Origin of the sequence: Chlorobium ferrooxidans DSM 13031, assembly GCF_000168715.1 — a bacterium.
GTDB lineage: Bacteria > Bacteroidota > Chlorobiia > Chlorobiales > Chlorobiaceae > Chlorobium > Chlorobium ferrooxidans.
In genome coordinates this window covers 1-57,671 of the sequence record NZ_AASE01000010.1, presented here as the reverse complement: position 1 = coordinate 57,671, position 57,671 = coordinate 1, and the positions used below count along the sequence as shown (strand labels likewise).

At 49.8% G+C, this 57,671-nt stretch carries 51 protein-coding genes, 4 tRNA genes and 1 riboswitch (1 of these 56 running past the window's edge); of the genes, 22 read left to right on the top strand and 33 right to left on the bottom strand.

Annotated features, from left to right (window positions below; translation table 11 throughout):
- Positions 1–212, top strand: partial view of an MFS transporter gene (locus CFERDRAFT_RS06660; protein ID WP_006366453.1) — the end only. The gene continues 1,117 nt to the left of window position 1, outside the view; only the last 212 of its 1,329 coding nucleotides appear in the window; the start codon falls outside the window, past its left edge; its stop codon occupies positions 210–212.
- A 143-nt stretch (positions 213–355) separates the two neighbouring features.
- Here CFERDRAFT_RS06660 and CFERDRAFT_RS06655 read toward each other — a convergent pair whose 3' ends face one another.
- The 11 genes from CFERDRAFT_RS06655 to CFERDRAFT_RS06605 all read right to left on the bottom strand — a co-directional run bounded on the left by CFERDRAFT_RS06655 (position 356) and on the right by CFERDRAFT_RS06605 (position 12,915).
- Positions 356–1,045 (bottom strand): haloacid dehalogenase type II, encoded by a 690-nt coding sequence (locus CFERDRAFT_RS06655; protein ID WP_006366452.1) that lies wholly within the window; start codon positions 1,043–1,045, stop codon positions 356–358.
- A gap of 55 nt (positions 1,046–1,100) precedes the next feature.
- Entirely contained in the window at positions 1,101–2,312 is a 1,212-nt protein-coding gene (locus tag CFERDRAFT_RS06650; RefSeq protein ID WP_006366451.1) for a multidrug effflux MFS transporter, read from the bottom strand.
- Positions 2,313–2,361: 49 nt separating this feature from the next.
- Positions 2,362–3,741 (bottom strand): cation diffusion facilitator family transporter, encoded by a 1,380-nt coding sequence (locus tag CFERDRAFT_RS06645; protein WP_006366450.1) that lies wholly within the window; start codon positions 3,739–3,741, stop codon positions 2,362–2,364.
- 120 nt (positions 3,742–3,861) lie between these two features.
- Positions 3,862–5,076 (bottom strand): methionine adenosyltransferase, encoded by a 1,215-nt coding sequence (locus CFERDRAFT_RS06640; protein ID WP_006366449.1) that lies wholly within the window; start codon positions 5,074–5,076, stop codon positions 3,862–3,864.
- A 126-nt stretch (positions 5,077–5,202) separates the two neighbouring features.
- Positions 5,203–5,961, bottom strand: coding sequence for a ParA family protein (locus CFERDRAFT_RS06635; RefSeq protein WP_006366448.1), 759 nt, complete (start codon positions 5,959–5,961; stop codon positions 5,203–5,205).
- Positions 5,939–7,207 (bottom strand): CHAD domain-containing protein, encoded by a 1,269-nt coding sequence (locus CFERDRAFT_RS06630; protein ID WP_198002404.1) that lies wholly within the window; start codon positions 7,205–7,207, stop codon positions 5,939–5,941. Before CFERDRAFT_RS06630 ends, CFERDRAFT_RS06635 begins: the two co-directional genes overlap by 23 nt.
- Before the next feature lie 445 nt (positions 7,208–7,652).
- The gene (locus CFERDRAFT_RS12570) at positions 7,653–8,348 is read right to left on the bottom strand and encodes a hypothetical protein (protein WP_232209772.1); all 696 of its coding nucleotides are present in this window, start codon (positions 8,346–8,348) and stop codon (positions 7,653–7,655) included.
- 436 nt (positions 8,349–8,784) lie between these two features.
- A complete protein-coding gene (gene phoU / locus CFERDRAFT_RS06620) occupies positions 8,785–9,471 on the bottom strand; it encodes a phosphate signaling complex protein PhoU (protein ID WP_006366445.1) in 687 nt (228 codons plus the stop codon).
- 18 nt (positions 9,472–9,489) lie between these two features.
- Positions 9,490–10,350, bottom strand: a complete 861-nt coding sequence (pstB, locus tag CFERDRAFT_RS06615; RefSeq protein ID WP_006366444.1) for a phosphate ABC transporter ATP-binding protein PstB — start codon at positions 10,348–10,350, stop codon at positions 9,490–9,492.
- Positions 10,351–10,356: 6 nt separating this feature from the next.
- Complete coding sequence (gene pstA, locus CFERDRAFT_RS06610) at positions 10,357–11,703, bottom strand: phosphate ABC transporter permease PstA (RefSeq protein ID WP_006366443.1); 1,347 nt, start codon at positions 11,701–11,703, stop codon at positions 10,357–10,359.
- Positions 11,704–11,751: 48 nt separating this feature from the next.
- On the bottom strand, positions 11,752–12,915 hold the full coding sequence (locus CFERDRAFT_RS06605; protein WP_040433375.1) for a PstC family ABC transporter permease: 1,164 nt from the start codon (positions 12,913–12,915) through the stop codon (positions 11,752–11,754).
- Between the two features lie 363 nt (positions 12,916–13,278).
- Here CFERDRAFT_RS06605 and CFERDRAFT_RS06600 point away from each other — a divergent pair, with 363 nt between their 5' ends.
- Complete coding sequence (locus CFERDRAFT_RS06600) at positions 13,279–14,349, top strand: metallophosphoesterase (RefSeq protein WP_006366441.1); 1,071 nt, start codon at positions 13,279–13,281, stop codon at positions 14,347–14,349.
- A gap of 87 nt (positions 14,350–14,436) precedes the next feature.
- Here the strand turns inward: CFERDRAFT_RS06600 and CFERDRAFT_RS06595 are convergent, their stop codons facing one another.
- Entirely contained in the window at positions 14,437–15,930 is a 1,494-nt protein-coding gene (locus tag CFERDRAFT_RS06595; RefSeq protein WP_006366440.1) for an SLC13 family permease, read from the bottom strand.
- 210 nt (positions 15,931–16,140) lie between these two features.
- Between CFERDRAFT_RS06595 and CFERDRAFT_RS06590 the strand changes: the two genes are divergently transcribed.
- From CFERDRAFT_RS06590 to CFERDRAFT_RS06565, 6 genes are all read left to right on the top strand, one after another.
- Complete coding sequence (locus CFERDRAFT_RS06590; RefSeq protein WP_156778018.1) at positions 16,141–16,893, top strand: lysophospholipid acyltransferase family protein; 753 nt, start codon at positions 16,141–16,143, stop codon at positions 16,891–16,893.
- Positions 16,881–17,543 (top strand): GNAT family N-acetyltransferase, encoded by a 663-nt coding sequence (locus tag CFERDRAFT_RS06585; protein WP_006366438.1) that lies wholly within the window; start codon positions 16,881–16,883, stop codon positions 17,541–17,543. Before CFERDRAFT_RS06590 ends, CFERDRAFT_RS06585 begins: the two co-directional genes overlap by 13 nt.
- A gap of 73 nt (positions 17,544–17,616) precedes the next feature.
- A complete protein-coding gene (locus CFERDRAFT_RS06580; RefSeq protein ID WP_040433374.1) occupies positions 17,617–17,877 on the top strand; it encodes a hypothetical protein in 261 nt (86 codons plus the stop codon).
- Between the two features lie 135 nt (positions 17,878–18,012).
- A complete protein-coding gene (locus CFERDRAFT_RS06575; RefSeq protein ID WP_006366436.1) occupies positions 18,013–19,134 on the top strand; it encodes a putative porin in 1,122 nt (373 codons plus the stop codon).
- A gap of 186 nt (positions 19,135–19,320) precedes the next feature.
- Complete coding sequence (locus CFERDRAFT_RS06570; protein ID WP_232209774.1) at positions 19,321–20,094, top strand: PstS family phosphate ABC transporter substrate-binding protein; 774 nt, start codon at positions 19,321–19,323, stop codon at positions 20,092–20,094.
- A gap of 165 nt (positions 20,095–20,259) precedes the next feature.
- On the top strand, positions 20,260–20,766 hold the full coding sequence (locus CFERDRAFT_RS06565; RefSeq protein ID WP_040433383.1) for an NUDIX domain-containing protein: 507 nt from the start codon (positions 20,260–20,262) through the stop codon (positions 20,764–20,766).
- A gap of 8 nt (positions 20,767–20,774) precedes the next feature.
- Here CFERDRAFT_RS06565 and CFERDRAFT_RS06560 read toward each other — a convergent pair whose 3' ends face one another.
- On the bottom strand, positions 20,775–21,470 hold the full coding sequence (locus CFERDRAFT_RS06560; RefSeq protein ID WP_006366432.1) for a response regulator transcription factor: 696 nt from the start codon (positions 21,468–21,470) through the stop codon (positions 20,775–20,777).
- Positions 21,471–22,037: 567 nt separating this feature from the next.
- Between CFERDRAFT_RS06560 and CFERDRAFT_RS06555 the strand changes: the two genes are divergently transcribed.
- Positions 22,038–22,250: a cold-shock protein gene (locus CFERDRAFT_RS06555; RefSeq protein WP_006366431.1), complete on the top strand. Its 213-nt coding sequence runs from the start codon at positions 22,038–22,040 to the stop codon at positions 22,248–22,250.
- 195 nt (positions 22,251–22,445) lie between these two features.
- Here the strand turns inward: CFERDRAFT_RS06555 and ppk1 are convergent, their stop codons facing one another.
- The 4 genes from ppk1 to CFERDRAFT_RS06535 form a co-directional block, all read right to left on the bottom strand.
- Complete coding sequence (ppk1, locus tag CFERDRAFT_RS06550) at positions 22,446–24,566, bottom strand: polyphosphate kinase 1 (RefSeq protein WP_006366430.1); 2,121 nt, start codon at positions 24,564–24,566, stop codon at positions 22,446–22,448.
- Between the two features lie 2 nt (positions 24,567–24,568).
- On the bottom strand, positions 24,569–26,071 hold the full coding sequence (locus CFERDRAFT_RS06545; RefSeq protein WP_006366429.1) for an alkaline phosphatase: 1,503 nt from the start codon (positions 26,069–26,071) through the stop codon (positions 24,569–24,571).
- Between the two features lie 67 nt (positions 26,072–26,138).
- Complete coding sequence (locus tag CFERDRAFT_RS06540; protein WP_006366428.1) at positions 26,139–26,684, bottom strand: pyruvoyl-dependent arginine decarboxylase; 546 nt, start codon at positions 26,682–26,684, stop codon at positions 26,139–26,141.
- 225 nt (positions 26,685–26,909) lie between these two features.
- A complete protein-coding gene (locus tag CFERDRAFT_RS06535; RefSeq protein ID WP_040433381.1) occupies positions 26,910–27,260 on the bottom strand; it encodes a hypothetical protein in 351 nt (116 codons plus the stop codon).
- 318 nt (positions 27,261–27,578) lie between these two features.
- Between CFERDRAFT_RS06535 and bshA the strand changes: the two genes are divergently transcribed.
- Complete coding sequence (gene bshA, locus CFERDRAFT_RS06530) at positions 27,579–28,715, top strand: N-acetyl-alpha-D-glucosaminyl L-malate synthase BshA (RefSeq protein ID WP_006366427.1); 1,137 nt, start codon at positions 27,579–27,581, stop codon at positions 28,713–28,715.
- Positions 28,716–28,799: 84 nt separating this feature from the next.
- Here bshA and mreB read toward each other — a convergent pair whose 3' ends face one another.
- The gene (gene mreB, locus CFERDRAFT_RS06525; RefSeq protein WP_040433371.1) at positions 28,800–29,828 is read right to left on the bottom strand and encodes a rod shape-determining protein; all 1,029 of its coding nucleotides are present in this window, start codon (positions 29,826–29,828) and stop codon (positions 28,800–28,802) included.
- A 256-nt stretch (positions 29,829–30,084) separates the two neighbouring features.
- On the opposite strand from mreB, the gene hisD reads away from it, so the two are divergent.
- From hisD to CFERDRAFT_RS12565, 4 genes are all read left to right on the top strand, one after another.
- A complete protein-coding gene (gene hisD, locus CFERDRAFT_RS06520; protein WP_040433369.1) occupies positions 30,085–31,371 on the top strand; it encodes a histidinol dehydrogenase in 1,287 nt (428 codons plus the stop codon).
- Positions 31,368–32,411 (top strand): tRNA preQ1(34) S-adenosylmethionine ribosyltransferase-isomerase QueA, encoded by a 1,044-nt coding sequence (gene queA, locus CFERDRAFT_RS06515; RefSeq protein ID WP_006366424.1) that lies wholly within the window; start codon positions 31,368–31,370, stop codon positions 32,409–32,411. Before hisD ends, queA begins: the two co-directional genes overlap by 4 nt.
- Before the next feature lie 244 nt (positions 32,412–32,655).
- Positions 32,656–35,226 (top strand): bifunctional aconitate hydratase 2/2-methylisocitrate dehydratase, encoded by a 2,571-nt coding sequence (gene acnB / locus CFERDRAFT_RS06510; RefSeq protein WP_006366423.1) that lies wholly within the window; start codon positions 32,656–32,658, stop codon positions 35,224–35,226.
- Positions 35,227–35,250: 24 nt separating this feature from the next.
- Positions 35,251–35,577, top strand: coding sequence for a hypothetical protein (locus CFERDRAFT_RS12565; RefSeq protein WP_232209771.1), 327 nt, complete (start codon positions 35,251–35,253; stop codon positions 35,575–35,577).
- Between the two features lie 172 nt (positions 35,578–35,749).
- Here CFERDRAFT_RS12565 and CFERDRAFT_RS06505 read toward each other — a convergent pair.
- The 6 genes from CFERDRAFT_RS06505 to murA form a co-directional block, all read right to left on the bottom strand.
- A tRNA-Gln gene (locus CFERDRAFT_RS06505) sits at positions 35,750–35,822 on the bottom strand.
- Between the two features lie 147 nt (positions 35,823–35,969).
- Positions 35,970–36,869 carry an AEC family transporter gene (locus CFERDRAFT_RS06500; RefSeq protein WP_006366421.1) on the bottom strand — a complete coding sequence of 300 codons (900 nt, stop codon included), beginning with the start codon at positions 36,867–36,869 and terminating at the stop codon, positions 35,970–35,972.
- Positions 36,870–36,902: 33 nt separating this feature from the next.
- Positions 36,903–36,979, bottom strand: a tRNA-Arg gene (locus tag CFERDRAFT_RS06495).
- A gap of 20 nt (positions 36,980–36,999) precedes the next feature.
- Positions 37,000–37,073, bottom strand: a tRNA-Glu gene (locus CFERDRAFT_RS06490).
- Between the two features lie 33 nt (positions 37,074–37,106).
- A tRNA-Ile gene (locus tag CFERDRAFT_RS06485) sits at positions 37,107–37,180 on the bottom strand.
- Positions 37,181–37,268: 88 nt separating this feature from the next.
- Entirely contained in the window at positions 37,269–38,540 is a 1,272-nt protein-coding gene (gene murA, locus CFERDRAFT_RS06480; RefSeq protein ID WP_006366420.1) for a UDP-N-acetylglucosamine 1-carboxyvinyltransferase, read from the bottom strand.
- A 196-nt stretch (positions 38,541–38,736) separates the two neighbouring features.
- Between murA and CFERDRAFT_RS06475 the strand changes: the two genes are divergently transcribed.
- Positions 38,737–40,257 (top strand): murein hydrolase activator EnvC family protein, encoded by a 1,521-nt coding sequence (locus CFERDRAFT_RS06475; protein ID WP_006366419.1) that lies wholly within the window; start codon positions 38,737–38,739, stop codon positions 40,255–40,257.
- A 35-nt stretch (positions 40,258–40,292) separates the two neighbouring features.
- Positions 40,293–41,126 (top strand): NAD+ synthase, encoded by an 834-nt coding sequence (locus CFERDRAFT_RS06470; protein WP_006366418.1) that lies wholly within the window; start codon positions 40,293–40,295, stop codon positions 41,124–41,126.
- A gap of 156 nt (positions 41,127–41,282) precedes the next feature.
- On the opposite strand, the gene nadB is transcribed toward CFERDRAFT_RS06470, so the two are convergent.
- The 9 genes from nadB to mreC form a co-directional block, all read right to left on the bottom strand.
- On the bottom strand, positions 41,283–42,878 hold the full coding sequence (gene nadB, locus CFERDRAFT_RS06465) for an L-aspartate oxidase (protein WP_006366417.1): 1,596 nt from the start codon (positions 42,876–42,878) through the stop codon (positions 41,283–41,285).
- A 100-nt stretch (positions 42,879–42,978) separates the two neighbouring features.
- Positions 42,979–43,596 carry a DedA family protein gene (locus tag CFERDRAFT_RS06460; RefSeq protein ID WP_006366416.1) on the bottom strand — a complete coding sequence of 206 codons (618 nt, stop codon included), beginning with the start codon at positions 43,594–43,596 and terminating at the stop codon, positions 42,979–42,981.
- Between the two features lie 165 nt (positions 43,597–43,761).
- The gene (locus tag CFERDRAFT_RS06455) at positions 43,762–44,307 is read right to left on the bottom strand and encodes a pyruvoyl-dependent arginine decarboxylase (protein WP_006366415.1); all 546 of its coding nucleotides are present in this window, start codon (positions 44,305–44,307) and stop codon (positions 43,762–43,764) included.
- Positions 44,308–44,387: 80 nt separating this feature from the next.
- On the bottom strand, positions 44,388–45,608 hold the full coding sequence (gene tyrS / locus CFERDRAFT_RS06450) for a tyrosine--tRNA ligase (RefSeq protein WP_006366414.1): 1,221 nt from the start codon (positions 45,606–45,608) through the stop codon (positions 44,388–44,390).
- Positions 45,609–45,626: 18 nt separating this feature from the next.
- Positions 45,627–46,100: an SsrA-binding protein SmpB gene (smpB, locus tag CFERDRAFT_RS06445; protein ID WP_006366413.1), complete on the bottom strand. Its 474-nt coding sequence runs from the start codon at positions 46,098–46,100 to the stop codon at positions 45,627–45,629.
- 13 nt (positions 46,101–46,113) lie between these two features.
- Positions 46,114–47,601 carry an FAD-binding oxidoreductase gene (locus CFERDRAFT_RS06440; RefSeq protein WP_006366412.1) on the bottom strand — a complete coding sequence of 496 codons (1,488 nt, stop codon included), beginning with the start codon at positions 47,599–47,601 and terminating at the stop codon, positions 46,114–46,116.
- On the bottom strand, positions 47,598–49,511 hold the full coding sequence (mrdA, locus tag CFERDRAFT_RS06435; RefSeq protein WP_006366411.1) for a penicillin-binding protein 2: 1,914 nt from the start codon (positions 49,509–49,511) through the stop codon (positions 47,598–47,600). The genes CFERDRAFT_RS06440 and mrdA overlap by 4 nt, the downstream gene beginning before the upstream one ends.
- A complete protein-coding gene (locus tag CFERDRAFT_RS06430; RefSeq protein WP_006366410.1) occupies positions 49,511–50,002 on the bottom strand; it encodes a hypothetical protein in 492 nt (163 codons plus the stop codon). Before CFERDRAFT_RS06430 ends, mrdA begins: the two co-directional genes overlap by 1 nt.
- 20 nt (positions 50,003–50,022) lie before the next feature.
- Positions 50,023–50,865: a rod shape-determining protein MreC gene (gene mreC, locus CFERDRAFT_RS06425; protein ID WP_040433366.1), complete on the bottom strand. Its 843-nt coding sequence runs from the start codon at positions 50,863–50,865 to the stop codon at positions 50,023–50,025.
- Positions 50,866–51,138: 273 nt separating this feature from the next.
- Here mreC and CFERDRAFT_RS06420 point away from each other — a divergent pair, with 273 nt between their 5' ends.
- The 6 genes from CFERDRAFT_RS06420 to CFERDRAFT_RS06395 all read left to right on the top strand — a co-directional run bounded on the left by CFERDRAFT_RS06420 (position 51,139) and on the right by CFERDRAFT_RS06395 (position 57,107).
- Positions 51,139–51,528, top strand: coding sequence for a co-chaperone GroES family protein (locus CFERDRAFT_RS06420; protein ID WP_006366408.1), 390 nt, complete (start codon positions 51,139–51,141; stop codon positions 51,526–51,528).
- A gap of 118 nt (positions 51,529–51,646) precedes the next feature.
- A complete protein-coding gene (gene nadA, locus CFERDRAFT_RS06415) occupies positions 51,647–52,618 on the top strand; it encodes a quinolinate synthase NadA (RefSeq protein ID WP_006366407.1) in 972 nt (323 codons plus the stop codon).
- A gap of 119 nt (positions 52,619–52,737) precedes the next feature.
- Positions 52,738–53,484, top strand: a complete 747-nt coding sequence (locus CFERDRAFT_RS06410) for a hypothetical protein (protein ID WP_006366406.1) — start codon at positions 52,738–52,740, stop codon at positions 53,482–53,484.
- An 11-nt stretch (positions 53,485–53,495) separates the two neighbouring features.
- The gene (locus CFERDRAFT_RS06405) at positions 53,496–54,569 is read left to right on the top strand and encodes a pentapeptide repeat-containing protein (RefSeq protein ID WP_006366405.1); all 1,074 of its coding nucleotides are present in this window, start codon (positions 53,496–53,498) and stop codon (positions 54,567–54,569) included.
- A 6-nt stretch (positions 54,570–54,575) separates the two neighbouring features.
- Positions 54,576–55,571, top strand: coding sequence for a 3-oxoacyl-[acyl-carrier-protein] synthase III C-terminal domain-containing protein (locus CFERDRAFT_RS06400; RefSeq protein WP_006366404.1), 996 nt, complete (start codon positions 54,576–54,578; stop codon positions 55,569–55,571).
- A 69-nt stretch (positions 55,572–55,640) separates the two neighbouring features.
- Positions 55,641–57,107 carry an aminoacyl-histidine dipeptidase gene (locus CFERDRAFT_RS06395; protein ID WP_040433379.1) on the top strand — a complete coding sequence of 489 codons (1,467 nt, stop codon included), beginning with the start codon at positions 55,641–55,643 and terminating at the stop codon, positions 57,105–57,107.
- Positions 57,108–57,222: 115 nt separating this feature from the next.
- Positions 57,223–57,500: riboswitch (cobalamin riboswitch) on the top strand.
- Positions 57,501–57,671 lie beyond the last annotated feature (171 nt).

Below are 57,671 nucleotides of genomic sequence, written 5' to 3'. Positions count from 1 at the left end.
GTAGTGCGGCAGCGGCAGGAATCGCCATCATCAACTCTTTTGGCAATATTGCTGGTTATGTCAGCCCCGAGATGGCTGGAATCATTCGCGATGCAACAGGAGGGAGGATGTCGCCTGTTCTCGCTCTATTTTCCGCCAGTCTTCTTCTGGCTGCACTTCTTACTCTTCTGGTGAGCAGAGGTGAGGGCAGAAATCGCTCCCCGCAGCATTAAATTCTCAGTTGCCGTTTATGGCTGCTTCGGTATGCCGTAACCAATGACAGCGGATTGAGCTCAAGCATCTCAGGATAAGTGGCGGGGAAGTTTCCGGCATCTGCATGAACGGCTAAAAGCACATTATTGACCAATGTGATGGTTCATCTGTTTTGCCGGGAGGTTATGACTTCCTGTAGTTCCGCAAGGCTTTTGATGGTCAATGTCGGTTGTATTTCCCAGGGGTCCATGAGCATCTCCGGGGAGCGCTGGAGCCATACGGCATGCATCTCTGCGGCTCTGGCACCAATGACATCAAACGGGTTTGCTGACACCAGCCAGCTCTCTGTGGCTTGTGAGGATGACCGGTCGAGAAAGTGGCGGTAAACTGCCGGATCGGGTTTGAAGGAGTGCACCTCATCGACACTGATAATGTCAAGAAAGTAACGGCCTATTCCTGCCTGGTCGAGCAGCCGTGCGATATCGGATGCTGTTCCGTTGGAAAAGGCAAAGAGCCGGAATCCTGCATCTTTTGCAACCTCAAGCCCGCTTATTACATCGTCAAAAGCGGGCAGTGCTCTGTATGCACTGAGCAGGTCCTCTTTTTCTTGTTCTGTGAGAGCGACGCCGAAGGCGAGAGAGGCATAATCGAGCGCCTGCGCTGTACAGATACCAAAGTCGCGGTATTTTTGCATCAGGCCGCGACGGAATGAGTATTCAAGCTGTTTCTCCCGCCAAAGCCTTGAAAAAGGCGCGGCGTTACTGCCGACATGCTGTTGAAGCATGCCGATCAGGCCGTGAGTATTGATCAGGGTGCCATAAACATCAAACGCGACGGTCACTCTTTCGCTCATGGTTATGCCTCTTTTCGTTCATGTTTCAGTTTTCTCTGCATCTCTTTTCTTGCTATCAAGATAGCTGTTTTTCTTTTTCTGCCCACTGCATGGCTCCGAGTGAAATGAGACTGAGTATGAAGAACCCGAATGTCAGGGGGAGTACGGTGCCGTTGTAGCTCTGGCCGATAGCGGTGCCGACGATGAGTGAAATAAAGGTCGAGAGTGACCCGACAATACCGGAACCGATACCCGCAATGCTGCCGAGGGTTTCCATGGCCATAGCATTGAGGTTGCCGAAAAGAATGCCGGTACTGAAAAAGGTGAGAAACAGGTAGAGCATGAGCTGCCAGAGGGGAGGATGGTTCTCCTGCAGCAGTATCAGGAGGAGGAAAGATGCCGACATGGTGCCGATGGTCAGGAGCGCCTTTCTGGAGAGTGACTGCATGGTGTGATGCAGTAAAAGCCGGGCATTGACATATGATGCGCCGCCAATCGAGAGTGCCAGAGCGGCAAAACAGAGCGGAAAAAGAGTGCCGAGAGCATACACTTGCTGAAAAATCTGCTGTGCCGAGTTCAGGTAACCGAGAAAATAACCGGATACAAGACCGGCGGTTACGGTGTAACCGAGTGCGCTGCGGTTCTTAAGAATCGAGCGGATTGTGGCGGTCATCCGTTTAAACGAGAAAGGAATCCGGTTTTCCGGCTTCAAGGTTTCGGGTTGGCGGAGTGCAAACCAGACAAGCGAGAGGAGTGCAAAAACGAGAAAGGTGCCGAAGATTGCACGCCAGCCGGAGAGCAGTACTATTCCCTGCCCGATAGCAGGGGCGACAATCGGCACCAGAATAAAGACGGTCATGACAAATGACATGACACGGGCCATGGAACTGCCTTCGTACCGGTCGCGGACAATTGCAATGGAGACAATGCGGGGGCCTGCTGTTCCGAATCCCTGGAGGAACCTGCCTGCAAGCATGACCGGAAAGTTTTGGGCGACAAGCGAGAAGAGAGTGCCGGTGATGAAGAGAGCATATCCCAGATAGATCGCCGGTTTGCGTCCGGTGCTGTCGGATATCGGGCCGTAGAGCAACTGGCCGGAGGCCATGCCGAGAAAGAGTATGGAGAGGATGAGCTGGTTTGCATTCTCATCATGGACACCCAGCTCCTTGCCGATATCAGCGAGCGCAGGCAGCATGGTATCAATCGAAAGGGCGACGAGTGACATCATCAGAGCCGTGAGTGTAATGAACTCCGAAAATCCCGGTTCGGCCCTTTTTTTACGCGCCATACAGCTCCTTGTTGCTGCTTCCGGACTTTTTGCGGCGGTTTCTCATGTGTCAGCCGTAGAGGGGTTCCGCGTGGATAATAACCCTGTAGGCATAGGGCAGGGAGTGGTAGATAGCGCCTTCAAGCTGGCTGGTGAGTGAGTGTACCTCCTCAAGCAGTGCTTCATCGTCAAATGAGCAGTGGAGGGTGATGAAGAGCTTGCCGGTGTCGGATTTGCGGATCTGGATGTCGTGTACATCCTGAATTTTTTCAATAGTTTTTGAGACCGCAATGATTGTTTCGCGTACAACGGTTTCCGCTCCGTCTGAGAGGGCGGTGGTGCTGTGTTCCTCGTTGCGGAGCGGGTCGAGATGGATGCAGATATCAAGCTCTCCGTCGAACTCCCGGTGCAGCTCCTCTTCCAGCGCACTTACGGTATCGTGAGCCTCTTTTATGGTAAGCTTCTGGTCGATTTCGACATCAAACGTGATAAACTTTTTCTGCTCCGAAAGATTGGTCGAAATGTTATGGGCGTGCAGGTTGTGGTTCAGGCCGATCACATGCACCCTTTCGGCGATGGTTTCGCTGTTCAGAGCAATCGGGCGGGTGTTGATGATCATATCGGCCAGGGTGAACTCTTCACGCACCTTCTGCTCGATTTCGGCACAGATTTTCTGAACTTTTTCAACAGAAAGTGTCCTGTTGACACTGACACCCATCTCCACAAATACCTGCGGTCCGCTTGGTTTTACCCTCAGTTTGTCAATGGCGATTACTCCGGCGACACTCATGGTCATCTCTTCAATCCGGTCCGCAAGTCCTTCAGGTGCAGCATCGGTCAGGACATCGATGGTCTCTTTGCCGAGACGGAACGCCGCCCATAGCACGACCAGAGCCACGGCAATACCGGCAACCGCATCGGCCCAGACGATGCCGAGTGAGACAAAAACAAGGCCGAGGATAACGACGGCCGAGCTGAGAATGTCGGAGCTGAAGTGCAGGGCATCGGCCTCAAGCGCCTGGCTGCCGGTCTCTTTTGCCACCTTTTTCAGGGCTATTGATCGGGAGATGTCAACGACAATGGAGATGGCCATCACGGCAAAGGCGTACCAGGTGACCTCAACCTCTGTTGTTCCGGCTATGAGCCGCTCAATGGCGGCATAGATAATCCATGCACTGGTCACAACAAGCAGTCCTGTTTCAATCAGTGCGGAGACACTCTCCACCTTCGCGTGACCATAGTGGTGTTTGCTGTCGGCGGGTTTACCGCTCATTCTGACAGCATACCAGGTGAGTGAAGCTGCTCCGAAGTCAAGCGCGGAGTGTGCGGCTTCGGAGATGATTCCGATACTGCCGGTAAGCACGCCGACGATGAGCTTCATTGCCGTAAGCAGGAGGCTTGCCACGACCGAGCTTATAGCCACCTGTTGTTTTTTCTGTGCGTGTTCCATCAGTGTTTTTCTTCAAGAAGCGGTTTTTACGGGGTTTAAGAGCGCGCAGGCAAACTCTGAACCGGTTTTCAATGTACGCAGGAGGAGTGAAAGAGAGCTCATATTTTTTTCAGGTACCCTTCAGCATATCGGGAATTCACCGTGAGCAAGACGGTCGGTGAATGTTGTGATGTTGGCGAGTTCGGTGTCGATAATGGCAGTGACCTCATCCGTTACCGCTTCCACGGTGACATCACAACCGGTTATGATTCGGGCTGAAGCGGCAAGGGGGCGATCGAGCGGTTTTCCGATCTGGCTGCAGAGCAGGATCGAAACATCCTCTATACCGGCCACTTCATGGTAGATGCGCCGGGCAATTTCAGAGGCAAGCACAGAATAGATTTTTCCGACATGGCTGACCGGGTTTTTACCGGCAGCCGCTTCAAGAGTGAGGGGTCGCTCGAATGCGATAAGCCCGTTTACCCTGTTACCGCGTCCGACCTCTCCTCCGTCAGCGCCCTCTGCCGAGGTGCCGAGCACCGTCAGGTAGATACCGCCTTCACCCCTCGTCGGGTCGTCGAGTGTGTTGAGTTCAACGGTTATTTCACTGAAAGGTAAGCTCTTTGCTGCAAGAACGTGCTGCACGGCGTCAAGCACTGCGGCTTTACGTTCGAAATAGTGTGCGGGAGAGGTGATAAAGCGGTCAACAAAAGCCATGGCAATGGTAAGGGTGAGGTGGTTGCGGTTTCTGTACCCCATGATCTTGATATCCTCACCGGTCTCAGGAAAAGCCTGCTTGAATCCCGGTGAGTTGAGATAGCGTTCAATCTCAAGCACAACTTTTTCGGCATTGCTGAGCGGCGCATAGCCAGCTCCGACAGAGGTGTCATTTGCTCCGATTACGCTGCGTTCAAACAGGTCGGTAAGCTCTGCCGAGCCGGGTTTGATCTCGTTCTGGAATCGTACATGGATATCAGGATCGACAAAGCGCAGGTGCTTTTTCAGCCAGTTTTTTGCTGCCTCTTCTGCGATTTCGCCGACAGGGATGTGCACTCCTCTGAAATTAGTGGTTGCCCTGTCGCCGAAAATGATCTTCATCGGCTCCAGCACACGGCCGCCACCAGGTTTTACAACGGTTCTTCCGGCTACCAGCAGCCCTTTGTCGATGTTGTGATGCAGGATTTGTCCGGTTCGCTCAATATATTCCCGGCAGAGTCTCAGGCATACTGACTCCATTATAGAGTCGCAGATGGTATCCGGATGTCCGGTTCCCTTTCGTTCGATCAGTTCAATCTGCCGCATTCCGGCGGGAGTGGTTCCTGCCGCTTCGACGGTTATGTTTCGCAGAGTGTTCATACAAGGCCTCTACCTTTTCAGTCGATAGACGAATACTGATGAATGTATCCGGGGTATCTCATATACTTCGTAAATCCGATCAGTCGCGAGCTAACCTCCTTGCCGTGAATGAAGGACCTTCAACGGTCAATATACACTGTCAGTTTTATCAAGGATCGCCTCAAGCTCTTCCCAGAGAGCTTTATAGGCTTTTGCCGCCGGAGCGTTCGGCGAGACGGCATGGATCGGTGCCCGGTAGATCCCCATTTTCTCAACATCCGAACTGTAGGGTATTGTTTGTGAGAGAAAATTCGGGTAGTTGCGGAATTCGCTGAGAATATCGCGGTGCATTTTCTTCTGTTTTTCCACCATGGTGAAAAATGGCCGGATTCTCGAGCTGTCAAGGTTATGCGTTTCGAAGAACTCTTTTAGCTGGTTGTAGGTGCGGATGGAGAGTGTTGTCGGGATCATGGGAACAAGGATAACATCCGAAGCGGCAAAAACACTTTCGGAGAGCAGGGTCAAGTTTGGCGGGCAGTCAAAAAAAATAACCTTGTACTCTTCGCTCAGTTCCTTGATGTTTTTTTTGAGTTTTTTCTTCGGGTTTTTTTCTTCGAAAAGTTCAATATCGAGATTCCGGTACGAAAAGTCTGATGGGAGCAGGTCAAGATGCTCAAAATCAGTGGCCTTGATGTTGCTGTATATTTTGTTGCTTCCCTTGAGAAACTTTTCGCTATTGTACTTTTTTGAAGCCGCAATCCTGAAGTAGTATGAGCTTGCCCCCTGGGGATCAAGGTCGCAAATGAGTGTCGGAGAAGTATGCAGGGAAGCAAGATAGGAGAGGTTTACAGCAGTTGCGGTTTTACCAACACCTCCTTTGATGCTATAGAGTGCTATTGTTTTCATTTTCTTTCCGGAAGGTTAAGAGTTCATGCATGAACTTCGCGGTTTGCTCATCATCGAAACCTCTGAAGGTATCGTGAAATTTCCGGCGTGTTTCTTCCTGCTTCTGATAAAGGATTGCGATTAATCCGCCAGTTGTGGCTGCAAGTAATGTATGTTTTTTTTCTGTTTCCATTAATACCAGGCGTTTTTCAAGAAATGAGATTTGCACTGAAAAATCGGTAAAGTTGCCAAGGTTTTCCTGAAGCTCCTTAAGTTGCCTTATTATTGGAGCTATTGTTTTATTTGGAAAAATCGATGAGAAGAACTCAAGAAGGTAGCGAAGCTTTTTACAGTCTATACGAAGTGTATGAAGCTCTTTATCCGTTGTTTTTCGGCCGATCTTACGGCCATCCCGAATCACTTTTTTCCATGCTTTTTTTATTGTTGCTTCAGCTATTGTGGACGTGGCAAGGGTTGCATTTGGTGCCTTCTCCTGCGACGGCAGCTCTTCCTTGTTGATCCACTCATTCCACTCTTTCAGGAAGGATCTGTATTTTGCCGATGCAAGGTGGCTGCAAAATTCTTTGTGCAGTTTATTGCGTTTTGCTGTGATTTCGCTGAAGAACTCTTTGAGTGGCGGCTGCAGCACCGGAGGGAGATACCCGAAATAGGTCGTTTGGTGGAGCAGGTAGACATCCATATCCCGCAGTTCATTAGTCCGTTCGCCGATATCCTTGAAAGCATTGAGAAAATAAGCGGTTTCTTCAGGATTGAACACTCCCTTGAGAAGTATTAACACCGATCTGGAGCGGCGGATGGCGACGCGATAGTCGTGCAGAAACTCAGTATCGATATCCCTGCTGATGCCGGTTTCGTTCTGCTTGACAAGAGTAAAGGTGCTCTGCAACATCCTTCGGGCATTTTCATGAATCATCGCATGCTCATCAAGCTGTAAATGGATTTTTGACGAATATCCCTTTACATTCAGCCCGGCCTCTTTCATCAGTATCAGATAGAGATCCCGGTACTCCACAATTTTTCGGGATTCATACTGGCTGGATAGCCACGTTTCAAATTCCGCTACCTCATTACTGAACCCCTTGAGCGGTTTCAGTGCATAACCTTGACAAAAAGGATTTTGGCCTTGATCTTCAGCAAGATGCCATGATTCGGAAAAAAGCGTGCCTATGGTTTTGTCCTGGCCGTCAAGGATGTTGAAGGTTTGCGAGATCGTTGTGAATACGCACAGCTTGATGAATGCCCTCATATCTCCGCACGCACCAAGCAGTTTTTTTAGCTTGCATTCAGGTAAACGGGATGGGAAAAATACGGCGGGGTTTCCGCGAAAAGGTATGTATGCGGTTTCACTACCGGAATGTAGATCAGTAATATACAGGGAGCTTTCTTTTTTTATAACGGCAATCCCGTTTTCGAATGCCAGCCAGTCAAATGTATCATAGTACACCGACTCTGCCTGTCGGTATGAACATTGTACAAGCTGCCATCCTGCAGCATGCATTTTTTCATGATGCGACCATGGTGAGTGCAGGTGGTTTGGAATCAACACTATTTTTGTTGGAGTGACACCCATCCGTTTCTGACATTTTGAGGAGTTATCCACCATCAAGGAAAAAAGACGGTCCCGATAGTAACTGATATAAACCAGGCATTTAACGGATTAGTTGATCCGATGTGTCGGGACTCATGATAATTTAAAGAGGAGCTTCAATATAGAGTCCCTTTACCGTGCAAACCGCGCGAACTTTTTTTTCATTAAAGAGTCCTGCATGTTCTGTACAAATAAAATTACCGCCTACTTTTTTGATTGATCCGTCAAGCGTCAAAAACGGATTTCCTGTGCAGTCAAAATTGCCTTTGATCTTTTTTACGGAGCCTTTGAGTGATGTTAACTTGTTTTTTGAACAGACAAAATTGCCCTTGACTTTTTCTGGAGCCCCTTTGAGCGATGTCAGACAATTATCTGAACAGTCAAAATTTCCACTTACTTTCTCAGAACTCCCGTCAAGTTTTGTTAACTGATTATGTGAACAATCGAAATCAATAACTTCCTGAGGCGCGCCAATGAGCGAGCTGATCTGGTTTGCAGCACAAGAAAAATTACCCCCGACCACTACAGGAGCTCCCTTCAGGGATGCAAGCTGATTGTTTGAGCAGACGAAATCCCCATATACTTCAACAGGGCCGCCTTTGAGTGATGTTAACCAGTTGCTGTCACAGGAAAAATCACCAAGAATAAACGCGGATATTCCAGCAAGAGAGGTCAGTTGATTGTTTGAGCAATTAAAATCTCCGAGAACCTGATCCGGAGCACCGTCCAGCATTTTCAGGAGATTGTTTGAACAATCACAATCAAATACTTCGCCCGGAATGCCTTCCAGCGAGGTCAAGTGGTTATCTGAACAAATGAAATCGCCACCCACTTTGTTGGGTCCGCCAAGCAGTGTTATCAGTTGGTTTCCTGAACAGTCAAAATTCCCCTTTACCTTTTTCGGCCCGCCTTTCAGTGACGGCAGCCGGTTTCCCGAGCAATCGAAATCACCATGTATTTTATGCGGAAGACCTTCGAGTGTCGTCAATTGATTGTTTGAACAATCGAAATGGCCATATACCTCTAAAGGGCCCCCTTCAAGTGATTTTAGCTGGTTTCCCGAAGCATTAAAATGGCCCGCTATGATCTCCGGGCATCCTTCAAGAGAGGTTAGCCCTTTGTTTGAACAGTCGATATCTTCTTTGCCATCGACCCCGATCATGATATCCTGAAACGTTATTTCTCTTGCTTTCATCTTCGCATACATCACAAATGATCGTTTTATTCTAACCGTTTTAATCTGTCAGAGAATCGATGAGGTTTTGATAAAAATCCCCTTTATGGCGGACGATTTCGCCGGTCACCAGATAGATCACCTCACGGGCAATCATGGTGGCATGATCAGCCATACGCTCAATGTAGCGGGAGATGCTCAACGCGGCAATAAGCTCATCGACCGCTGAGTCAGGACTTTTCATCAACAGGGTAACCCTTTTGAAGACCGTACGGTGCATCACATCAACCTCTTCATCCTGGGCACAGACTTTATCGGCAAGAGTGCGATCTTTTGACATGAATGCTTCGATTGAGTTTCTTACCATTTCACCGGCATGTACTCCCATCTTTTCGAACTCAAACGATTTCAGCATTTCCGGGCTGATTTCCGGCATCCGGTCGATAATGTGAACGGCCAGGTCACCGATACGCTCAAGATCATCGTTGATCTTCATAATGGTGACGATGGTACGCAAATCTCTGGCCACCGGCTGCTGCAGGGCAAGAAAAGCCAGACAGCGCTCTTCAAGATCGACTTCTGCCAGATCGATTTCATTATCAATCTGCCTTATCTGACGGGCGCTTTGTTCGTCCTGGTGCTTGACTGCATGCAGGGCATTGAAAAAGTTCTCAAGCACCTTGTCGGAAAGTTGTATGAGCACAAAGGAGAGCTCTTTTATAAGTTCATGAACCGGGCGGTCTGACATAGGAGTGAATAGGTTTCGTTAGCTGAATCTTCCAGTGATATAATCTTCGGTCATCGAGTCCCTGGGATTGGTGAAGAGCTGTGCGGTTGAAGCATGCTCGACCAGCATCCCCTCATAGAAAAACATGGTGTAATCCGAGACCCGTGAAGCCTGCTGCATGTTGTGAGTCACAATCATAATGGTATAGCTGCCCCGCAGCTCCTGGATCAGATCCTCAATTTTAGCCGTAGCTTTCGGATCAAGCGCCGAGGTCGGTTCATCCAGCAGCAGCACTTCAGGCTCAACGGCAAGCGTGCGGGCAACACAGAGTCGCTGCTGCTGGCCTCCGCTGAGACCGAGGGCATTCTTGTCGAGCCGGTCGCACACCTCGCTCCAGAGCGCCGCCTTTTTCAGACTCCGCTCTACAATATCAGCCAGCGTTTTTTTGTCATTGACGCCATGCAGACGGGGCCCGTAGGCAATGTTGTCAAAAATGGATTTGGGGAAGGGGTTCGGCTTCTGGAACACCATCCCAACCTTCTTGCGTAACAGCACCTCGTCGGTATACCTGCCATAAATGTCCGCGCCATCGAAAAAGATACTTCCAGTTGTGTGGCTGTTCGGAATAAGATCATTCATCCGGTTTATGGAGCGTAAAAAGGTGCTCTTGCCGCAACCGCTCGGTCCGATAATGGCCGTCACATATTTTGAGAGAATATCGGCACTGACCTTCTTTACCGCTTCGAACTCCCCGTAATAGATCGAGAACTCTTTGGCAACAATGTGGGGAGTACCTCCTCCGGTTATCTTCTTCCGGGCCGGGGGCAGATAGATCTCCCTGGTGGATTTCTGTGCCGGCACATCGGGTGACGTCACCGTAACATCATCTGTCATGAGCATTATTCTTTAACCTTTTAATTTTTTGGAGATACGTGCTCTCAATACAATCGCCGAGAGATTCAGGAGCAGAACAATACTCACCAGCGCAAGTACCATACCGTACTGGACATGACGGATCTGGGCGGCGGCTTCATGCTCACTGGCAAGGTTGTAGATGTTCCATGAAAGCGCCGGGGTCGGAGAGGAGAAGACATCGGCCAGACCAATCGCGGAACCGACACTGACGGCGGCGGTAAAGATAATCGGGGCGGTCTCTCCTGCTGCACGGCCGAGACTGATCACCCCGCCGGTCAGAATACCGGGGAGCGCTGCCGGAAGAATCACGGTGGCAATGGTGTTCCATTTGGTTGACCCGAGACTGAGCGATGCTTCACGATAGGTTTTCGGAACGGCAAGTATCGCCTCTTCAGCCGCTCGGATAATGGTCGGCAGAATCATGATCGCAAGCGTGAGCGAACCGGCAATAACACTTTTCGATTCGGAAACCTTCAGGGTGTTGATAAAAAATGCAAGGCCGAACATGCCGAACACAATACTCGGCACTCCGGCAAGCGTGCTGTTTGCGCTGCGCAGCATGCTGTTGAAAAAACCGGATTTGGCGTATTCGGTAAAGTATACCGCTGCAATAACACCAAGCGGGAAGGCAAAGAGCATGGCTCCGACTGCAAGGAAAAAGGTACCCTGAATCTCCGGCCAGATACCCCCGAAAATATGGGAGTCAACCGAGCTGTCGGTAATGAATCCCCAGTAAACCGTAAACTCCGGAAGCAGCATGTTTGACATGTTCTCCCTGACGTAGGGAAAGAGTTTGACAAGGGAGGTTCCTGCAAAGCTCTCACTGCGGTTTGCAAAGTACTCTTTCGACATGGCATTGGGATCGGAGTTATCCCATTTCGTTTCATAGAGCAGGTCGTGCAGCTTCTCTTCGGCTTTCTCCCACCGGGTCTGACCGTACTTGAAGCGGGTCAGCATCGGTTCAGGGTCACCCGGAAGAGGGCCGAGCAGTGCCTGCACGGCCGTTTTGACCTGCCCGTATTTCGGGCGGTACTCATCCTGGCGCTCAGGCGTCATCGCGGCCATTTCACTCTCGAATCCGGAAAGCATCTCGTAAACCTTTGCCCGGTATCGATCTGACGATGCGATCGCTGTCTCCAGTTCCCGGCTGTCACCCCGGTTGAACTCACTCAGCAGCATTTTGCGGTGCTCAACCGTACCGGTAAAAAACACGGCTCCGAGCCCGTTGGTTACAATCGGCACCAGCACGACCATCAGGGCGAGCGCCATTATGACAATTGAGCCGATACCGACAGAGGTGAACGAACGATCCAGAAGTTTCCTGGTTCCGAGATTCATAACAACAGGGTTAAATGAGCAAAATGCGGCAGCGACAATCTCCGGAACCTACTGGCCGGAGAGGATTCTGCGCTGGCGCACCACAATTCTTTCACTGACGAGATTACAGATAAAGCTGATAACAAGCAGAAGCAGTCCCATGGCAAACAGGACGTGATAGCGGGCTGAACCGGTAACCTGGTCGGCCTCACCCATATCACCGGCAATGGTCGCGGTCAGGGTTCTGATTGCTTCAAGGTAGTTGAACCAGGGCTCGGGAATGTGGGCCGAGTTGCCGGATGCCATCCAGACCACCATGGTTTCACCGAGTGAACGCATGATGCCGAGAATGACGGCGGCAAGAATACCGCTGCTGGCTGCCGGAAGAATTGTTTTTACAATTGTCTCGGCCCTGGTGGCTCCGAGCGCGTAACTGCCCTCACGAATATCACGCCCGACCGCCTGAAGGGCATCTTCGGAAACACTGACAATGGTCGGCAGTGCCATAAAACTCAGAATAATGGAGACGTTCAAGGCGTTGGTACCGGTCAGAATCTCGATGGCATGCAGAAGGGTGCCTACGCGATAGAGCAGCCCGGCGGAAAGCAGGCCGAAGAGGAGTACCGATAACAGGTTGAGCTGTTTACGCCGCGCAGGGTCTTTAATACGGGTAGTCAGCAGGTCGGACAGGACAATAACAAAGAGCACCGTGAAGGGAGCTGCCAGAATCCACCAGGCCCACATCAACAGAGCGCCTCCTTTGTCCTGAAGCAGCGGAGCGAAAACAACAAGAGCGAAAAAACCGAACGCTACCGAGGGAATGGCGGCAAGCATCTCGATGACCGGTTTGGCATACTGGCGTATGGAAAACGGAAGAATATCACTCAAACATATTGCGGCAGCTATACCCATCGGAACGGCAATCATTGCCGAGCCGAGCGTCACCATCAGACTGCCATAGATAATTGATAGTGCACCGAATTTCCCGGGCTCATCAGCCGGATACCACTCTGAAGTTGTGAAGAATTCGCTGAAGCTCCTCAGCTCAAAAAACGGAACAGCATCGCGGGCAACAAAATAAAAGATAAACAGGACGACAACTGCCACAAAAGAGGCCAGTGCCAGCAGAAGAAGCTCTCCTGCCCTGTTTACTGCCTTCTGTATGGTTCGCTTGCGGCTGCTTACCACAAAGGTGTTTGTGCGGTTTCCTTCACCACAGCTCTCTTCAGCCATAACCGTCTGATATTTTTGATAGTTACCGTGATCGTGCGTTTTTTGCATTCAAATATGTTCCTAATGTATAGGCATTCTTCATTGGAACCAATGGGGGGAGTGTTACATGTTTGTGAACTTTTTTGCTGTTGAGGCTTAAGTATGACAACCTGTGTCAGCCTGTCATGTCCGATTCCAGAGCAGATGATGAGGAAGCGCAAGATGCAGTGAAGCCAGGCATTGCGTTTCAGGGGCCAGGAGGGTAATCGGTAAAAAAGTTCACAGGAAGTTCACATTCCGGCGAGAGTTATGTTGCAGTTAATCGTATAACTTACATGAGGTTTATGAATTAATCCCGGTTTTACGGACATCCCGAAACTGTCAATGCATCATTATAAAAAGCATTCCCATCTTGAACGCTTGCTTGACAGAGCAAAACCGGTTACGCTTGATGATGCTTCGAGGGTTCTTATTCTCAGCGATCTGCATATGGGCAATGGTGGCAGGCATGATGAGTTTCGTCACAACGCCGGGTTGGTCAAAACAATTCTCGGGCAATATTATTTGCCTCAAAAATACAGTCTGGTGCTCAATGGAGATATAGAGGAGCTTTTCAAGTTTTCGCTTGAAAGCATCGAAAGAAAGTGGGCTGAGGTGTATGAGCTTTTTATTGAGTTCAAAGCGCATGGTTTTTTTTGGAAAACATACGGAAATCATGATGTGGCGCTTCTCGAAAGGAAAGATTACAGGCTTTCATCATCGCTTGTTGAATCACTGAAATTTCATTACGGCGATGAAACCATTCTGCTTTTTCATGGTCATCAGGCGGCGTTGTTTCTCTGGCAGCAGTATTCAATGCTTAGTCGTGCTGTTATCTTTTTTTTGCGCTATATAGCCAAGCCAACCGGGATTAAAAATTATTCAGTTGCCTACAGCAGCCGTCGAAGATTTGTAATAGAAAAATCAATCTATGAGTTTTCAAATCAGGCAAAAATTGTCTCCATTATCGGTCACACCCACCGGCCCTTGTTTGAATCACTCTCAAAAGCTGATTATCTGAACTACAGGATTGAGGATCTCTGTCGATCTTACTCTTCTGTTGATGATGAGCGGCGTCCGGATATCAAGAGGAAAATAGTTGAATTGAAAACAGAGCTGGATGAGTGTTACAAAAAGGGTAAAGCTATCGGTCTGCGCAGCGGACTTTACAATAACATTACTATTCCCAGCGTTTTTAACTCCGGATGTACCATCGGTAAACGCTGTATCACAGCTCTCGAAATCGAAGGGGGTTTGATAAGACTGGTTTGCTGGTACAATGGCCGACAGACTCGCGACTTTATCAGTGAGAGAAGTAATCTGCCAATAAAGCTTGATTCGACCGGTTATTCAAGAGTGGTGTTGAATGAGGATTCTCTCGATTATGTGTTTTCCCGCCTTCATCTGCTGACCTGAAATTCAAAAGGTTGGTTATCCTTTTTCGCATGAGAGATCATTTACGCCACAGTTTTAGGGTGTTGACGCTTGCTTTTTTTTGATTCCCTACAAGATCAGAGCTGAGAGAAGGGAAAAAACAGCTGCCACTACTATTGCCGCCAGGATATTCATAATAAAGCCGGGTAAGAGAGTAATTCTGAGTGAAACCTTTTTGATGCTCCCGAATGCAATGGTGTTAGCCATGGAGGCAAGCGGTGTCATGCTTGCGCTTGAAGCTGCAATGGTGATAGTGAGCAGCATCATTATCGGAGGCAAAGCGGTTTGTGCGCCGAGATCTGTTGAGAGGGGCGCAAGCAAAAGTATCAGAGCGGAATTACTTAACAGTTCGGATGCGAAAATGATGAGTAAGACCACTGAAATCAGCCGGATATAACGGTTGCCGAACATTTCGACTGCATAGAGAAGCGTTGATTTGATTGTTGTCAGGTGATAATCCTCAAGCGTCATTGCAGTCTGAACATTCCATACAGTGACGAGCAGATAGAGTGCCATACCCGTCAGAGCAACGAGGGTGATGCCGACGTAAGGGAGATCTTTCAGGATGAGATTGATTGACAGTTTTGCGCGGGTGTTCGGAAGTTCAAGATTGGTGATCGGTTCCTGAAAGCAGCGGTTCCATACGCTGTTAAAAAGAAAAGTGAAAATCAGCTCGAGGTTACGGTAGATATTTTTCAGAGAGAGGCCGATATGTGATTCCAGCTCTCTGAAGAGACGGCTGAAAAAGATCAGGGGAGATCCAGCCAGGTGAAGTAAAAAAAAGATCAGGTTCATAAGCATGACTCCGGTTTGCCCGTTCTTTTTTGGCAGGATGAATGCTACAAGAAGAAAGAGTGCGCCGTAGGTCACAAAGCAGAGATCGATGAGGTTTAATGATAAAAATACCGGCTCCGGTTTGAAAAAAAATTGCAGGCCGCTCAATGTACTGACAAGTATGAGGTTGCTTGTGAGAAGACGAAGAGGTTTGTGTGGTAAAGCGCATGGTACTTTGCGGCCTGAAGAGAATAATGATGGCGTATGAAGTGTTTTGGCTGTAAAAAGAATCGTTGACCGTCCAAGGAAAAGCAGCATGAGCGTTGCCGGCAGGCCGACTCCAAGCCAGGAGACAAACGTGATCAGTGTCCGGTTTTCAATCTTGTATAGTTCGGCAAGAGCTATGGCTAAAAGATTTTGCGGGCTTCCGGTCAGGGAGGCCATTCCTCCGGTATTGGTGCCGTAGGTGACAGCAAGGTAAAGCAGTGAGGCGGCTGATTTTCTTTCATCCTCATCCTGAGCAATGGACACAATCCGGTTTATGACAGGAATCATCGAGATGACTACAATCGTATGGGAGATAAAGATCGAGAGGGTATAGGAGAGCAGAAGAACTGCCGTTAAAAGAGCGTTCAGGTTATTACCGGAACGCCCGAGAAGATAATCGATAACTCTTTGATGTGTTCCTGTCGATACAAGCATCTCCGAAAGAAGAAAGCCGGTCAGCAGGATGACTGTATTTTGCAGCAGCTCCATTGGCTTCCTCTTTTTCCCCGCATGATAGTACATGAAGAGCACCTTGTAATGCGATTTCACAGAATCGTTGCACGATCGTAACTATTCCCCAACACTGATTTGTTTTCTTGTATTCAAGAAGCCGATAATCTGTTTTCAGGGTGATGGAATGCCAACGCAAAGACCATGAACGTAAACAGGGAACAGCTCTTCAAGCCGCTGCCATTATTACCGCGAGGGAGGGCATTGCTTTTGAGAGCACTTATGCTGCCAAATTTCCTGCTAACCAGCTCTTCGGGTATAGAGAATCTACCCCGTTCAGAAGGCGCATGTATTTATGCCTTTAACCATAATAATTCGCTTGAGGCCCTTATGGTGCCTGTTTTTCTTTTCTACCATCTTGGCGGTCGAACCATCAGTTTCGTCATTGACTGGATGTATGGTAAAATTCCTCTGCTGGGCAGTCTGATGAACTTGATCGACCCGGTCTATGTCTACAGCAAGCGCTCAACCATTTCCTGGATTGAAGCGAAACGTTCGTCGATCTCTGCCGGTGATACCGTGGAGCGCTGCACACTGAAGCTTTTTGCCGGACAGAGCATCGGGATTTTTCCTGAAGGGAAACGTAACAGGAATCCGGAAACTCTTGTCAAAGGCAAGCCCGGTATTGGTCATATCGCCTTGAAATCAGGAGCACCCGTAATACCTGTCGGAATTGACTTCAAGAGCAGGAGAACAAAAGGAAAAATTCCCATTCTCGGCAGAACCATCATCAGGATTGGAGCTCCTCTTTATTTCGCACAACAGTCCGATGCTTACCGGACTATTATCGAGGACGCATCCAGTGATATTACCGGGCAAGTTGAATTGCACCGAATTGCTGCTGATGTTACCCATGAGATTATGCTCGCTTTGTCTGAACTATCCGGCAAGCGATACAGCTCACCCTCTCCCTCAAAGCAGTTCTCTCAGCATGAAGCAACCCTTAATCCAAAGGAGAGCCTATGTCCAGTGTAATCGTTAGCAGGATTGAAAGTGCCCATGATCGAGCCTGTGCGCTCGACGTAGTCAAGCAGGTCTTTTGTGATGAAAAAAACTGGATCAGCACTGCTCAGAACCAGATTCCGGATGAACTTTCCGGGAACAGGGAGTTTTCATGGTTTCTGGCCAGAATCAATGGCCGGCCTGCAGGTGTTATTCGTTTGCTTTATGACCCCTCTTTTGATCTCCCGGAAGAGTACGATGTGAAATTTATGCCGGGTATAAACATCGAAGTGCTGAAAAAGGCAGGGCGATATGTCGAGATTGGCAGATTTATGATTCTTGAGGAGTTTCGCAGAAATCCCAGGGTGGCACTTCGTCTGATGAAAGCTGCTGTTGCCGAGGTACTGGAACGTGATTACACCCATTTCATTACCGATGTTTTCGAGGGTGAAGTACATTCACCCCTTAACTTTCATACCAGAGTGCTCGGCTTTGAGGTAGTCGGAAAGCATCTTTTTGGTGAATTGAACTGCAGTTCCACCCGTATTATTCTCACGCTTGATATTCTGAAGCTTTATAGTCGGGTCAAAGACAGTAAAAGCCGGATTTATCAGGAGTTGACAGATGGGTTGAAAGTGATTTTTGAGCGCAAGGCATCTCTGACACGGACAACCATATCCTGAAGACAACCTATCACTCTGTAAGGTGCTCTATCAATAACGTGAGGCCTCTTCATAACAGAAGACAGGAGATATCATGCTGCGTCTGGACGAATTGAGATCGGCGATAAAGGGGGAGTTCTTTTTGCAGGAGGAGCTGAAAGAGCATGATGTGAAAAAAGTAGACGTTCTGGCTGACATTATAATCAGGCCTGCAGGGAAAAAAGATTTCGCAAAGCTTTTGCTCCTGCTTGAGCAGTCGGGTTATCCCCATCTTGTCATCAATTCCAAGGGTCGGGTTGTGTTTCCGGATAAACGGTTCCATGGTGCTGTCATTGTTACCGATTTACATCTTTAATAATGGCATGGTATTGTTTTCAATCTTGTCACACTTGTGTAACAATTCCTTAACACTACTAATGGTATGTTTGGAGAGCAAAAATGATGCGATAAAAGTTTTGTGTACTCACAACATCAACCAACCCCAAAGAGCATGAAAAAAATAGCAATGATGGTCGGTCTTGCAGCGGCCCTCGGATTCAGTAACGCCGAGGCTGTTGACCTGACATGGAAAGGTGATCTGCGTTACCGTTATCAGTCCGATCTTCGCCACACCGATGGCGCTACCGGAGAACACAGTCGCGACCGCCACCGCAGCCGAGTCCGTCTTGGTGTCTATCCGTGGATCAATGAAGAGCTTTCGGGCGGCATTCAACTCTCGACCGGAAGTCTTACGGAAACGACCTCCCGCAACGAGACCATTGATGATCAGTTTCTTGCCGATCCGGTCTACCTGAACGAATACTTCATCGACTACCATCCGATGGCTTACGGCATGAACGGAGCGGCCAATATCATTCTGGGTAAACGGGCTGTTGCCAGTGATCTGGTCGTGGTCAACGATCTGGTATGGGACAGCGATCTTACCTTTGAAGGGTTAACGCTCCAGTATGGCAAGGAGAGTGACGGCAAGGAGAAGGATGGCCTGACGGCAGTTGTCGGCTACTTCCCGCTTAACGAGCGTTCATCCAGAACGGCGGTAGCAGAAAAGGATGCCTATATTCTGGCTGGCCAGGCGGCATATAAAGGTGAGATCAGCGAAGTGAGTTATCAATTAGGAGCCGGTTACTATAACTATGCGAATTTCGATGTAGTCAACACGACCACCTACTCTCCGGCATACGACTATTCCAAAAAGGATTTCAATATAGCCGAGCTGTTCGGTACCGTCGGCGGCCAGATCACGGAAAAGCTGCCGTGGAAGATTACCGGTCAGTATGCCCGCAACATGGCCAAAAATGCTGATGCCTCCGGGATCGATGACACAAAGCGGGACAGTTACCTTGCCGAGATCAAGATCGGTGATGCCAAACAGGTCGGGCAGTGGTCAGTCAATGCTGATTATGTCAGAATCGAGCGCGATGCCCTTACGATTCTGACCGATTCAGACCGGAATGCCGGAGCGGCAACCAATCTGCACGGCTATAAAATCGGTGGTGTCTTTCATCTCGTGCAGAACCTGACGGTTGGAGCAAACTACTTCAATTTCAAGACTATTGATGTAGCCAACATTACCAATCATCTGCTCATGGCCGATGTTGTCGTCAAGTTCTAAACCGTGTGTGTGTTGTGTTCTTTCTGTTGTGTGTTATGATTGTGTCCCCCTGCTCTCCAACAGGGGGGCTTTTATAGCCGGCAAACGAGAGCGCCAAAACAGATAACTTTTTCTACTCTTAATTTCAAATACCATCAAAACCATGAAACTCTTCAGAAAATTTCTTTAACCGCAGCAGTATTTGGTCTGACAACGTCAGGCACGGCTGAAGCTGCCGGAAAAATCGTTATCGATGGTTCGACCACGGTTGGACCGATCGCCAAGGCATTTGCCGGTTACTTTACCAAAACCACCGGTGTACAGGTCGTGGTAAGTGAGTCCGGTTCAGGCAACGGGGCAAAAAGCCTGATCAACAAAACCTGTGACATCGCAACCATGTCAAGGGAGATGAAAGACAAGGAGATTGCCGCAGCAAAAGCCAAAGGTGTCAACCCGGTTGAACACATTATTGCTCTTGACGGTCTGTCGATTGTCGTTCACCCGAGCAACCGCGTCAATGCGCTCTCAAAAGCACAGATCCGCGGAATCTACATGGGCAAATACACCAACTGGAACCAGGTTGGCGGACCGAATGCCGCAATCGTCATTATCCAGCGTGAATCAAACAGCGGTACGGCTGACTCCTTCAAGGAGCTGGTGATGGGCAAGGATAACCCGATTTCCAAGAGAGCAGAAACCCAGTCGAGCAACGGTTCAATCAAGAGCCGTGTTGCTTCAACTCCGGCGGCAGTGAGCTATATCGGAATGGGTTTTGTAGACAGTTCGGTAAAAGCAGTGCTGGTTGACGGTGTTGATGCCGATGTTCGCACGGTTAAAAACGGCACCTACCCGATTCACCGCCCGCTCTTCATGTACACCAACGGTCAGCCGACCGGAGCAGTCAAGCAGTTCATTGATCTTGCCAAAACCGAAGAGGGCAAACGGTTGATCAGCGAATCAGGGTTTGTCAATATCCATTGAGCCGCTATCAAAGCTCTCTGTTCGAATAAAAATCATTTAATCACAAGAAGCTGTTCCTGCCCGGTACGGCTTCTTGTGATTCCGGAGGGTCTATAAACGTGTAAAGGTTGCTGTTGCTGTTTTGTTTACCTGGTATTGCTTGTGCAACAATTTAATGCAGAGATGGTGAAGCCATTTTCATTCTGTCCGGTATGCAGTAAAACACTGGAATGGTCCATGATCAATGGACGTGAACGGAAGATTTGCCTGTCATGTTCATGGGTGCATTATATCAATCCCGTTCCGGCAGCTTTAGCTTATGTTGTCAACAACAAAGACGAACTTCTTATAGTCCGGCGAGCCCATGAACCCGCAGGTAATGAATGGGCTCTTCCGGGTGGATTTCTTGAGGCCGGAGAGGAAGCCCATGAAGGATGCCTGCGGGAGCTTAAGGAAGAGACTTCACTTTCCGGAAAGATTGACCGGTTGATCGGTGTCTATCAACGTGAAGTGGAAAAGTATGGTTCGCTGCTTATCATTGCCTACAGGGTAGTTGTTGAAGATGAGCTTATATTTCTGAACCATGAGCTCCTGGAAGGAGCCTTTTATCCTTATCATCTCCGGCCTGAAGTGCGCATCCCCCTGCACCGCCAGATCATTCATGATGCAGCATTAACCGAATTAGTATCATGAATCAGGCGTTACTCTTTTTCCCCTTCAAACTTGTAGCCTATTCCCCGCAGTGTCTTGATCAGATTGCCCTTTTCTCCAAGCTTTTCTCTGAGCCTTGTAATATGGGTATCAATAGTTCTGGTGTTTATGTTTCTGTCTACATCCCATACATCGCTGAGCAGCGTCTCTCGCGATTGTGCCTCGCCCTTTCTTTTGAGCAGTGCAACGAGAAGTTTGAACTCCATGAGAGTCAGTTCCAGTTCACGTTGATCCGAAGTAACTCTGTGCCGTGAAAGGTCAATAACTATACCATCGCCATTCAGGATTTCCTGCATTTTAGCAGACTTTCTTCTATCCCTTTTCAGCACCGCCCGTATTCGAAGGTTCAGTTCACGGGGGCTGAACGGTTTGACAACATAGTCATCAATACCGAGTTCAAAACCGAGGATTCTGTCGATCTCTTCCCCTTTTGCCGTCAGCATGATGATTGGAATATCTTTGTATATCTGATGCTGTTTGATTTTCTGACAAAGTTCAAATCCGTTCATACCTGGAAGCATGATATCGAGCAGAATAAGATCAAAACATTTTCGGGAAAGCTGCTCAAAAGCGTTTTCTCCACTTTCAGAAATTTTGCATGCATATCCAGCCCGCTCAAGATTGAATTCCAGGAGCTTTGAGAGATTCCGGTCATCTTCAACAACAAGAAGCAATGGATTCGGCATAGCGTTTGTTTTAATATTTAAAGTCTCGGCATATTTATGAAGAACGGGGCGGTTTAAGCACACAGAATTTTCGTCAAAACAAACAGGGGGTATACCTGAATTGATTTCATGGTTAATGCGCTTGATGATTGAGCGCCAAAATTATGGTGTTGAGGAATTATTTTGAGTAACCCGGTACTTCCGGAAAGTCTTCTCAATTGTGTATCTCTCCGTGATATCAGAAGATCGTAAACTTTTCTCATTAAGCAGAGTGCGCCTGTTCTCTGCCTGGAATAGTTTACAGTTCCTCAACCATTTCGTAATAATTCCGTAACATTTCCGGCTTAATTTTAACTCAAAAGAGATTTGCCTTGTTACTCACTTCCGACAATTCATGCGGCTTGTGGATTGGTCAAGTGTGATCCATGTTGTCATGTGAAGTGTTCACAATCTTGTTGCACTCCCGTAACACCTCCACAATACGATGGAGCGTACATTGAAAGAAACTGAGGCTGTAAAGCTGAGGTTGTAATCAATAACCCGGAAGTCACGGGGCTTCGCTGAGTCGTTATCCGAAAATATATACAGATGGTAAACGGTAAAGTTAAATGGTTCGATGTCCGAAAAGGATTTGGCTTTATTCTCAATCCGAATGGAGGAGAGGATATTTTTGTTCACTTCTCGAACATTGTTTCTGAAGAGAAATTCAGGTTTTTAAATCAGGATGCTGACGTGGATTTTGAACTTGAAGCGAGAGGCAACAGGCTTCAGGCTTTGAATGTCCGTGAAAAGCAGGGATAGAGTTACCAATTCCAGGGCTTTGAGCCCTGCGAGGTGAGCGGGGGAGGTTGTGTATCAAGTAACGTGTATCACGGTATGTCTCGGCAATCTTTAATCACGGTTTTCAGGTTCATACTGATGATGATGAATTGGACGGTCAGCCTGATTGTTCATGATGCAAAGCAGGATTGGCCATCAGATCTTCTTTGCCCTGCCTTAAATTGACGTTTTATTCCTTGAGGATCGGCTTAAAAAAAGAGCCTGACTGTTTATTGGCGGTGCTTCGCTCTCAATCATTGAGTAGGTTCCCTCAGGGTTCATTATCCAGGCCTTGACATTGTCGCTTATGATAAGGTCAAGGTCCGATTTTACCCTGCTGATGCAGGTGTTATCAAAAACAGGAAAGAGTGTTTCAATCCGCTCGTCGAGATTTCTTGGCATGATATCAGCGCTGCCGAGATAGAGTTCCGGATCTCCGCCATTATGGAAGTAGTAAGCTCTGCTGTGTTCAAGAAATCTCCCGATAACACTGATGACCCTGATATTTGCACTCACATCAGGTATTCCGGGTTTAAGGCAGCAGACGCCCCTTACGATCAGTTCGATTTTTACCCCTTTGCAGGATGCTTTATAGAGTGCCCTGATGGTTTTGGCGTCCACGAGTGCATTCATTTTCATGATGATACGGCCATTCTCTGATTTTTGGCTCCATGCTGATTCCCTTTCAATCATTTCGATAACTCTCTTTCTCGTATTGATCGGAGATACCAGCAGTTTTAAGTACCCGGTATGTTTTGAATATCCGGTCAGAGCATTGAACAGTTCAGCTACATCGTTGGCAAGCGCTTCATTGGTGGTAAAGAGGCTGTAATCAGTATAGATCTTCCCCGTAGCCGGATTATAGTTACCTGTACCGAGATGCAGATAGTGTTTCAGTTTTTGCTGCTCCCGGCGCACAATCATGGTGAGTTTTGCGTGGATTTTAAGGCCCGGCAGACCATAACAGACATGAACGCCGACATCTTCGAGTGCCCGTGCCCATACAATGTTGTTCTCTTCGTCGAATCTTGCCTTGAGTTCTACGAGCACCGCCACCTGTTTGCCGGCCTCAGCGGCCCTCATCAGGGCCTTGACGACAGGCGAGTTGCTTCCTACCCGGTAAAGAGTCTGCTTGATTGACAGGACATCAGGATCAGTCGCAGCCTTCGTGATTAAATCGACTACAGGCTGAAAGGAGTCGTATGGATGGTAAAGCAAGTGATCTTTTGTACTTATTGCGCGGAAAATGTTCTGGCCGTATTCTTCTTCAATAGGGTTGTGTGGTACAAAGGGATCATCTTTCAGTTCAGGACGATCTATTTTCAGAAGATCGAGAAGTGCCCCCATACCAAGCACACCGTCAATTTCATAGACGTTTCTTTGGGTTACACCAAGATTTTTCATAAGCAGCTTTCTTATCCCGAGCGGCATGTCCGGTGTGATGTCAAGACGGACGACCTTTCCGTAGCGTCGTGACAGAATCCCCTGCTCAATGGTTTCGAGGAGATCTCCGGCTTCATCCTCCTCGATTTCGATATCAGCATTTCTGATCACTCTGAAAAGATGGGACTTGATGATCCGCATCTGCGGAAACAGTTCGCCGAGATTATTTTCAATGAGATCCTCCAGCCAGATGAACTGTAAGACGGAACAGTTATGATCACTACCGGGAAATCCCTCGATATTATTGAGTGGGATCAGACGGGGCAAAATGCTTGGAACTTTTACTCTCGCAAATTTCCGGGCGAGGGTGCTCTCATCTTCGAGCTCAATGGCAAGATTAAGTGAGAGATTCGACATAAAGGGGAATGGATGGCCTGTATCGAAAGCCAAAGGTGTCAGTACAGGGAAGATCTCCCTGTGGAAATATGCCCTGAGTGATTTTTTCTGTGTATTCGGGAGTTCCGAAAAACGGAGGATCTCTATGCCCTCACGCTGCATGGCAGGCATGAGATCATTATATAAACAGTCATTTCTGAGCTTGAGCTGATGAATAACCATCCTGCGAATCTTCTCAAGCTGCTCGGCAGGAGTATAACCATCAACAGTCCGCTCCTGAACACCGGCATCATACTGGTCTTCGATGCCTGCAACCCGGATCATGAAATATTCATCAAGATTTGAACTGAAAATTGATATGAATTTTACCCGTTCCAGAAGGGGGTGGAGTTCTGATCGGAGAGACTCCTCCAGCACCCTCTGGTTGAAATAGATCCAGCTCAGCTCTCTGTTGATATAATATCCGGGATCGAAAAAATCCGGAAGGGCGGCTTTGGTTTCGTTCTCTGCGGTCAGCATAACTATTGAGGTAATATTAACCGGTGCTTATTTACTTGATTAATCCGGGAGGGTGCATCTTTTTTCAGTTCTGCGATCTGCATGATTTTTTTGGCAATATCGGTATTGTCGTAAAAGCCTCTGAAGCGTTCTGCACCCTTTCCTATAGCAAAAACCTGCACCGGAACAGCTGTATGAGCGTTGCTCGACCATCCGATTCCCGCTCTCACATTCAGCAATCCGGTTACAGCCGATGTAAAGATGTCCGTTGATTCCGGTTTTATGGTTGTTGTGTATGCCTCTTCAAGGGTTTTGTAGTTCGCTGGAGTGAGGGCAAGCGTCGAGTCCGCATCCTTCATGCTGATGCCGTAATAGGTATTTACACTGTCGATTGCCATTGGAAAGGTAACGGTGCCACTTTTTTTCCATGATGAAACTTTTTCCGAGAAGCGCTGGTGCGAGATTTTCTGTCGGCGCAGCAGGCTGAGGCGGGTGTCGTAACCATTTGTTCTGTTGCCGAGCGAGAGGCCGCCACATTCATGATCAGCGGTAACAATAATCAGGGTTTCCTTCGGGTGACGACGGTAAAATGCGAGAGCTTCTGCAATTGCATTATCAAAAGCCTTTACATCGTGAGCTGCAGCGGCAGCATCATTGGCATGGCATGCCCAGTCGATTTTTCCTCCTTCAACCATCATGAAAAAACCGTGAGGATTATCAAGCAACCGAATACCCTCCCGCGTAAATTCATCAAGCGCAATGTTTTCGGGGTTCCGGTCCATGGCATAATCCATGGCGGCTTTTGCATCATATCCGGTGTATGCCCAACAACGGATTCCCGGTTTGACCTTCTGCAGCTCAATGCGGTTATGTGTGATGAGATACTTTGCCGATCGCATGCGTTCGGCAATATCACCCTTGAAGGCAGGAGCTTTTTGACGGTTTTCCGGCAGATTACCTTCGGCATACCCGCCGCCAAAATAGTCAAACCCGCTCGAAGCCATCTGCACGGCAATATCATAACTGTTGCTGCGGGACGGGGTATGGGCATAAAAGCAGGCAGGCGTTGCATCATTAATGCCTACGCTTGACACAATTCCTGTTTTCATTCCCTTCGCTTTAGCCATTTCTGCTATGGTCAAAAGCGTGTCAAGGTGGTTGCCGGCCATGGAAATGGTCCCGACAGTAGTTTTCCTTCCGGTAGCAAGCGCGGTGCTTGCAGCTCCGGAATCGGTGATATAACGGTTTTCGGCATGTGTTGTAGCCATCCCCAAAACCGGAAAAGAGGTCATTTTAAGCGCGTGACCATTCTCAAGCACTGCATCAGCGAGTTTAATCTGTGCAGGTCCCATTCCATCTCCGATAAAGAGAAACAGATAGCGGGGCGCAGCTGTTGCAGAGGGCTTGAGTGCGGGAGCACCAATTATTACCTGCGAAAAGAGAGAGATTGATACCATCAGGGATACCAACGGCAACAAATGCAGCGTTGCCGATAAATAGTGCACTCTCCTTGATGGTTTGTTCATAAGATCAGAACGGGTTTGATATTTCGTTAATCAGCCAGGAGCGATGTATGCCCTTTCAGAAAAGCTGTTATGGCAGCAGAACTGCGCATGAAATGACTGTTGTCCAGAGTCCGTTTTCACCTTCTGCCGCCTGGGTGATATTGTAGGAGTTGATGATCTTGCCGCTCATTTTATAGATACCTTCGCGTTCGTCCCAGTCCTTGTTGGGGTCAAACTCGATACCAAGGGTTGTGGCAAGCATGGTTGCGGCAAGATCTTCAGCATATTCTCCGGACTGTTCGGCAGATTCTCCGAAAGGATGGTGTTCCGAGAGGTAGCCGTATTGTGCGTCATCGGCAGGAATGGCTACCCCGACTGAAGAAGCGATAAGACGGTTGTACTCATTGGTTGAGTTGCGAGCCATGACGGCAAAGGTGATCTGACCGGGAGAGAGCAGTTTCAGACCCTCTTCAACGCTGATGCGTTCACAGTGAGGGGGGAAAATACTTGAAACGGTGACCAGATTGCATTTCTCGATTTTGGCTTCTCTCAGGGCAAGCTCGAATGAAGAGAGATACTCTTTATGACGTCCAACACCTTTGGTGAAAAAAACTTTTTTCGGCACAAATGACACGGTCGTATCCCCATATTAAATTATTCTTTAAAAGACTTTACCTGTTTAACCCCGGGCGGTTTCATGCAAACGTATCGTACTCTCCGGTTTTGTTCGCCGGAGGAAGACGAGTCAGGGTCAAGTGAATCGAAAGGTAGTAAAGCCGCTATAACAGAATTGTTAACACTGTGTTAAATCTTCCCGTGATCTCCGAAAAACCATTATTCCCGGTGATGATACAAGAGGTTACAGGGGCAGGCGTTTCTTTGAGGAGATGTGACAGGAAAATGTGCCCGATCCTTGTTCATTTTCGAGATGATGGTGAAGCTGCAACAGCAATTGGTCAATTTCATCGAGCAGACTACGGTGATTGAAGGCCAGATTGACAAGAAACAGAGGGAATGAAATGGGATCTTTTCTCAGTTTTTTGAGAACATTGCCCATTGCTTCTGCCATGACCGGGAAGCTGAGCATCGCATGCACAGGGCCGTTTTTTCTCGCTTTTTCTGAATCAGGATGCTCGTAATCGCAGCTGAAATTAAAATCTTCCTGATCATTCCACTCTATGATGATTTTAAAGGGTTTAACGCTGCTCATTGCACTCCTTGTTTCAGGGGAATAAAAGAGAATTGCTGCTCCTTTGTAAATAAGCATTAATGGAGTTGCAATCCAGAGCGGCTGTGTTACGGTATTGTAAAAATTTAAAGCAATTTTTTAGTGGATGAGGCTTCTAACTGGCGCTCAGCCTGTGCAGCATAGCCTGTAAATCTTTGAGTGAGGCAGGGGGTTTCCATAATGCAGTGAGCACTCTTTGTTTTGAATTTACGGCCCCAAAGGCAAATGCTTGTGGCGGCATATGCAACTATTACCTTCTTTTAGAGGTATATTTGAAATACACACCATAAACCCGCAACAATGAAAATCGGAATATTATGTCATCCCACCTACGGCGGCAGCGGTGCAATTGCCGCCGAGCTGGGCAAGGCGCTTGCCGCAAGGGGGCACACGATCCATTTTTTCAGTCAGTCGCTCCCGTTCAGGCTTGGTACCTTTTCAAAGAACATCTTCTACCACGAGGTAGAGCTGATGCACTACCCGCTATTTGAATGCTCGTTCTACTCGATGGCTCTTGCTTCAAAAATTGCCCAGGTTGCCCGGTTTGAGCATCTGGATGTGGTGCATGCCCATTATGCTATTCCCCATGCCATGAGCGCGATGCTGGCCCGCCAGATGCTTGAGGACAAGTGCTGCGGTTCGAACTGCTTCAAGATTGCAACCACGCTTCACGGTACCGATATCACGGTTGTTGGGGCTGATAGCGGGATGCAGGATGTTGTGCGTCTGGCCATCAACAAGTCCGACGGGGTGACGGCCGTGTCAGGCTATCTGAGAGATGAGACCGTGAGGATGTTCAGCCCGAAACGGGAGGTGACGGTTATTTCGAATTTTGTTGATACCTCATATTTTTTCCGCTCTCCCAGGGCGGAGCTCCGTGAACAGCTTGGTATCGGCGATGAGAAGATTGTTATTCATATCTCCAATTTCAGGCCGGTAAAGTGCATCGGTGATATCATCCGGATTTTTCATGGAGTGAGCCGTCAGATCAAGGCAACACTGCTGCTTGTCGGTGACGGACCGGAGCGGAGCGGAGCAGAGGAGCTTGCCCGGCAGCTGGGGATTAACGACCGGGTACGCTTTCTCGGCAAGCTGGACGATATCGTTCCGCTGCTCTCCATGGCTGATCTTATGCTGATGCCGAGCAATGCCGAGTCGTTCGGACTTGCGGCACTTGAAGCGATGGCCTGCGGTGTTCCGGTTGTGGCTACCATGGCGGGCGGATTCCCGGAGTTTATTGTGCCCGGCAAGCACGGCTATCTGCTTCCTCCCGGAGATATTGAGGCCATGACGGAAAAATCGCTGCTCCTCCTCACTGACCCAAATCACTGGCTTGCGTGTTCAGAAGCCTGCGTCGAGCAGGCAAAGCGGTATGAAACAGCGCTGCTTGTTGAGGAGTATGAGCGGTATTATATGCGTCTCATCGGAGAGTCTTGACAACATCCCGCCTTGTCTCGACGAATTTGAATAAACAAAAAAGCCCCGACGGACCGGGGCTTTTTGCGTTAGAGTCTTTTTTTATCAGTAGCGTTTGGTCGAGAGCAGGACAGTACGATACTTTTCAAGGTTTTCAAGTACCTCGCCGGTACCTCTTGCCACTGCGGTCAGCGGGTCTTCGCTGATATGGACGGCAAGTTTTGTCTCCTCGTTGATTTTTTTGTCCAACCCCTTGATGAGTGCGCCGCCGCCGGCAAGAAAGAGGCCTCGGTCGAGAATGTCGGCCGAGAGTTCAGGTTTGGTGACCTCAAGGCTTTTCTTGATCGAGGTGATGATCTGGTTGATCGGCGTAGCGATAGCCTCCCTGATTGTCGATGAGTTGACCTCGCGCTCTTCGGGAAGTGCGGTGACAAGGTTTCTGCCCCTGACATTCATTGTCAGCTCCTTTTCAAGTTTATAGGCAGAGGCAATCTTGATTTTGACATCTTCGGCTGTGCGTTCGCCGATGGCAAGGTTATATGCCTTGCGGAAGTGCCGGACAATCGAGTTGGTGATATCAGTACCGGCTACCCGAAGTGACTCTCCGGATGCGATGCCTCCGAGTGATATAACTGCGATTTCCGTTGTACCTCCACCGATATCAACAATCATGTTGCCCATGGGCTCCTTGACGTCAAGACCGATGCCGATTGCCGCAGCCATAGGCTCGGCAACCAGATAGACCTCTTTTGCTCCGACATGTTCTGCCGAGTCGCGTACGGCTCTTTTTTCAACTTCGGTGATGCCTGAGGGTATGCCGATGACCATGCGGCGGATGCCGAAGGAGAACTGGCTCTTTGTTTTATTGATCAGTCCCTTGATCAGCTCTTCCGTGGCCTCATAGTCTGCGATTACGCCATTGGCAAGCGGACGGATGGTGACAATGCCGGGATGGGTTTTTTCGTGCATGAGAAGGGCTTCCTGGCCGATAGCGACGACCTTTCCTGTATTGCGTTCACGGGCAACAATTGAGGGCTCGTTTAAAACAACTCCTTTATCGCGAATAAAAATCAGTGTATTTGCTGTTCCGAGATCAATGGCGATATCTCTGAACAGACTGCTGAAAAAGCTCATGTTATCATAGTTCTGAAAGTGGGATCTTCGTGGCTTGGATGAACCTCTTTTCATGCTCTCGTCCAAGGTTTCAACTGAACTCTTAAGGTAGTTAATGGAACTTTTTTTTCAAATCAAAAGAGCCTCTTAACGGTGCTTTTTTTCGTGATTTTTTACTGGGAGTGCCTTTCTGATGCAGGGTTTCTATAAATACGGTTATTGAGTACATTATGATGTTGAAATTCTTGTGATCCTGAAAACCATAAATTCCCGAGAAGTGCTGCCCATATATCGTTTTGCTGAAGAGCGTCCAGCCCTGAAAAAACAGTTGACCCGCAGTGTTGCGTTTGACCCTGCAGTTCAGTCTGCCGTTGATGAGATTTTGCAGCGTGTTCTTCACCATGGTGATAGTGCCGTGCTTGACTATACCGAACAGTTCCAGGGTGTGCGGCTTTCTGAGATGAAAGTTTCTCCCGATGCCATAGAGGAGGCTTACCGGCAGGCAGATCCTGGGTTTGTTACCGTCCTCAGGGAGGCCTACAGCAACATTCTGCGTTTTCATGAGCATGAGGTAGAGAAGAGTTTTTTTTATGAGAGTGAGGGAGGTGTTCTGCTCGGCCAGCGGGTGACGGCCATGCAAAAGGCCCTGCTCTACGTACCTGGAGGAAAAGCCTCCTACCCCTCTTCGCTGCTTATGAATGCAGCCCCGGCAAAGGTTGCCGGAGTGAAGGAGATTTTTATGACGACTCCCTGTGACCCGTCGGGAGAGGTGAGCCCGCATATTCTTGCCGCAGCCGCTGTGGCGGGTATCGATTCGGTCTACAAGCTTGGCGGTGCCCAGGCCGTAGCGGCGTTTGCCTATGGCACCGAAACGGTTCCGAAAGTTGATATCATTACCGGTCCGGGTAATAAATATGTGGCACTGGCAAAAAAACAGGTGTTCGGTCATGTGGCCATCGACAGCATTGCCGGCCCCTCCGAAGTGGTTGTTATTGCTGATGCGTCAGCCAATCCCGAATTTATTGTTCTTGACCTGTTCGCACAGGCGGAGCATGATCCCGATGCTTCAGCGGTACTGATTACTCCCTCTGAAGCGCTTGCCGAGGCTGTTCGGCGATGTGCAGAAGAGCGCCTCCCCTCCATGCTTCGCAAGGATATTATTGCATCCGCCCTCAAGGAGAACGGTGCCATTGTAGTGGTTGACTCGCTTGAAGAGGCCTGCACGGTATCGGACATGATTGCCCCGGAGCATCTGGAGCTGCATGTGGAGCACCCCTGGGATATTCTTCCACTGATTCATCATGCCGGTGCGATATTCATGGGGGGGTACTCCTGTGAAACCATCGGAGACTACTACGCCGGGCCGAACCATACCCTTCCTACCAACGGCACAGCACGGTTTTTCTCTCCCCTGTCGGTGCGCGATTTCATCAAGCACACCTCAATTATTGCCTACTCAAAGCAGCAGCTGCTGGGGTGCGGAGAGAAAATTGCCGCATTTGCCGATCATGAGGGGTTGCAGGCTCATGCAGAGGCTGTCCGGGCAAGATTGAGGACGTTATGAGAGCTTCTGACTTCGATTACGACCTGCCCGAAGAGAAGATCGCCTGTTACCCGCCAGAGGAGCGCGGTTCAACCCGTATGCTTGTACTTGATCGGGCTTCGGGCGCGCTCAGGCATGCATGGTATGCCGCTCTGGATGAATATCTCGAACCCGGAGACCTCCTGGTGCTGAACAACACAAAGGTTGTACGGGCTCGCCTGCATGCCCTGAAGCAGACCGGCGCCAAAATAGAGCTGATGCTGCTTGAAAAACATCAGGCCGATCAGGACCGGGTGCTTTACCGGGGGAAGCTGAAAAAAGGAGATACGCTTGTTGCTTATGACAAGGAGCTGCTGGTTTCGGATATTGTCGATGATGGAGTTGCCCGCATCGAGTTTCGGGGGGGTAGCCAGAGTGGATCAATCCGGGATTTTTTTGAGCGTTTCGGCGCAGTACCCATTCCTCCCTATCTCAAACGGGACGCTGAAGAGGTTGACAGGGAACGATACCAGACGGTGTTTGCAGAGCTTCCCGGCTCGGTTGCCGCTCCGACTGCCTCCCTGAATATGACGCCGGAGCTGCTTGAGAATATTCGACTGAAGGGTGTTGATGTCGTCACTGTTACGCTGCATGTCGGTCTCGGCACCTTTCTTCCCATCAGGGTGGAATCGCTCAGGGAGCATGTCATGCATCGGGAGTACTACTCGATTTCTGCAGAGACCGTTGAGAAAATCCGGAAGGTGAAAGCGGCCGGCGGCAGGATTGTAGCGGTTGGAACGACGGTGACCAGGGCGCTTGAACATGCCGCCGGGCGTATTGTCAGATCGTCATGCCGGGCAGGTGATGCTCCGATTACCGGAGAGGCGGATATTTTTATTTTTCCGGGTTACAGTTTTCAGGTTATCGATGCTCTGTTGACCAATTTTCATGCACCCCGTTCTACCGTTCTGATGCTTACGGCGGCATTTGCAGGTGCTGAGCATCTTAAAAGAGCCTACCAGTCAGCACTCGAAGAGGGCTATTTTTTTCTCAGTTACGGGGACAGCATGCTGATTATTTAAGATTTTATTTTTCTGAAAGGCGCTGTTTTTCCGCTCGCACATTAAGAAACGAGCTTAATCGGCTCTTCCGGCTAAGGAATTTCGGTGTTCAGTGCGCCGGGGCGTGCCGGTTATTTTGTTTTTACATGGCTTGTATGGTATTTTAATACCTTTGCCTATTGCGCATTCGCACGTGCGTTTTCCCTGCCTTTTTTATTTACAGTCAATTAGTTTTACACACACATAACATCAGGAGATTGACCTTATGAGTCTTGTTGAACAATACCGCGCCCATACTGAAGAGAGAGCGAAGCTCGGCATCCCCCCGTTGCCGTTAACCGCGGAACAGACCCGTTCGCTTAATGCTCTTCTGCAGCAGAATCCCGTTCAGGAAAAGGAGTATCTGCTGGAGTTGTTCCTTGAACATATCAGCCCCGGAGTTGATGATGCTGCATTGGAAAAAGCCGCATTTCTTGATGGTATTGTCAAGGGGGAAATTTCCTGTAGCGTGATCGACAGCGTGGAAGCGGTGAGGATTCTCGGTACCATGCTCGGTGGATACAATGTCAAGCCTCTCATTGATGCTCTCAGCAACAGCAATCCGGCCATCTGCGAAGCGGCATCCGAAATGCTGAAAAAGACACTGCTCGTCTATGATGCATTTGATGATGTTGTCAGTCAGTCAAAAACCAACAAATATGCACGTGAAGTGCTTGAATCATGGGCGGCAGGGGAGTGGTTCTCTTCGCGGCCTGTTATTTCTGAAAAAATCACCCTGACCGTCTACAAGGTGCCGGGTGAAACCAACACCGATGACCTTTCACCAGCAAGTGAAGCCTTCACCCGCAGTGATATCCCGCTTCATGCGCTCTGTATGCTCGGTTCAAAAATGACCGATCCGATCGGCACCATTGCACAACTGAAAACAAAAGGGCATCCGCTTGCCTATGTCGGTGATGTTGTCGGTACCGGGTCAAGCCGCAAATCAGGCATCAACTCGGTTCAGTGGCATATGGGTACCGATATTCCCGCAGTGCCGAACAAGCGTACCGGCGGTGTTGTAATCGGCGGAATTATCGCGCCGATCTTTTTCAATACGGCGGAGGATTCGGGTGCGTTGCCGGTCCAGGCGGATGTCTCGGCAATGGAGACGGGAGATGTTATCGACCTCTATCCTTTTGACGGTAAAATCGAGAAGAACGGGGAGGTTATCGCCCGTTTCGAACTTACCCCGAACACACTTGCTGACGAGGTTCGTGCCGGGGGACGTATTCCCCTGATCATCGGCAGAAATCTGACCAGAAAAGCGAGAAAAACTCTCGGTCTTGGCGAAGAGAGCCTCTTCCAGCGTCCGGAACAGCCGGCAGATACCGGAAAAGGCTACACGCTTGCACAGAAAATGATCGGCAAGGCCTGCGGGCTTGCCGGTGTGCGCCCCGGCATGTATGTGGAAGCTGAAACGCTTACGGTCGGTTCACAGGATACCACCGGTGCCATGACCCGGGATGAGGTCAAGGAGTTTGCCGCATTGAGCTTCAGCGCCGACCTTGTCATGCAGAGCTTCTGCCATACCTCTGCCTATCCGAAGCCTTCAGATATTACCCTGCACAGAAATCTTCCCTTCTTTATCATGAGCAGGGGAGGCGTTTCGCTTAAACCCGGTGACGGCGTTATCCATACATGGTTGAACCGCATGGTACTGCCGGATACACTCGGTACCGGTGCCGATTCACACACCCGGTTCCCTATCGGGATCTCATTCCCCGGCGGATCGGGTCTTGTGGCGTTTGCCGGTGTTACCGGTACCATGCCGCTCAATGTGCCCGAGTCCGTGCTTGTTCGCTTTACCGGCAAGCTTCAGAATGGCATTACCCTGAGGGATCTTGTCAATGCCATACCCTGGGTTGCCATGAAAAAAGGGTTGCTGACGGTTGAGAAGAAGGGAAAAAAGAATGTTTTTGCCGGTCGTATACTTGAAATTGAAGGGCTGCCGGATCTCAAGGTTGAGCAGGCTTTCGAGCTGAGTGATGCCTCTGCAGAGCGGAGTGCCGCAGCCTGTACGGTCCGTCTTGACAAGGCTCCGGTTATCGAATATCTCAGTTCGAATATCGAGCTGCTTGAGCAGATGATCAAGGAGGGGTATGGCGATGCTGATACCCTGCGCCGCCGTATCGGTAAAATGCAGGATTGGCTGAAGAATCCGACGCTTCTTGAGCCTGATGCCGATGCAGAGTACGCAGAGGTGATTGAAATCGATATGAGTGCGATCACTGAACCGATTCTTGCCTGTCCGAATGATCCCGATGACGTCATGACGCTCAGTGAAGTGCTTCGTGATGAAAAACGGCCCAAGGTTATTGACGAGGTGTTTGTCGGGAGCTGTATGACCAACATCGGCCATTTCCGTGCTCTTGGTGAAGTATTCAGGGGCAAGGGGGTCGCTTCGGCCAAACTCTGGATTGTGCCGCCCACGAAGATGGATATGAAAAAACTGATCGAAGAGGGTTATTATGCCATTTTCGGTGCAGCAGGAGCCCGTATCGAGATTCCGGGATGCTCACTCTGCATGGGTAATCAGGCAAGGGTAGCTGACAATGCGGTTGTTTTTTCCACCAGCACCCGAAACTTTGATAACAGAATGGGCACCGGTGCACAGGTTTATCTCGGTTCGGCTGAACTTGCTGCGGTGTGTGCGCTGCTTGGTCATCTGCCGAACAAGGATGAGTATATGGAAATTTTCAGCAGGCATCTTTCCGGCTCAAAAGCAGAGAACATTTATCGTTATCTGAACTTCGACAAGCTCGAAAAAGCAGAATTGGAGTTGCTTGTTGACTAAAAAAAACATTTATTATGGCGGGATATGGAAAATTTTGCATATTCCGCCATACAGTGGGCTTTTGAAAACTCGCTGTTTTTTTTTAATATTAGTGAGCTGAAGAAGCTGTCAATTATCAAACAACAAAACAACAATCCAGCAATGAAAAAACTTTTCATTTTCTTATTCCTTGCAAGCACAGTTTCATTTGTCGGCTGCGCTAAAAAAGCAGAAGCTCCTGTAGAAGCACCTGCAGCAGAAGCAGCACCTGCAGCACCAGCAGCAGAGGCAGCACCAGCAGCACCTGCAGCAGAAGCAGCACCTGCAGCACCTGCAGCAGAGGCAGCACCAGCAGCACCTGCAGCAAAATAAGTTTCCGCTAACCCGGTTTCTTATCAAAAAGAGACAGAATGAAAGTTCTGTCTCTTTTTTTTTGCCCCCCTATAAAAAAATAGCGGCACTTTTCCCTGATTCAATTTTTTTTGATAGGCGGGGGCAAAAAAAAAGACACAGCCAAACAACTGTGTCTTTTTTTTCTTTTTTGCTGAGGAGCCAGGACTCGAACCTGGAATTGCCTGATCCAGAATCAGGTGCCTTACCAATTTGGCCACTCCTCAGTAGCGATGTGAATATATTTAAAAAAAAAGTTTTTCCAATTCACTTTTTATTTTTTCTCGAATGCTACCTCTTTTCATTGTCATGAGTTCCGGCAGGTTGTGAACGATGGATGCTGTCAGGTCCCGGAAGAGATGAATCGAGCTATCCTAAAGCGTAGTGAGCAGGATCGGAATAAGCACCATTGATGCAATCATGCAGGCGGCTACCAGTGTTGCAGCAAATTCGCGGTCCAGCTTTTCAACCGAGGCAAAGGTCAGAGTGTTGAAACCCGCAGGAGCCGAAGCGCAGAGCACCACAACAGCCCGGTCAACTCCGGAGATGTTGAGCAGGTCGGTGAGCCAGAGACCGAGGGAGAGGCCGAGCAGCATCCGCAGCGCTATGCCAACTCCGAGGTGGAGGGGATTTGCTTTTTTTATGCTGAAAGAGGCGCCAAGAGCGAGCAGAACAAGCGGGATGGTAAGCGTGCCTGTTGTGAGGAGAATTTTGGCGGTGAGCGGTTCCGGGCGCAGCGAAAGCGCATTCATAAAGAGCGCCAGAGCGAGAGCCAGAAGCGGCGGCGATTTGAAAAGTTTGCCGTTCAGGCAGTGCTGAGGGTTGCTGCCGGAGCGGCATGCAAACGCCCACGCGATGGTATAGGCCGACACGCCATTGGGAATATCAAAGATGAAGAGCCGGGCAAGACCCTCATCACCGTAAAATGACTGGACGAAGGGCATGACGAAACCGAGATTCATGATGATCGATCCGGAAACCAGTACGGCGGATGTTTGCGGCTTCATCCCGGTAACTTTTCCCGCAAGCATTGCAGCCGGGAGCGTAAGGAGGATTATCAATGTCGAGATAAGGGCGACAAGAAGGAGTTTGCTGTTCAATTCGACCGAGGGGAGCACGGAGAGCAGGAGAGCCGGGAGTGTCAGGTTGAATACCAGTTTCAGGAGTGTGTCGGCATCCCGGTCATCAAGAACGGATGTGCGGCGCAGAAGCACTCCCAGAAAAAACATGGCAAATGTGGGAGCAAGAAGAAACGCAAGGTCAAACATCGGCATAGGAGGAAAAGCCGTTCAGCCAGCGAGAAGAGTTGGTGCACCCGAGAGGAGTCGAACCTCTAACCGTCTGATTCGTAGTCAGATACTCTATCCAGTTGAGCTACGGGTGCTTTTTTGTCTCATTGAGAGGTAGCGTGTACGGGATTCGAACCCGTGATCTTCGCCTTGAGAGGGCGATGTCCTGGGCCACTAGACGAACACGCCAGGTAAATATTTTTGTCAGCTCTTCATACTGCGTGGGCCCTGTAGGACTTGAACCTACGACCCAGCGATTATGAGTCGCTTGCTCTGACCAACTGAGCTAAGGGCCCTCATTGCTTGGCTTTAGAGGCAGTTAATATAATGCTTGAGATTGAATATGCAAAAGAATAATCTCTTTTTCTCTTTTTTCTCTGTTTATCAAAACTCTTTATAGCTTTCACGACTGATATCGGCTCCGAGACTCTTCAGTTTTACTTCGATTTTTTCGTATCCCCGGTCGAGATGGTAGACCCTCAGTACCTCCGTTGTTCCTTTGGCCACAAGCCCTGCAAGCACCAGACTTGCCGATGCTCTCAGATCGGTTGACATGACTTTGGTGCCGGAGAGTGTTCTTGGTCCATGAACCACCGCCTGGTTTTTGCGGATCTCGATATTGGCACCAAGCCGGTTCAGTTCAGGGATGTGGTTGAACCGTTCATGATAGATCTTGTCGGTAATATGGCTGGTTCCTTCAGCCTGTGTCATCAGGGCTATCCACTGGGCCTGCATGTCGGTAGGAAAAGCTGGATAGGGTTTGGCTGTAATATCGGTCGGAATCAGTTTCCCGCTGCTTTTCAGGGTAACACTGTTCTCGGTTGTTTCAACGGTGCAGCCTGCGTGGACAAATTTTTTAAGTACCGATTTGAGCTGCTCCGGCTCAACATCGTTGACCGTGATCTCTCCTCCGGTTATGGCCGCAGCCGCAAGAAGCGTTCCTGCTTCAATCCGGTCAAATGCATTCTGAAATTCTGCGGCATTGAGTGACTGGCTTCCCTCAATTTCAAGCTCGGTTGTTCCGGTTCCCCTGATGGTTGCTCCCATGGCCGTGAGGAAATGGCAGAGCGTCACAATTTCCGGTTCAGCGGCGGCATTGCTGATTGTTGTAGTCCCTTCGGCAAGTGAGGCTGCCATCAGTGCGTTGCCTGTTGCTCCAACCGAGGAGATCGGGAAATCAATATGGGCTCCGTGCAGCTTTCCGCCAGGGGCAGTGGCATCAATGAAGCCGGTCTCTATGGTGATACGGGCGCCGAGTTTTTCCATCGCCATCAGATGCAGGTCGATAGGCCGGGGACCGAAGGCGCATCCTCCCGGAAGGGATACCCTTGCGTGGCCGAACCGTGCAAGCAGCGGGCCGAGCACATAGATCGAAGCTCTCATTTTTTTTACCAGTTCGTAGGGCGCCAGGATACTGGTCACGTTTCCGGTCGTAACGTTCAGGGTGTTGCCGGAAAAAGAGGTTTCAGCACCAAGGTGATGCAGGAGCTGCGTAAAGGTTTTGATATCCTGAAGATCGGGGATATGGTGCAGAATAAATGTCCCGTTGCCGCTTAGCAGTGTTGATGCAATGATCGGCAGGGAGCTGTTTTTTGAACCCGAGGCAGATACGCTGCCGCTGATCCGGCGGCCCCCTCTTATGACAAGCTTGTCCATGTGGTAGTAGCTGATGAAAAAACCGATATTTAATTATTTAAGCGTAAGAAAAACAAATTATTTTTTTCTTGTGACCTTTGCGAAGAAAAGATTTTATCCTTTACCTTGAACAGAGGCCTCATGCTCTCTTCGGCATGGCTCTTTTTAACAGGTTTGTGGTAATAGTCTTTGAATTTTTACGGTCCGGGGATTTTTTATGAGTTTTATGGTTAGTCGCGCTTTTTTTTACAGCCTGTTACGAAGGGGGGCATGCGCTTTTCTGCTCCTCCTCTTCTCTTTTCCCGTCACGATGTCCACTGCTGCGATTGCGGCACCTCCGGTAAACAGTGAGATTGCAAGGATCATGGCCGAGCGCTCATCGGTTGAGCGGACTCTCAGAGAGCTTAAAGGACAGTTGAAAGAGTACCAGTTCAAACTGAGTTCAACCAGAAAGCAGGAGTCCCTCTCACTCAAGTCACTGGAGAATATCCGTCGCCAGATTCTTGTGCTTGAAAAAATGATCACTGAAAATCAGAACTATCTTGACCGTCTTAACCGGGATATCAATCGTCTTCAGGTTGAACTTCAGGGTAATCGCCAGATCTACGGCAGGGTATCTGACGATTTCAGAAGAACAGCGGTTTCCGTCTACAAGTATGGAGGGCGCCGGGATGTTGAGCGTCTTTTTGCCTCGGGTTCGGTCAATGACGCAATCGTCCGGGCGCAATACATGGGCTTTTTTACCCGCGCGGTACGCCGTAATGTTGACGATCTGCAGCAGGCAGCCGTTACGCTCGAAAGTAACCGGGTTGCACTGGAGCAGACCTACCGCCAGAAAGCAGCAGTGGTAAAAGAGCAGGAGAACCAGCTGAAAACCTGGGCCAGAAGCAAACAGGAGAAAGAGGTTGTACTGGTCAAGCTGAAGCAGAACAAGCAGGAGTATGCAGCCCAGCTCGAAGTTGTCCGTAAAAAACGTCAGCAGCTGCAGTCAAGGATTGAGTCGCTCATTATGGCTGAACAGCGGGCTGTGGAGGCTGAAAATGAACGGAGAAGGAAGATCATTGAGGCGAGGCGTCTTGAAGCAAGGCGTCTTGAGGCACGCAGGGTGGAGCAAACCCGGCTTGAAGCTGACCGTCAGACCCTCAGACGGCTTCAGGCGGAACGGATGGCAGCAAAGAAGCGTAAAGGTGTTGCTCCTCCTCCGCTGCCGGAGCCGCCCGCTGTCGTCATCAAGGATAAAAAAAGGCCGGAGGCTCAGCTTCCGCCGGTTCAGGAAAGGCAGAGTGTTCCCGCTCAGCCCGAGATCGCTTCTGACGTTGACCGTGTTTCGGCGGATTTCGACAATGCAGCAGGTTCTCTGCCCTGGCCAGTACGCAATGGTGTGGTATCCCAAAGATTCGGATCGGTTCAGGACCGGGATCTGAAAATTGTTACCACGAATAACGGCATTGATATTTCCGTACCGTCAAGTTCCCAGGTCAGGGCGGTCTCCGGCGGCAGGGTCGCCCAGATTGCCTTTCTGCCCACATTCGGCAACATTGTCATTATCCGTCATTCAAAATCCTATCTTACCGTCTATGCCAATCTCGGTCAGCTGAGTGTGGCCAAGGACGATCTGATAAAATCGCAGCAGATGGTCGGGCTTTCCGGCAGGATGCCGGAGGGCGGTTCAGTGGTGCATTTTGAGATCTGGAAGGGTCGTGTCAAGCAGAATCCGGAAAAATGGCTCAGACGCTGACTGTGACGGGAGAACAAATAAATCGGGGTGCCATGATGAAGGTTCAGGATCTCCATCTAAACTACCATATAGTCGAGGAGATGCTCAAGGCTTTTCTTTCCAACGAGATCCGCAAATTCGGGTTCCGTTCGGTTGTTCTCGGTCTTTCAGGCGGTATTGATTCGGCGGTTGTCTGTGAGCTTGCTGTTCGCGCCCTTGGTCGGGAAAACGTTCTGGCGCTCATGATGCCCTACCGGTCAAGCAGTCCGGAGAGCCTTGAGCATGCTGAGCTCATGATCCGGAGGCTCGGTATTCGTTCGGAAGAGGTTTCCATCACGCCGGTTGTCGATGCACTGTTTTCCTCCGTGCCGGAGACCGAGCTTTTGCGGCGGGGTAATATCATGGCCCGGACCCGTATGGTTTTTCTCTATGATGTATCGGCCAGAGACGGACGGCTTGTTGCCGGTACAAGCAATAAAACCGAGCTGCTCCTCGGTTACGGAACCATGTTCGGTGACATGGCTTCAGCGATCAATCCTCTTGGTGATCTCTATAAAACCCAGGTCAGGGGACTCGCCCGTCACCTTGGTATTCCGGAGCCGCTTATTGAAAAAGCGCCCTCCGCCGACCTCTGGGAAGGGCAGAGTGATGAGGATGATCTTGGGTTCAGCTACGAGGCGGTTGATCTCCTGCTCTACAGGATGCTTGAAAAGAGAATGGATAAAGCGGCCATTCTCAGAGAAGGGGTGGATGAACCGTTTTATGATCGTGTCAGAAAGATGGTTGTACGGAACCAGTACAAGCGGATGATGCCGGTTATCGCCAAGATTTCAGGCCGCACTCCCGGTATTGATTTTCGGTATGCCAGGGACTGGCAGGAAGTGAAGTAGGAGGCCCATCTCTTAATCTATTCCGCAATTTGATGGCTTCGTTGGGCGGTGCTCAAAATCCTCATGTACTCCGTGTACACTCCGGTTTCTGCGCTCCGTCCGCCTTACCCTCAAACTGCTCACTACGATTAATAGATGGACTTGTGTCAATGTCAATCAGAAAGAGCGCAGCACAGTATCAATCAGAAAGTGTTTGTCATCCTTGCCGGGGTAGTCGGTTGTGTAGTGCAGTCCTCTTGATTCACGGCGCTTTATGGCCCCTTCAATGATAAGGTTTGAGACCTTGATGATGTTCCTCAGTTCCAGAATCTGTGTGGTGATCTTTGTCTTTTTATAGTAGGCTTCCGTTTCATCCTTGAGGAAATCCATTCTTCTTTTGGCTCTGGCCAGCCGCAGATCGCTGCGTACAATACCGACATAGTCATTCATCACCTGCTGGGCCTCGCGCTTGTTGTGTGAAACAAGGATCCACTCTTCGGGGTTTACGGTGCCGGTATCGTCCCAGTCGGGAAATTCGACACTGTTCTCCAGCTGCTGGAGTTGTTCGCGGATATCAATACTTGCTTCCCATGCGAAGACGAGCGCTTCAAGCAGGGAGTTGCTTGCGAGCCGGTTTGCTCCGTGAACCCCCGTGCAGCTGCTCTCTCCGCAGGCATAGAGGCGGTTGAGGGTGGTTCGCCCTTTGCTGTCCGTTCTGATTCCTCCACATGAGTAGTGCGCGGCAGGGACGACCGGGATCATCTCCCGTGTCATATCGATGCCGAAACTGAGACAGGTTTCGTAAATGTTGGGGAAATGCTCTTTGGTTTTTTCCGGATCGATATGGGTCACATCAAGAAAGACGCACTCCTCTCCGCTTTTTTTGATCTCCGAGTCGATGGCTCTTGCCACAATGTCGCGGGGTGCAAGGTTCTGTCGCTTGTCATACTTGTGCATGAACTCCTGGCCGTTCTTCAGTTTCAGGATTCCTCCGAATCCGCGAACCGCTTCGGAAATCAGGTATGAGTTTGCCTTCGGATGGTAGAGAGAGGTTGGATGAAACTGGATGAACTCCATATTGGCAACTTCCGCTCCGGCCCGGTACCCCATGGCCACACCATCTCCGGTGGCAATATCTGGATTGGTGGTGTAGGGATAGACATGGCCGAGACCTCCGGAGGCTACCATGGTGATTTTCGAGAGAATTTTTTTCGGTTTCCTCTGTTTTGTATCAAGCACATAGGCCCCGAAGCAGGAGATGTCATTTGTTTTGATGCCGAGATGATGCTCGGTAAGCAGTTCGATGGCAAAATGGTGTTCAAGCAGGGTGATATTGGGATGATTGTTGACCCTGTCAATGAGCGCGGTTTCAACTGCCCGTCCGGTAAGATCCTGCGCGTGGACGATCCGGCTTCTTGAATGCCCCCCCTCCTTGCCGAGGTGGAGGTGGTCATGGTCTGATGTCGTAAAGTTGACACCGAGCTCTATAAGGCGCTGAATGTGCCGAGGCCCTTCCCTGACCATGAGGGAGACCATCTCGCGATTGCAAAGTCCGGCGCCGGCACCGAGTGTATCGGCAATATGCAGTTCCGGGGTGTCGTTGGTATCGATCGTGGCGGCAATTCCTCCCTGCGCCCAGTTGGTATTTGACGTGAAGCTCTCTTTTTTTGTAATGATCGTCACACTGGCGTGATCGGCCATGTGAATGGCAAAGTAGAGGCCGCCTATACCGCTGCCGATAACCAGAACATCAGTTTTTATCGATTCAGTCATTACCGTGATACCCGGATTGTTTAAGGTTGTTCTGCCTAAAATACCACACCTGCGCTTAATATCCGTGAACAGCCCTGTTTTAAAAAGAGATAAGCAGGCGTTAGCGTTGCTTTTTTTTCGGTTTCAGGCTTTTCAGCGCGCTGGCGGCAATCAGGATAATTCCTGCAAGAATGATGGTATGCAGGTACTGGACTATATCAGGAAAGAGGCTGGCAATAAAGTAGCCGATCAGGGTAAAGCAGAGTACCCACGCAACAGCTCCGGAAACACTGAAAAAGAGGAAAACAGGGAAGGCCATGCCGGCCACTCCTGCAAGGGATGCAGCAAAGCTGCGGATAACCGGAACAAAACGGGCGAGAAAGATGGTTTTTGCACCGTGTTTTTTATAGAAGCGCTCGGTTTTTTCAAGGTGTTCCCTATGAAAGAAGCGGGACTCCGTTTTATGGAAAATTGTTCTGCTGAGTTGTCGCCCTATAAGATAGCCGGTTGCATCGCCAAGAATGGCGCCGCATACAAGGGTTGCGAGTGTGCGATAGATGTCGAGACCTCCGGTTGCGGCGATGAGGCCGGCGGTTATGAGCAGGGAGTCACCCGGAAGAAAAAAGCCGGCAAAGAGTCCGGTTTCGGCAAAAATAATTATAAAGAGCAGCAGGTATCCTCCCCAGATAATCAGCTCCTCAAGTGTATGCATATTCTGGAACGGTGTGAAAAAGTCCATGAACGGGGAGTGAATGATGGGTTAGAGGAGAGAGAGCCCGGAACCGAAAACAGTGAAAAGGGCATAGCCTGACCCTTTTCACTGTTCAGTAAATTTTTATACCGGGAGCACCCTTATGGAGTGCCCTGACTAAGGTTCAGTTCGTGCTGACCGGATTCCGGATGATTACGGAAGGAGAACGGCGCAGGAGATGACCGTTGTCCACATCCCGTTTTCACCCTCTGCCGACTGCGTGATATTGTAGGAGTTGATGATTTTGCCGCTCATCTTGTAGATACCCTCGCGTTCATCCCAATCCTTGTTGGGGTCAAACTCGATACCGAGGGTTGTGGCGAGCATGGTTGCTGCAAGATCTTCGGCATATTCTCCGGACTGTTCAGCCGACTCTCCGAAAGGATGGTGTTCAGAGAGGTAGCCGTACTGCGTATCGTCTGCCGGAATAGCCACACCGACCGAAGCGGCAATAAGGCGGTTGTACTCATTGGTTGAGTTGCGAGCCATGACGGCAAAGGTGATCTGGCCTGGAGAGAGCTCCTTCAAACCCTCTTCAACGCTGATGCGCTCACATTTCGGCGGAAAAATACTTGATACGGTGACCAGATTGCATTTCTCAATTTTGGCTTCTCTCAAAGCAAGCTCGAAAGATGAGAGATACTCCTTGTGTCTTCCCACACCTTTGGTGAAGAATACTTTTGTCGGGACAAATGACAATGCCGTGCCTCCGGATAAATTTATTGTACAAACAGTCTACACTATCGAAATTGAGCAATTATAGGAAAAAGCAGTGGCATTCAAAATGTTTTTTTTGCGGCGACTTTAAAAAACCGTCTTTTTCCGGCCTTGATGATTTTCGGTTCGATGTCGAGATCAATCTTCTCATGGATTTCCGAAATTTTCCGCTCATCGACCAGAATGGAGTTCTGCTGTATCATCCTGCGGGCTTCGCTTTTTGAAGGGGCGGCACCAAGGGTTACCAGCAGGTCGATCAGCGGCAGTGATTGCTCTTCAAACAGGAAGAGTTCAATGTGATCAGGTGCTTTTTTATGCACAAAAAGCTGATCGAAGTGTGTTTCGGCATCTGCGGCGGCTGAGCGTGAGTAATAGGAGGCTACGATCTCTCTTGCAAGAGCCCTTTTGGCACTTCTCGGGTCCGTTTCCCGCTGTTCAAGAATAGCTGATGTGGCTGCACGCTCTGTTTGCGGTACCAGAAGCCGGCACCAGGTCTCGATCAGCGGGTCGGGAATCGAGAGGACCTTGCCGTACATCTCCGAAGGCGGGTCATTGAAACAGATGGCATTGCCGAGTGATTTCGACATCTTCTCCTTTCCGTCACTGCCCACAAGCAGCTCCATGGTAATGCAGACCTGCGGCGGGATGCCGTACTCCCGCTGCAGATCCCTGCCGACAAGCAGGTTGAATTTCTGGTCGGTGCCGCCGAGCTCAATATCGTTTTTCAGATGTACCGAGTCCATCCCCTGTGCCAGAGGGTAGAGAAATTCATGAATCGAGATGGGTTCATTGGAGCGGTAGCGCCGTTCAAAGTCATCGCGTTCAAGCATTCTTGCGACGGTGTAGTGGCTTGACAGACGGATGATGTCGGCAAATTTCATGGCGCCGAGCCAGTCGGAGTTATAGCAGATGGTTGTTTTGTCGGGGTCAAGGATTTTTGATGCCTGTTCGAAGTAGCTTTCACCGTTCTCTCTTGCCTCTTTTGCCGAGAGCTGGGGTCGTGTTTTGCTTTTCCCTGACGGGTCGCCGATCATGGCGGTAAAGTCGCCGATGATGAGGATTGCTTCATGGCCGAGATCCTGAAACTCCCTGAGTTTTCGCAGTACGACCGAGTGGCCGAGATGCAGATCCGGTCTTGACGGGTCAGCACCAAGCTTCACTTTGAGCGGCACGCCGGTTTTCAGGCTGTGCAGAAGCTTCTGTTCAAGCTCTCCAACGCTGATGAGTTCCACAACGTTGGCGGTAATGATATCAAGCTGTTCCTTTACGGTTGGAAAACGCATGGATTGAGTTTTTGGTGTTTAATATTGTTTTCGTACCTGCTCCATCTGCCGCTGGTTCTCCCGCGCCTTGATGGTTTCGCGTTTGTCGTAGAGCTTTTTCCCTTTGGCGATGGCAATCTCTATTTTTAACAACCCTTTTGAGCTGAAAAATGCTTTCAGCGCTACCAGTGTGAGCCCTTTTTCCGTTATTTTCGCCTGTATTTTAAGGATTTCAGCCTTGTGCAGAAGCAGTTTCCGGCTCCGTTTCGGTTCGAGCATCTCCAGATGGTTGTGCTCATACGGGGTGATCTGCATGTTCTCAAGCCACACCTCATTGCGAAGGATGATGGCAAAGCTGTCGTTCAGGCTGGCCTTGCCGAGACGCACCGATTTGACCTCGCTGCCGAAGAGCTGGATACCGGTGACGAAGGTATCAAGAATTTCAAATTCATACCGGGCCTTTCTGTTCTGAATGGCCTGTACGTAGTGCTGTGTGGTCTGTTTTTTCGACACCGTGTGCGGGAGTTCAATGGTTTTCTGTTTCCAAACAGGCTGCCGGAATAATATTGCCGATGTTGAGAATCAGGTCGGGATCCAGGCTCTTTTTTACCCGCACCATCTCCATTATTCCCCTCTCCTGATAGAGCCCGACAAGATACTCTGCCTTGAGCTTGCCGATGCCGTGTTCGGCCGAGAGTGTTCCGCCAAGAGCAAGTGCCTTTTCAACAAGTTTCCGGTAGAGCACCTTGGCCAGAAGAAACTCCTCCCTGTTTCTCGGCAGGATGTTCAGGTGCAGGTGTTCGTTGCCTATGTGGCCGAAAAGAATATAGACAAAGCCCTCCTGTTCGCAAGAGTTCCGGTAAAAATCAAAGAGTTCACGGAACCGATCGCCGGGCACGGCCATGTCGGTGCTGATTTTGCTCTCCTTCTGCCGGCTCAGCCAATCATTGACAAGGAGCGGGAGGGTGTGGCGAAACTCCCGCAGTCTGGACTGTTCTTCACGGTCAAGCGCTACCCAGGAGTTGTCGGTCAAGGCATTGCATGATTCCATGAGCGTGAAGAGGGTGTCAAGAGCCGCTTCATCGCTTTCCGGAGTTGTTTCCAGTTCGATGAAAATTGCCCCTTCGCTCTCCCGGGGCAGATCGGGATATTTTTGGGCGAGCAAGCCAAGGGAGTTTTTGTCGAAAAATTCAATGGCTCTCGGTGAAATACCGTTTTCCGGCTCTTTGAGGAGTTTGACAAACCCGAAGAGATCGTCAATTGTGCCGAAATGGATCAGCGATGAGATAAGGGAGGCCGGTCGGGGAATGAGCATGAGATCTGCTTCAGCGATGACTCCGAGTGTTCCTTCCGAACCGATGAAGAGATCGATGAGATCCATGCCCTCCTTTGAAAAGTAGCCGGCATTGTGCTTTGAGGTGGCCGGCATGCGGTAGTCCGGCCTTTGCAGTGTGACTGCTCCCGAGTGCGGCAGTGTGAAATGGAAGGTGCCCTGTTTGTCCGCCTTGCAGCTGCCGCGGGAAAGATCAAGCCGGTCACCCCCTGGCAGTATGATGAGAATTCTTGCAATATGCTCACGTGTCGATCCGTATTTGAAGCTTCTTGCTCCTGAAGAGTTATTGGCTATGGTGCTTCCGATAAAACAGAGTTTTTCGGTAGGGTCCGGCGGATAAAACCATCCGCTCTGTTCGGCTTTTATCTGGATATTTTCAAGCAGCGCACCTGCCTGCACGGTCATGATTGCATGCTTTTCGGAGAGCACTGCAGGCTCGTCGATCCGGTCGAGTTTCTGCATGGAGATGACGTAATCTCCCATCGGGATTCTGCCGCCGGTCGTTCCGGTTCCGTTTCCGGCAATGGTAAAGCGGCGGGGTTCTGCACCATCCCTTTTCAGGAGGCCGGCAAGTTCATCAACGGTTTCCGGGAAAAAAACTCCCGGAGTATGGCCGGTTTTCAGGTTGCTTGTATCCTCAAGAAAGCCCTGTATGGAGGCCTGGTCATGCTTGTAGATCATTCTGCTGGTAGAACGTCACTGTTTTTTTTACTGCTCTCCGCTGCTGGCGGAGGGGTTTCATTCGTTACCGTATTGTCGGACGGAACATCCGGCAGGGTTTCGCTGGTGCTGTCCGGCTCTGCTTTGGGCGATCCGGGGAGTGCAGACACCGGAGGCTTTTCGCCCTTGATATAATATTTTATCAGTTCACGGGCAATCGGGGCGGAAATGGTGCCGCCGAAACCTGCATTTTCAACCAGAACCGCCATGGCGATTTTTGGATTATCGACCGGTGCATAGGCGATAAACCATGCATGATCCTGTCCGTGGGGGTTCTGTGCGGTACCGGTTTTTCCGGCAATCTCCACGCCGGGGACTTTCGCCAGCGTTCCGGTTCCTCGAAGTACGACACCCTTCATGCCGTCCCTGATAATGCCGTAGGTTTCAGCCGTTACCGGTAACTGCTGTTTGGCGAAGGTGAAGGGGATATATCTGCCGGTTGCCGTATCACGGTAACCATTTACAATATGGGGCTGAAAGAGGGTTCCGTTGTTGGCAAGTGCTGCCGCATAGGCTGCAAGCTGTACCGGGGTTGTGCCGAGCTCACCCTGGCCGATGGCAAGGCTTACCAGATACCCTTTTGTCCAGCGATTTTTTCCGTAGCGGTTATTGTAATATTCGATTGATGGCAGAAGACCTGCCCGTTCGCCCGGAAGGTCAATGCCCGTTTTCGTACCGAAACCGAACATACTGCCATATTTTGTCCAGTTATCCAGCCCGACCTTGAAAATCAGGTTGTAAAAATAGACATTGGAGGAGACGGTTATGGCTTCACGCATATCTACCACACCGTGCCCCTTCCCTTCATTGCTGAGAAAGCGTCTTCCCCCATAGATGAAGACACCGCTGTCAAGTATTTTTGTGGCCGGATCCATTCTCTTCTCTTCAAGCGCAGCCATGGCCAGAATCATCTTGTAGATGGAGCCGGGCGGATAGACGGCCTGAACTGTCCGGTTAAAGAGCGGTTTCTGGGGAGATGTCAAGATATCGCTCCATCCTTTGCTGTCGGTCGAGCCATTGAAAATATTCAGGCTGTAGTCCGGAGCACTGGCAAGAGCAAGAATTCCTCCAGTAGAGGGGTCTATGGCGACAACCGCACCGGATCTTCCGGTTTTTCTCAGCAGTTGTTCGGCAAGCTGCTGAAGGCCGCCATCGATTGAGAGATAGAGGTCATCACCCCTGACAGCGGCTATGTCGCTGTTGCCGTAGTTGTATTTACCGGCAAATTTCCCGAGTGGAGTGATCATTTCAAACCGGGCGCCCTTCTGACCCCTCAGACGTTCTTCATAATATTTTTCCAGTCCGCTGAATCCGATTTTGTCATCCGGGGTGTATCCCTGCTCAGCGAACTCCTCAAGTTTTGCTTTTGAGATGGCGCGCAGATAGCCGAAAAGATGGGAACCGTTGAGAGAGTCGGAGTACTTTCGTTTATTGTCAGTTTCAATCAGCACTCCGGGCAGCTGCCAGAGGTTTTCACTCAGTCGTGCTACATCAACACCGTCAAGGTTACGGCTGACCGTTACGGCCGAAAAACGGTTGAACTCATATCCCTTGCTGATTTTATCAGCCAGTTCGGCTTTCTCTATTTTCAAGAGCCAAGCCAGGTAGCCGGTGCGCTCTTTTTTGAATTCAGATGGAATGACCTTGACGGTGTAGAGCGGCTGATTATCGACAAGAACGACCCCTTTTTTGTCGATCATGCGTCCTCTTGGCGGCTGAACCCAGACCCTTCGGATACTGTTTGTTGTCGAAATTGAGCCGAGCTGCTGATAATTAAGTACCTGTATGTAGAAGAGCCGGGCAAAAAGAACGGAGAAAACAGCTACGACAAACAGTGATACGAGAGTAGTGCTTCGCTGAATTTTATCCATCAGTCTGAAAAGGTTTTTCTCATTAACAGCCGCTTTGCGATAAAGGCAAGGATGAGGGTGAGGAGTGATTCAAGCAAGCCGAGAACCAGAATACGGTAAAAGGGTGAAAGTCCGAGAGGGTTGTAACCTGCTGCAAAAATCGCGTTGGCAGAGAAGGTTGCCGTCATGACCGCCCAATACATCCGCTTGGTTTTTTGCTTTGAGGTTGCATGACTGTTTTCAGGGATATTGAAAAACCCGGCAATAAAACCCTCTACCGTTCTTGCAAGCATCGACAGACCCATGTTTCCTGACATAAGTCCGGTTATAACTCCCGCAGCAAACCCGAAACTGGTACCCGCTCTCTGGCCGATTGTTACAGCAATGAAGGCAAGCAAGAGCGAAATGGCATCGGGCGATACATCAAAAATGGTGAAATGGGAGAGGCCGAACACCTGCAGGAGTGAGACAATGCAGAGGAGCACGATATAGAAAGGGATTTTTGTTGCCACAACAAATAAGGTCTGAAAAATTAAGGGATAGGCTCTTCTGTTGTATTGTCGCTGGTCATGACAGCTTTTTCCGGCTCGATTTTAAGCGGAGCAACAAGAACCTGATTCAGGGATGAAAAATCAACGGCAAGCCGGACATCTACGGTGTAGAAGAGTTTATCGGGAGTGATACGCACTACCCGGCCAACAGGAATTCCTCTGGCCGAAAATGTACTGAAGTCAGAGGTGACAATCTCCTCATTTACCTTGAGGCTGCTGCTGATAGGGACATGTTCCATCTGCGCAACGAACTCCCTTCCTCCGCTCCATGAGAGTACGCCGATGCTGCCGCTTTTATCGGAAACAACGCAGACCTTGAAATCAGTGTGGATAACAGGCATTACCCTGGCATAGTTCTCCGAGACGGTCGTCACTCTTCCAACCAGACCCTGTGGAGTAAGCACTGTCATATCCTTTCTGATTCCTTTTTTCCATCCGGCATCGATCAGGAGCATGTTCTCCCGATCGCTGAACCTTCGGCTTACCACCCGGGCCATGATGAAGCTGGAGGCATTGAGTGTGCTGTCTGCCGTAATTTTCCGGCTGTTTCTCTCATCCGTTACAGCCGCATCAAGGTTGATCACTTTTGCAAGAAGATCGGTGTTTACCTGCATCAAACGGTCGTTTTCCTGTTTCAGGTTCAGGAGGTAGCTATAGCTCAAAAGTTTGTCGGTTATGAAAGCGCTGAACTCAATGCCCCCGGTTCGTACTCTGGTAATCGTATCATCATTCTGGAGCTTTATGAAAAAAATCGAGATTGCACAATAGAGTGCAAAGAGCAGCCAGGTATTGTGCCGGCTAAATACATTGAAAAACTTCCGCACGTTCGAGTTTCCGGTTATATATAGGAGAGCTGCTGTGTTGAGATTATGAGCGCAGAGGTTTGGCAGCACCTGGCCTCATGGATACGGTAACGGTTTTCTTCAGCTGTTCCGATTTGATCTTTTAATCGGGATTTCGTCAGCTTTGCTGCCGGTTTTTTATGCCTCTTTATCAAACTATGGAACCAAAGGCTCAGGATTTGCCTGACACTTATTTTTTATTACATTTTCCTCATCCACCGCATGGTGCTGCGGTAAACAGGTCAAGTGAAACATATGACTCAAAATGTGAATATAACAGATAAATTTGTTGTTGTCGGTGATAGAGTATTAATCAAACCAAAATCTCTTGATGACAGGACCAAGTCCGGTATCTATCTTCCGCCCGGAGTCCAGGAAAAAGAGAAAATTCAGAGCGGTTATGTTATAAAAACAGGGCCGGGCTATCCGATAGGTCCCCCTCCGGAGTCTGACGAACCATGGAAAGAGAGGGTAACGGCAGCGCAGTATATTCCGCTTCAGGCAAAAGTCGGTGATCTGGCTATTTTTATCCAGAACAGCTCCTATGAGATCGAGTATGAAGAGGAACGGTACATTATCGTACCCAATTCGGCCATTCTGCTTCTGATCAGGGAGGATGATGATCTTGACTATTATCTCAAATGATCCGGAAATTTCCTGATGCCGTGCCGGATTTCTGCAAGATGTAATAATTTTACCCATCAGTTTTTTTCTGCTTCCTCAATACCGTACCCCGAGGTTCGCAACCGATTGTAATCATACTATGACCAGAGATTTTGTTTCCGTCGGTGCCGTTGACGGCACCCTTTTGCATGAAGAGCTTTTTCAGCGGATCAGTGTGCTGAAAAAAGAGATGAATGCCCTGATTCTTGCGCACTACTATACGGTTCCCGAGGTGCAGCAGGTCGCGGATATTGTCGGCGACAGCCTTGCTCTGGCCCGGGCGGCTGAAAAAAACAGTGCGGATGTGATTGTTTTTGCCGGGGTCTATTTTATGGCGGAAACAGCCAAGCTGCTTAATCCGGGAAAACTGGTTCTGATGCCTGACTCCCATGCAGGGTGCCCTCTGGCAGACAGTTGCCCGCCCGTTGAGTTCAGGAAATTCAAGGAATTGCATCCGGAGGCCCTGGTTATCACCTATATCAATTCGACCGCCGAAATCAAGGCGCTGTCGGATATTACCTGTACCTCTTCAAATGCAGAGCATATCATCCGGCAGATTCCCGAAGAGCAGCCGATAATTTTTGCCCCTGACAAAAATCTTGGAGGCTATCTGGCCCGTAAACTTCACAGGGAGATGTTTATCTGGCAGGGGTGCTGTTATGTGCATGATGCCTTTACCGAGCCCTATATTCTCCAGGCATGCCGGGAGCATCCGGATGCGGAGTTGATTGCCCATCCCGAATGCCGCGAAGAGGTGCTGCGCCATGCCTCCTTTATCGGTTCCACACAGGCTCTTCTGCTGCATACGGAGTCAAGTTCAGCTCAAAGCTTTATTGTTGCGACCGAACCGGGAATTCTCTATGAGATGCAGAAGCGTTCTCCGGGGAAAATTTTTATTCCGGCCCCCAAGGATCGCAATAATCCCCATAGTCTCTGTACGCAGATGAAGCAGAATACCCTTCAGAAGCTCTATGAGTGCATGCAGAACCGGTCGCCTGAAATCAACGTGCCCGAAATGCTTCAGAGTGCAGCCCTGAAGCCTATCCGGCGTATGCTCGACATGTCGGCATGAAGCTCTGTTGCCGCCGGTATTCCTGAGTTCGCTTTTTGTCTGAATGTGTGTACCTTGATTTGACACCGTCAACTCACAGGCGCTTCTGATCGCTACCCTCAACATACGGGGAGTCAGGTATGAACATAAAAGTCAAGCGAACGGTTGAGCTGTTTTTTACGGCTCTTCTTCTGCTTTTAAATCCATTGCAGACATACGGATGGCATGATAAAACCCATCTTGCGATTGCCCGCGCGGCAGGATTTGATCGATGGTACAGTGCTGCGGCACCTGATGTTGTCAAGTCGAGGGAAGTATTCAGAAAGATCGAGGAGAAAAACCACTATTTCAATAACAACGGGGCGGTGCCGGTCAGTGAGGTGATGGTTATGGAGCAGCTTAAGCGCTTCAATGAGCCCGATGACCAGGAGGGCCATCTTTATGGCGCGATCATCGGCTCACTGCGTGATTTTCGCGATCTGAAGGCGACCGGGAAATATGCCGATTATCCACTTGTATTTGCTGCTCACTACATCGCTGACCTCTCCATGCCGCTGCATAATAGCGCTTATGACGCTTTCAACAGGGAGCGGCATTCGAAAAACGACGGCATTATTGAAGGTGAGGTCCTGAAAAGTATCGGCATTATCCGTCGAAGTATCTACAGGATAACGCTTGCAAGTGAAGCTGACCTTGCCCGTGAAGTTGCCCGTGTTGCAGAAATTTCCCGCAAGCTTGGCAACCGGATGCGTATGGACAACAGGGATATGAGCGGTCCGGAAGCCTTTGAGCAGGCGGTACACAGTGCATCGCTTTTCAGGGCGATTCTTCTCTATGTGGGTAAACCACCGGAAGGGGAGATAACAGATAATGGTAACATGAAATAATAGAAGTAGTTATGATAAAGCCGGAACATCTGGTTATTCTTGAAAAAGGGGTGGAGGTCTGGAACCGGTGGCGTCAGGAAAATCCGGAGGTAACACCGGACCTTGAAGGCGCAGCTCTTCAGGGCCGCCCGCTCGGAGAGGTTAACCTGAGCGGCACGAGGCTTCAGCATGCTCTGCTCACGAACGCTGACCTCACCGGTGCTGATCTCAGTGGAGCTGACTTGCGGGGGGCGGATCTGAGCGGTGCGAATCTCTCTCGATCCAATCTCAGTAAAAGTACCATTGATACCGCCACCCGTTATACGACGCTCAAGGGGTGCAGTATCGGCGTCAACGGTTTCTATTCGCCCGAAACCGATTCGGCAGCTCTCATGCGCATTGATCCTCCGGGAAACTCCATGCAGGGTGCCAATGTCGAAGCGGTTATCGAGAGTCTCAAGCATGCCCGCAAGCTGCATACCTTTTCACTGGTCCTTGCCGGTATTGCGTTGCTCTTTATTGTCATCAAACCGACCTCAATCACCCTTCCCTATCTTTCGGGCTCCTTCAAGTTTGATGCTCTGACCTATGCTTTTCTTGCCACGGTTCTCTCCTCGGGGCTGCTGAGTCTTGTGGCGATCTTTATTGATTCGGCCCTTCAGGGGGCGCGTTATCTCAATGACCGGAGCGCCGCTATGACCGTTGGCCATTTTCCCTGGCTGCTCTCAAAATACGAGCACGACCCTCCGCTTGAGCGGCAGTCGCGTATCATGCGTCTTTTTCTCTGCTTTCATCCGGTACTCTATCTCTACTTTTTTGTTCGATGGAGCGCCCTGTTCATCGGTGACTGGGACGGTTTTATACTCTACTACCAGGAGTTGCCTTTTTTTCTCGCAGAACTGCTGCTGCCGCTTCTCTATTTCCAGTTGATCAGAAGCTGCTTCCGGATTTTCAGACTTTCCGAAGGGTTCCAGAAGCCGATTCTCTTCGATACGGTAACGGAGCGGGAGAGGCGAAGCGACATGGAGCATCTTATTGCCGCTGTTGAAAAACAGGCGTCAAGAACAACGGAGCTTGTTGAACTCATGCGCAAAAGGGAAGGGTGAAGCAAGATGGAATTGAACCTCCCGCTTAGAATTATTGGCGTTGGCCGTTATCTCCCTCAGCGTGTTGTCGAGAGCTCCGAACTTGAAGCGATCTGCCGGCTTCCTGCCGGCTGGGTGGAGCGGCGTAACGGCGTGCGCCAGCGACGCTGGATCAGCACGGAGACCTCATCATTCATGGCCGCTGAGGCGGCGCGTGAAGCACTCGAAGAGGCGAATCTTGAGCCTGACCGGCTCGACCTTATCATCAATGCCTCGGGAACGGCTGAGCAGGCTATTCCCGACATGGGCGCACTGCTCCAGCGACAGCTCGGTCTGGGAAGTTCCGGCATACCTTCCATGACGGTGCACAATACCTGCCTGAGCTTTCTTGCGGCAATGGATGTGGCGGCAAACTATCTTGCTGCCGGGCGCTATAGCAATATCCTGATTGCCAGTTCCGATATCTCCTCCTGCGGTATCAACATCAAGGAGCCCGAATCGGCCACCCTTGTCGGGGATGCGGCGGCAGCGGTTGTTGTGACCCGTTCAGGCGAGGGGGAGGAGTCGCTAATGCATCATGCACATTTTCGAACATGGGGAGATGGAGCCTACCTGACTACCATCATGGGTGGCGGTTCGGCCCTTCATCCTTCAAAACCGGGCCATAACCCCGATAACGATCTTTTCCATATGGATGGCTCCGCTGTACTCCGTATGGTACGCCGCTATGATGAAGCCTTTCTCGAAGAGCTCTATCCGGGGCTTTCAAAAAGCCTGCTCGATATTGACGTAGTTGTGCCCCATCAGGCCAGTAAAGTCGGCCTGCACATGCTCCGCCGCTTCGGCTGGCCGGAGGAGAAGATCATGCAGACGATTGAGTGGATGGGAAACTGTGTTGCCGCCTCCATTCCCGCCACCCTCTACCAGGCTGTCCGTGACGGTTCGCTTGAACGGGGCGACAAACTCCTGATGGTCGGCACCGGCGCGGGGTTGTCGATAGGCGGGATGGTTTTAACATACTGACCCGATTTTGGTAAGGGCGAAAAATCTTTTGCTCCTACATTGGCCCGGTCCAAACAAAAATAGATGTTTATGAACAACGATATTTCAGGGTTGAACCCGCATGAGGTTTGGACGCATTTTCAGAGCCTGACCAGGGTTCCCCGGCCTTCGGGCCATGAGGAGAATATCCGGGAGTTCATGACGGCATTCGGGCGCAACCTCGGCCTTGAGAGTATTGTGGATGAAGCCGACAATGTCATTATCCGCAAACCGGCCACGGCGGGTATGGAGAATCGGCAGGGGGTGATTTTGCAGGCTCATCTGGATATGGTGCCGCAGAAGAACACCGGCAAGATCCATGATTTTACAACAGATCCGATTGAGACTATTGTGGATGGAGAGTGGGTGCGGGCCAATGGAACCACGCTTGGGGCCGATAATGGTCTCGGTGTTGCGGCAGCGATGGCGGTGCTGGCATCCACCGGGTTGCAGCATGGGCCGATTGAAGCGCTCTTTACCAGCAATGAGGAGGCGGGGATGAGCGGGGCGATGGGGCTGAAAGCCGGAGTGCTGATGGGTGAGATCCTCATGAATCTTGATTCGGAGGATGAAGGGGAGCTCTTTATCGGCTGCGCCGGAGGGGTCACTGTAACCTCAACCTTCAGTTACAGTGAACACGCTCTATCGGATAACTACCGGGGGTTCAGGATCAGCGTAACCGGCTTGATGGGCGGCCACAGCGGTCTGGATATTCATCTGGGCCGCGGCAATGCCAACAAGATCATGAACCGTATTCTCTATGAAGGCCATATCGGGTATGGTTTGCAGCTTGCCTCAATTGACGGGGGAAGCCTTCGCAATGCCATCCCTCGTGAATCCTTTGCCCTTGCAGCTCTTCCCGAAGCAATGGCGGATGGGTTTCTCGACCGACTCTCTCTGTTGTCCGCTACCATAAAAGATGAATTGCGGGCGGTTGAACCAACAGTGAAGATTGATGCGGTTTCTGTTCCTCTCCCCGAAACGGCTATTGAACCGGCAGTGTTTCTCCGATTTATGAAGGCCATCTATGCCTGTCCGAATGGAGTGATGCGCATGAACAGAGCGATGGAGGGTCTTGTTGAGACGTCCAATAATCTTGCCATGGTGAAATCAGCCAATAGTACCATTACCGTTGACTCTCTCCTCAGAAGTTCGGTTGATTCGGCGAGAGTAGATCTTGAGCTTATGATCACGGCTCTTTTTGATCTTGCCGGGGCGGGTTCGGTGGTTGACGGTGGATATCCCGGCTGGAAGCCGAACCCTGAGTCGCCGATTCTGAAGATTATGCAGGATGTATTTCAGAGAAAATTCGGGAAGATTCCTGTGACGAGTGCGGTTCATGCGGGTCTTGAGTGCGGTATTATAGGAGGCGTATACCCTGCACTTGATATGATCTCTTTTGGTCCCACCATTCGCTACCCGCACTCTCCGGATGAGAAGGTGCATATTTCCTCTGTCGGGAAATTCTGGGATCTGCTTGTTGCTGTGCTCGTTGATATTCCTGTTAAAAATTTGTGATTTGCTGTAGTGTCATCCCGATCTTTTATCTGACTCTGTTTTTTCCGGAGATCGCGAAAAATGAAGATTCCCCTCTTTTGCTGTTGAAAGCGAGGGGAAAAAACAGTACACTGTTATCAGTTCTTTTTTTTCTGGTGCCGGACTTGAAATGGTCCGGATAATAGGGAAGTACGTGAGATTCGTACACTGTACCCGCAACTGAAAAACGGTTCGCTGGAGAGGGGAGGCAAACAACCCAGTTTGTTCATTTTCTATTCAGCAGGATCAAGCCACGTCGTTATCCGAGATGTTACCACCGGAGAGACGGGGGAAGGCTTTTTCCACATTGAACGCCTGCCGAAAGGGCAGAAAACCGTTGATAGTCAGGAGACCTGCCGGAAAGCTATTGCCGTATGAGCACGTCTATTAATTGTCGTGAGCAGTATGAGTACAAGGCGGACGGAGCGGAAAAACCGGAGTGTACATTTAGTACATGAGGATTTTGAGCACCGCCCAACGAAGTAATCGTACTGCGGAACAAATTAATAGAGGAGCGATTATGACTTCGGGATCAAAGTCAGGCAA

Coding starts and splice junctions, on each gene's coding strand:
- CFERDRAFT_RS06655 (WP_006366452.1), bottom strand. CDS start 1,045: ATGAGCGAAAGAGTGACCGTCGCGTTTGATGTTTATGGCACCCTGATC.
- CFERDRAFT_RS06650 (WP_006366451.1), bottom strand. CDS start 2,312: ATGGCGCGTAAAAAAAGGGCCGAACCGGGATTTTCGGAGTTCATTACA.
- CFERDRAFT_RS06645 (WP_006366450.1), bottom strand. CDS start 3,741: ATGGAACACGCACAGAAAAAACAACAGGTGGCTATAAGCTCGGTCGTG.
- CFERDRAFT_RS06640 (WP_006366449.1), bottom strand. CDS start 5,076: ATGAACACTCTGCGAAACATAACCGTCGAAGCGGCAGGAACCACTCCC.
- CFERDRAFT_RS06635 (WP_006366448.1), bottom strand. CDS start 5,961: ATGAAAACAATAGCACTCTATAGCATCAAAGGAGGTGTTGGTAAAACC.
- CFERDRAFT_RS06630 (WP_198002404.1), bottom strand. CDS start 7,207: ATGAGGGCATTCATCAAGCTGTGCGTATTCACAACGATCTCGCAAACC.
- phoU (WP_006366445.1), bottom strand. CDS start 9,471: ATGTCAGACCGCCCGGTTCATGAACTTATAAAAGAGCTCTCCTTTGTG.
- pstB (WP_006366444.1), bottom strand. CDS start 10,350: ATGCTCATGACAGATGATGTTACGGTGACGTCACCCGATGTGCCGGCA.
- pstA (WP_006366443.1), bottom strand. CDS start 11,703: ATGAATCTCGGAACCAGGAAACTTCTGGATCGTTCGTTCACCTCTGTC.
- CFERDRAFT_RS06605 (WP_040433375.1), bottom strand. CDS start 12,915: ATGGCTGAAGAGAGCTGTGGTGAAGGAAACCGCACAAACACCTTTGTG.
- CFERDRAFT_RS06600 (WP_006366441.1), top strand. CDS start 13,279: ATGCATCATTATAAAAAGCATTCCCATCTTGAACGCTTGCTTGACAGA.
- CFERDRAFT_RS06595 (WP_006366440.1), bottom strand. CDS start 15,930: ATGTACTATCATGCGGGGAAAAAGAGGAAGCCAATGGAGCTGCTGCAA.
- CFERDRAFT_RS06590 (WP_156778018.1), top strand. CDS start 16,141: ATGCTGCCAAATTTCCTGCTAACCAGCTCTTCGGGTATAGAGAATCTA.
- CFERDRAFT_RS06585 (WP_006366438.1), top strand. CDS start 16,881: ATGTCCAGTGTAATCGTTAGCAGGATTGAAAGTGCCCATGATCGAGCC.
- CFERDRAFT_RS06580 (WP_040433374.1), top strand. CDS start 17,617: ATGCTGCGTCTGGACGAATTGAGATCGGCGATAAAGGGGGAGTTCTTT.
- CFERDRAFT_RS06575 (WP_006366436.1), top strand. CDS start 18,013: ATGAAAAAAATAGCAATGATGGTCGGTCTTGCAGCGGCCCTCGGATTC.
- CFERDRAFT_RS06560 (WP_006366432.1), bottom strand. CDS start 21,470: ATGCCGAATCCATTGCTTCTTGTTGTTGAAGATGACCGGAATCTCTCA.
- CFERDRAFT_RS06555 (WP_006366431.1), top strand. CDS start 22,038: ATGGTAAACGGTAAAGTTAAATGGTTCGATGTCCGAAAAGGATTTGGC.
- ppk1 (WP_006366430.1), bottom strand. CDS start 24,566: ATGCTGACCGCAGAGAACGAAACCAAAGCCGCCCTTCCGGATTTTTTC.
- CFERDRAFT_RS06545 (WP_006366429.1), bottom strand. CDS start 26,071: ATGAACAAACCATCAAGGAGAGTGCACTATTTATCGGCAACGCTGCAT.
- CFERDRAFT_RS06535 (WP_040433381.1), bottom strand. CDS start 27,260: ATGAGCAGCGTTAAACCCTTTAAAATCATCATAGAGTGGAATGATCAG.
- bshA (WP_006366427.1), top strand. CDS start 27,579: ATGAAAATCGGAATATTATGTCATCCCACCTACGGCGGCAGCGGTGCA.
- mreB (WP_040433371.1), bottom strand. CDS start 29,828: ATGAGCTTTTTCAGCAGTCTGTTCAGAGATATCGCCATTGATCTCGGA.
- queA (WP_006366424.1), top strand. CDS start 31,368: ATGAGAGCTTCTGACTTCGATTACGACCTGCCCGAAGAGAAGATCGCC.
- acnB (WP_006366423.1), top strand. CDS start 32,656: ATGAGTCTTGTTGAACAATACCGCGCCCATACTGAAGAGAGAGCGAAG.
- CFERDRAFT_RS12565 (WP_232209771.1), top strand. CDS start 35,251: ATGGAAAATTTTGCATATTCCGCCATACAGTGGGCTTTTGAAAACTCG.
- CFERDRAFT_RS06500 (WP_006366421.1), bottom strand. CDS start 36,869: ATGCCGATGTTTGACCTTGCGTTTCTTCTTGCTCCCACATTTGCCATG.
- murA (WP_006366420.1), bottom strand. CDS start 38,540: ATGGACAAGCTTGTCATAAGAGGGGGCCGCCGGATCAGCGGCAGCGTA.
- CFERDRAFT_RS06475 (WP_006366419.1), top strand. CDS start 38,737: ATGAGTTTTATGGTTAGTCGCGCTTTTTTTTACAGCCTGTTACGAAGG.
- CFERDRAFT_RS06470 (WP_006366418.1), top strand. CDS start 40,293: ATGAAGGTTCAGGATCTCCATCTAAACTACCATATAGTCGAGGAGATG.
- nadB (WP_006366417.1), bottom strand. CDS start 42,878: ATGACTGAATCGATAAAAACTGATGTTCTGGTTATCGGCAGCGGTATA.
- CFERDRAFT_RS06460 (WP_006366416.1), bottom strand. CDS start 43,596: ATGGACTTTTTCACACCGTTCCAGAATATGCATACACTTGAGGAGCTG.
- tyrS (WP_006366414.1), bottom strand. CDS start 45,608: ATGCGTTTTCCAACCGTAAAGGAACAGCTTGATATCATTACCGCCAAC.
- CFERDRAFT_RS06440 (WP_006366412.1), bottom strand. CDS start 47,601: ATGATCTACAAGCATGACCAGGCCTCCATACAGGGCTTTCTTGAGGAT.
- mrdA (WP_006366411.1), bottom strand. CDS start 49,511: ATGGATAAAATTCAGCGAAGCACTACTCTCGTATCACTGTTTGTCGTA.
- CFERDRAFT_RS06420 (WP_006366408.1), top strand. CDS start 51,139: ATGACTCAAAATGTGAATATAACAGATAAATTTGTTGTTGTCGGTGAT.
- nadA (WP_006366407.1), top strand. CDS start 51,647: ATGACCAGAGATTTTGTTTCCGTCGGTGCCGTTGACGGCACCCTTTTG.
- CFERDRAFT_RS06410 (WP_006366406.1), top strand. CDS start 52,738: ATGAACATAAAAGTCAAGCGAACGGTTGAGCTGTTTTTTACGGCTCTT.
- CFERDRAFT_RS06405 (WP_006366405.1), top strand. CDS start 53,496: ATGATAAAGCCGGAACATCTGGTTATTCTTGAAAAAGGGGTGGAGGTC.
- CFERDRAFT_RS06400 (WP_006366404.1), top strand. CDS start 54,576: ATGGAATTGAACCTCCCGCTTAGAATTATTGGCGTTGGCCGTTATCTC.
- CFERDRAFT_RS06395 (WP_040433379.1), top strand. CDS start 55,641: ATGAACAACGATATTTCAGGGTTGAACCCGCATGAGGTTTGGACGCAT.